Origin of the sequence: Pseudomonas sp. NFXW11 (assembly GCF_049887815.1) — a bacterium.
In the GTDB taxonomy this organism is placed as follows: Bacteria; Pseudomonadota; Gammaproteobacteria; order Pseudomonadales; family Pseudomonadaceae; genus Aquipseudomonas.
The window spans coordinates 169441-227111 of record NZ_JAGEKI010000011.1 but is presented as its reverse complement, the minus strand read 5'-3'; the positions used below and the strand labels follow the sequence as shown (position 1 = coordinate 227111).

At 66.2% G+C, this 57671-nt stretch carries 37 protein-coding genes and 1 pseudogene (2 of these 38 only partly in view); 19 read left to right on the top strand and 19 right to left on the bottom strand.

The genetic code is table 11. From position 1 onward, the window contains the following. The 6 genes from J4P02_RS18600 to qhpG all read left to right on the top strand — a co-directional run. Positions 1–995, top strand: partial view of a Zn-dependent hydrolase gene (locus J4P02_RS18600; protein ID WP_426192869.1) — the 3' portion only. 235 nt of this gene lie to the left of the window's left edge; only the last 995 of its 1230 coding nucleotides appear in the window; its start codon lies off the left edge, out of view; its stop codon occupies positions 993–995. Between the two features lie 10 nt (positions 996–1005). Continuing rightward, the gene (locus J4P02_RS18595) at positions 1006–2031 is read left to right on the top strand and encodes a histone deacetylase family protein (RefSeq protein WP_426192867.1); all 1026 of its coding nucleotides are present in this window, start codon (positions 1006–1008) and stop codon (positions 2029–2031) included. Between the two features lie 374 nt (positions 2032–2405). Continuing rightward, the gene (locus J4P02_RS18590) at positions 2406–4310 is read left to right on the top strand and encodes a sigma-54-dependent Fis family transcriptional regulator (protein WP_426192864.1); all 1905 of its coding nucleotides are present in this window, start codon (positions 2406–2408) and stop codon (positions 4308–4310) included. Further along, on the top strand, positions 4310–6028 hold the full coding sequence (locus J4P02_RS18585) for an ABC transporter ATP-binding protein (RefSeq protein ID WP_426192862.1): 1719 nt from the start codon (positions 4310–4312) through the stop codon (positions 6026–6028). The genes J4P02_RS18590 and J4P02_RS18585 overlap by 1 nt, the downstream gene beginning before the upstream one ends. Next, positions 6018–6701: a subtilisin-like serine protease QhpE gene (gene qhpE / locus J4P02_RS18580; RefSeq protein WP_426192860.1), complete on the top strand. Its 684-nt coding sequence runs from the start codon at positions 6018–6020 to the stop codon at positions 6699–6701. Before J4P02_RS18585 ends, qhpE begins: the two co-directional genes overlap by 11 nt. Continuing rightward, positions 6686–8005, top strand: a complete 1320-nt coding sequence (qhpG, locus tag J4P02_RS18575) for a flavin-dependent monooxygenase QhpG (protein ID WP_426192858.1) — start codon at positions 6686–6688, stop codon at positions 8003–8005. Before qhpE ends, qhpG begins: the two co-directional genes overlap by 16 nt. Positions 8006–8100: 95 nt before the next feature. Here qhpG and J4P02_RS18570 read toward each other — a convergent pair whose 3' ends face one another. The 5 genes from J4P02_RS18570 to J4P02_RS18550 all read right to left on the bottom strand — a co-directional run bounded on the left by J4P02_RS18570 (position 8101) and on the right by J4P02_RS18550 (position 15413). Beyond that, the gene (locus J4P02_RS18570; RefSeq protein WP_426192856.1) at positions 8101–10065 is read right to left on the bottom strand and encodes an amidohydrolase; all 1965 of its coding nucleotides are present in this window, start codon (positions 10063–10065) and stop codon (positions 8101–8103) included. A gap of 193 nt (positions 10066–10258) precedes the next feature. Then, a complete protein-coding gene (locus J4P02_RS18565) occupies positions 10259–11749 on the bottom strand; it encodes an aldehyde dehydrogenase family protein (RefSeq protein ID WP_426192853.1) in 1491 nt (496 codons plus the stop codon). Between the two features lie 183 nt (positions 11750–11932). Further along, positions 11933–12511, bottom strand: a complete 579-nt coding sequence (locus J4P02_RS18560; protein ID WP_426192851.1) for a DUF4337 domain-containing protein — start codon at positions 12509–12511, stop codon at positions 11933–11935. A 486-nt stretch (positions 12512–12997) separates the two neighbouring features. Next, a complete protein-coding gene (locus J4P02_RS18555; protein WP_426192848.1) occupies positions 12998–13663 on the bottom strand; it encodes an HAD family hydrolase in 666 nt (221 codons plus the stop codon). 100 nt (positions 13664–13763) lie between these two features. Then, positions 13764–15413, bottom strand: a complete 1650-nt coding sequence (locus J4P02_RS18550) for a WG repeat-containing protein (protein WP_426192846.1) — start codon at positions 15411–15413, stop codon at positions 13764–13766. A 552-nt stretch (positions 15414–15965) separates the two neighbouring features. On the opposite strand from J4P02_RS18550, the gene peaA reads away from it, so the two are divergent. The 4 genes from peaA (at position 15966) to peaD (ending at position 20525) form a co-directional block, all read left to right on the top strand. Beyond that, the gene (gene peaA, locus J4P02_RS18545; protein WP_426192844.1) at positions 15966–17546 is read left to right on the top strand and encodes a quinohemoprotein amine dehydrogenase subunit alpha; all 1581 of its coding nucleotides are present in this window, start codon (positions 15966–15968) and stop codon (positions 17544–17546) included. Positions 17547–17624: 78 nt separating this feature from the next. Beyond that, positions 17625–19058, top strand: coding sequence for a quinohemoprotein amine dehydrogenase maturation protein (peaB, locus tag J4P02_RS18540; RefSeq protein WP_426192842.1), 1434 nt, complete (start codon positions 17625–17627; stop codon positions 19056–19058). Between the two features lies 1 nt (position 19059). Further along, a complete protein-coding gene (gene qhpC, locus J4P02_RS18535; protein WP_426192840.1) occupies positions 19060–19383 on the top strand; it encodes a quinohemoprotein amine dehydrogenase subunit gamma in 324 nt (107 codons plus the stop codon). A 23-nt stretch (positions 19384–19406) separates the two neighbouring features. Further along, a complete protein-coding gene (gene peaD / locus J4P02_RS18530; RefSeq protein ID WP_426192838.1) occupies positions 19407–20525 on the top strand; it encodes a quinohemoprotein amine dehydrogenase subunit beta in 1119 nt (372 codons plus the stop codon). Positions 20526–20612: 87 nt separating this feature from the next. Here the strand turns inward: peaD and J4P02_RS18525 are convergent, their stop codons facing one another. The 3 genes and pseudogenes from J4P02_RS18525 to J4P02_RS18515 form a co-directional block, all read right to left on the bottom strand. Beyond that, the gene (locus J4P02_RS18525) at positions 20613–21014 is read right to left on the bottom strand and encodes a lysozyme inhibitor LprI family protein (RefSeq protein ID WP_426192836.1); all 402 of its coding nucleotides are present in this window, start codon (positions 21012–21014) and stop codon (positions 20613–20615) included. Positions 21015–21044: 30 nt separating this feature from the next. Next, positions 21045–21494 carry a GFA family protein gene (locus J4P02_RS18520; RefSeq protein ID WP_426192890.1) on the bottom strand — a complete coding sequence of 150 codons (450 nt, stop codon included), beginning with the start codon at positions 21492–21494 and terminating at the stop codon, positions 21045–21047. Continuing rightward, positions 21468–22367, bottom strand: a pseudogene (locus J4P02_RS18515) (ADP-ribosylglycohydrolase family protein); the annotation flags it as partial. The gene J4P02_RS18520 and the pseudogene J4P02_RS18515, both read right to left, overlap by 27 nt. Positions 22368–22488: 121 nt before the next feature. On the opposite strand from J4P02_RS18515, the gene J4P02_RS18510 reads away from it, so the two are divergent. Further along, on the top strand, positions 22489–22947 hold the full coding sequence (locus J4P02_RS18510) for an SRPBCC family protein (protein WP_426192833.1): 459 nt from the start codon (positions 22489–22491) through the stop codon (positions 22945–22947). A gap of 102 nt (positions 22948–23049) precedes the next feature. Next, positions 23050–23853: an aminoglycoside phosphotransferase family protein gene (locus J4P02_RS18505; RefSeq protein ID WP_426192830.1), complete on the top strand. Its 804-nt coding sequence runs from the start codon at positions 23050–23052 to the stop codon at positions 23851–23853. Positions 23854–24106: 253 nt separating this feature from the next. Here J4P02_RS18505 and J4P02_RS18500 read toward each other — a convergent pair whose 3' ends face one another. Then, a complete protein-coding gene (locus J4P02_RS18500) occupies positions 24107–25432 on the bottom strand; it encodes a PLP-dependent aminotransferase family protein (RefSeq protein ID WP_426192828.1) in 1326 nt (441 codons plus the stop codon). A gap of 90 nt (positions 25433–25522) precedes the next feature. Here J4P02_RS18500 and J4P02_RS18495 point away from each other — a divergent pair, with 90 nt between their 5' ends. Further along, entirely contained in the window at positions 25523–26155 is a 633-nt protein-coding gene (locus J4P02_RS18495) for a LysE family translocator (RefSeq protein ID WP_426192826.1), read from the top strand. A 25-nt stretch (positions 26156–26180) separates the two neighbouring features. After that, positions 26181–26600 (top strand): antibiotic biosynthesis monooxygenase family protein, encoded by a 420-nt coding sequence (locus J4P02_RS18490; RefSeq protein WP_426192824.1) that lies wholly within the window; start codon positions 26181–26183, stop codon positions 26598–26600. On the opposite strand, the gene inhA is transcribed toward J4P02_RS18490, so the two are convergent. Then, the gene (inhA, locus tag J4P02_RS18485) at positions 26597–27283 is read right to left on the bottom strand and encodes an isonitrile hydratase (RefSeq protein ID WP_426192822.1); all 687 of its coding nucleotides are present in this window, start codon (positions 27281–27283) and stop codon (positions 26597–26599) included. The two genes, J4P02_RS18490 and inhA, sit on opposite strands and share 4 nt — an antisense overlap. Before the next feature lie 91 nt (positions 27284–27374). Here inhA and J4P02_RS18480 point away from each other — a divergent pair, with 91 nt between their 5' ends. Continuing rightward, positions 27375–28361, top strand: coding sequence for a GlxA family transcriptional regulator (locus J4P02_RS18480; protein ID WP_426192820.1), 987 nt, complete (start codon positions 27375–27377; stop codon positions 28359–28361). A 4-nt stretch (positions 28362–28365) separates the two neighbouring features. Here J4P02_RS18480 and J4P02_RS18475 read toward each other — a convergent pair whose 3' ends face one another. From J4P02_RS18475 to J4P02_RS18440, 8 genes are all read right to left on the bottom strand, one after another. Further along, positions 28366–30804 carry an alpha/beta hydrolase gene (locus tag J4P02_RS18475; RefSeq protein WP_426192818.1) on the bottom strand — a complete coding sequence of 813 codons (2439 nt, stop codon included), beginning with the start codon at positions 30802–30804 and terminating at the stop codon, positions 28366–28368. A 14-nt stretch (positions 30805–30818) separates the two neighbouring features. After that, positions 30819–32261 carry a TIGR01777 family oxidoreductase gene (locus J4P02_RS18470; protein ID WP_426192816.1) on the bottom strand — a complete coding sequence of 481 codons (1443 nt, stop codon included), beginning with the start codon at positions 32259–32261 and terminating at the stop codon, positions 30819–30821. Between the two features lie 15 nt (positions 32262–32276). After that, the gene (locus J4P02_RS18465; RefSeq protein WP_426192814.1) at positions 32277–32750 is read right to left on the bottom strand and encodes a hypothetical protein; all 474 of its coding nucleotides are present in this window, start codon (positions 32748–32750) and stop codon (positions 32277–32279) included. A 77-nt stretch (positions 32751–32827) separates the two neighbouring features. Next, a complete protein-coding gene (locus J4P02_RS18460) occupies positions 32828–33733 on the bottom strand; it encodes an alpha/beta fold hydrolase (RefSeq protein ID WP_426192812.1) in 906 nt (301 codons plus the stop codon). Between the two features lie 57 nt (positions 33734–33790). Continuing rightward, a complete protein-coding gene (locus tag J4P02_RS18455; protein ID WP_426192810.1) occupies positions 33791–34183 on the bottom strand; it encodes a hypothetical protein in 393 nt (130 codons plus the stop codon). Positions 34184–34264: 81 nt separating this feature from the next. After that, entirely contained in the window at positions 34265–34726 is a 462-nt protein-coding gene (locus J4P02_RS18450; protein WP_426192808.1) for a cysteine hydrolase family protein, read from the bottom strand. A gap of 56 nt (positions 34727–34782) precedes the next feature. Next, positions 34783–35151 carry a VOC family protein gene (locus J4P02_RS18445; RefSeq protein WP_426192806.1) on the bottom strand — a complete coding sequence of 123 codons (369 nt, stop codon included), beginning with the start codon at positions 35149–35151 and terminating at the stop codon, positions 34783–34785. Positions 35152–35238: 87 nt separating this feature from the next. Then, entirely contained in the window at positions 35239–35823 is a 585-nt protein-coding gene (locus J4P02_RS18440) for a TetR/AcrR family transcriptional regulator (RefSeq protein WP_426192804.1), read from the bottom strand. 135 nt (positions 35824–35958) lie between these two features. On the opposite strand from J4P02_RS18440, the gene J4P02_RS18435 reads away from it, so the two are divergent. Together J4P02_RS18435 and J4P02_RS18430 are read left to right on the top strand one after the other, a co-directional pair. Continuing rightward, positions 35959–37131, top strand: coding sequence for an MFS transporter (locus J4P02_RS18435; protein ID WP_426192802.1), 1173 nt, complete (start codon positions 35959–35961; stop codon positions 37129–37131). A 71-nt stretch (positions 37132–37202) separates the two neighbouring features. Then, positions 37203–37943 carry a thioesterase II family protein gene (locus J4P02_RS18430; protein WP_426192800.1) on the top strand — a complete coding sequence of 247 codons (741 nt, stop codon included), beginning with the start codon at positions 37203–37205 and terminating at the stop codon, positions 37941–37943. Positions 37944–37980: 37 nt separating this feature from the next. Here the strand turns inward: J4P02_RS18430 and J4P02_RS18425 are convergent, their stop codons facing one another. Beyond that, entirely contained in the window at positions 37981–38949 is a 969-nt protein-coding gene (locus J4P02_RS18425; protein WP_426192798.1) for a siderophore-interacting protein, read from the bottom strand. 174 nt (positions 38950–39123) lie between these two features. Here J4P02_RS18425 and J4P02_RS18420 point away from each other — a divergent pair, with 174 nt between their 5' ends. Then, on the top strand, positions 39124–50157 hold the full coding sequence (locus tag J4P02_RS18420; RefSeq protein ID WP_426192796.1) for an amino acid adenylation domain-containing protein: 11034 nt from the start codon (positions 39124–39126) through the stop codon (positions 50155–50157). A gap of 3 nt (positions 50158–50160) precedes the next feature. Then, positions 50161–57671: the 5' portion of an amino acid adenylation domain-containing protein gene (locus J4P02_RS18415; protein ID WP_426192794.1), read on the top strand. 316 nt of this gene lie beyond the right edge of the window; only the first 7511 of its 7827 coding nucleotides appear in the window; the start codon lies at positions 50161–50163; its stop codon lies off the right edge, out of view.

Genomic DNA, 57671 nt, shown 5'->3' with positions numbered 1-57671 from the left:
GCAGTCACCTCGACACCCAGCCCGAAGGCGGGCGTTTCGACGGTGTCTACGGTGTGCTGGCCGGCTTGGAAGTGGTGCGCACCCTCAACGACCTGGGTATCCAGACCCGCAAGCCGCTGGAAGTGGCGGTCTGGACCAACGAGGAGGGTGCCCGCTTTACCCCGGCGATGTTCGGCTCGGCGGTGTTCACCGGGGCCATGGCCCTGGATGCCGCCCTGGCGGTACGTGATGCCCAGGGCATCAGCGTCAACGAAGCGCTGCAGCGCACGGGCTACAACGGCGATCGGCCCCTGGGAGGGGCCGTGGATGCCTATTTCGAAGCCCATATCGAGCAGGGTCCGATCCTCGAAGACAACGCCACCAGCATCGGCGTGGTCAGTGGCGGCCAAGCCATTTGCTGGCTCGATGTGCAGGTCGAGGGCCAGGCTGCCCATGCCGGTACCACGCCCATGGCCTTGCGCAACGACGCCCTCTATGGCGCCGCGCAAATGATCCTGGCGGTAGAACAACTGGCGACGGACTTCGCCCTCCAGGGCCTGACCACGGTCGGCGAGTTGAGCATCGCCAAGTCCTCGCGCAACACCATTCCCGGGCTGCTGAATTTCACCGTCGATCTGCGCCATCACCAGGATCGGCAGATCGCCCAGATGGAGCAGCAGGTCGAACAGCGCCTGCAAGCCATCGCCGGCGAGCGTGGGCTCAAGGTCAGCATCAGCCGCCACTGGCTCAGCCCGGCCACGCCCTTCGATGCCGCTTGCGTGGCCGCAGTGCAGCAGGCGGTGGACGGCCTTGGCTATGCTCAGCAGTCGATCGTCAGCGGTGCCGGCCACGACGCCATCCTGCTGGCGCGCTACTGCCCGACGGCCATGCTGTTCATTCCCTGCGTCGGCGGTCTGAGCCACAACGAAGCCGAAGACGTATTGCCCGAGCACGTCGGCCAGGGCGCCGATGTCTTACTCAATGCCGTGCTGGCCCGTGCCGGCCGGGTTGCCTGAGGAGAAAACCATGCGCAGCTTTTTCCACCCCGAACAACTGCTTCACCATCCCCGCAGCTACTATTCCCGCGGCCAGATGCGCACGCCCCAGGAGGTTCCCGAGCGGGCCCGGCGCCTGGTGCAGGCGGTACACTCACTGGGCTTTGAACTGCTGCAGCCCGAAGACGCCGGCCTACAACCGCTGCGGGCGGTACACAGCTCGGCCTACCTGAGCTTTCTCGAAGAGGCCCACCCGCGCTGGAACGAAATCCCCGAGGACTGGGGCGACGAAGTCATGTCGAATATCTTTGTCCGTGAGTCCAACCCCATGCGCGGTATCCTCGCCCAGGCCGCACGTTACCTGGCCGATGGCAGCTGCCCGGTGGGCGAGCAGACCTGGCGTTCGGCCTACTGGTCGGCCCAGAGCGCCATCGCCGGCGCCCGCGCCCTGCTCGATGGCGAGCCCGCGGCCTATGCCCTGTGCCGGCCACCGGGGCACCACGCCCGGGCCGAAGCGGCGGGGGGCTTCTGCTACCTGAACAATGCGGCGATCGCTGCCCAGGTGCTGCGCGACAAGTTCAGCCGGGTGGCGATACTCGACACCGATATGCACCACGGCCAGGGCATCCAGGAAATCTTCTACGAGCGCAGCGACGTGTTCTATGTCTCGGTGCATGGCGACCCCACCAACTTCTACCCGGGGGTGGCAGGTTTTGCCGACGAGCGCGGCAGCGGCCGAGGGCTGGGCTACAACCTCAACCTGCCCATGGCTCACGGTTCCAGCGAAGGGGATTTCCTCGCCCGACTGGAGCAGGCACTGAGCGCGCTGCGGGATTTCGATGCCCAGGTGCTGGTGTTGTCCCTGGGCTTCGATATCTACGAGCTGGACCCGCAAAGCAAGGTGGCGGTCACCCGCGATGGCTTCGCTGCCCTGGGCCAGCGCATCCGCCAGCTGGGCCTGCCATGCCTGATTGTCCAGGAGGGCGGTTATCACCTGGAGAGCCTGGAAGACAACGCCCGGGCCTTCTTCGCCGACAGCGCCGCCTGGGTCTTGTAGCTGCGCATCAGGCTCAAGGCCCAACTCGCGGCACACTCCCAGGATGGCCCCCTGTAGGAGCCTGCTTGCCGGCGAAGGCGTCCTCAGATCGGGTCACCGGCCCAAGGTCCTTCGCGCTGGCCGGCCCGCTCCCACAGCAGGGCCACAGGGCACTTGCCATTTGCTTGACGTTAACGTCAAGATGCTCCGGCGCCAGTCACCCTGGCGCAGGTTTTGCTTCCAAGGGTAGGCATTGCCGGGCAGTCCGCCGAGTCGGACCAAGCCCCCTTTACTGCCCTCTGCACCCGGTGTAGACATTGACCACGGCTTGCGTCCTTCGAGCAATCCAAGGGAGTGGAGCACGAAGCAGCGGGCGGACCGATTCGGAGCGCTTGATGACTCTTATAAAAACAACAAAGGCCGAGCGGCTGCATGAAACCCGTCTGGCTCGGGAGCGGCTGCATCTGGAAGGGCAGATCCCCGACGGCGTGCTGCGTGCGGAAATCGACGCCTCATGGCGGCGCAGCCTCAGCCATGGCGTGCATTTCGGCAGCCCGCACCAACTGAGCCTGGAGTCTGCGGCCAGCCTCGATGTGCTGCTGGCCAGCAATCGCCTGCTGCTGGATGCGGCGACCCCGGCCATCGACTACCTGACCCAGCACCAGGGCCAGGACGGCCTGATCATCCTGGCCAATGCCGACGCCACCATCCTGGTCATCGAAGGCCGCGCCGATCGTCTCAAGGACAGTGGCGTGCAGGACATCAGCCTCGGCGCCTGCTGGAGCGAAGCCACCCGTGGCACCAACGCCCTGGGCACGGCCCTGGTGGAAGCCCGGCCGACCCTGATCGATTGCGGCGAACACTACCTGGACCGCCTCAGCCATTTTTCCTGCACCTCGGTGCCCATCCAGTGCCCCCAGGGCGAAATCCTCGGGGTCCTCGACTTGACCCGCGAAGGCCCCCTGGGCCGGCCCCAGGACAGCACCGCGTTGCTGGCCCTGGCGGTCAGCCAGATCGAGGCGCGGGTGTTCCATGCTTCCTATCCGGAGCAGATAGTCCTGGCCTTCCACAGCCGCCGGCAATACCTGGAGTCACCCTGGCAGGGGCTGCTGGCCCTGAGCCTGGACGGGCAGATCCTGGCCGTCAGCGGCCAGGCCTGCCAACTGCTCAACAGCCCGCGCAGCGCCCTGGTGGGGCGGCGCTGTGAAGAGCTGCTTGGCGTCGATGGCCTGCAACTGCTGGCCCGGCTGCACGGCGGTGCCCTGGGCAGCCTGCAAACCGCCAAGGGCGAGCTGTTCTACAAGGCGCTGCGGGCGCCGCAACCCTCGCTGAACCTGCACCGCGCGCCCCGCAACGCGCCCAAGGCCGCCGCCATGCCCCAGGACCTGGAAGCCCTGGCCGGCGGCAATGAGCGCTACGCCCGCAGCCTGCGCATGGCCCGCCAGGGCCTGGCCAATGGCTTGCCGGTGGTGCTGCTGGGCGAAACCGGCACCGGCAAGGAAGTGCTGGCCCGGGCCCTGCACCGTAGCGGCAGCCGCGCCGGGAAGGCCTTTGTCGCGGTCAACTGCGCGGCGATTCCCGAAGGCCTGATCGAGTCGGAGCTGTTCGGCTATCGCGAAGGCGCCTTCACCGGCTCCCGTCGCGGCGGCATGGTCGGCCGCCTGCAGCAGGCCCATGGCGGTACCCTGTTCCTCGATGAAATCGGCGACATGCCCCTGGCCTTGCAGGCGCGCCTGTTGCGCGTGCTGCAGGATCGCAAGGTCGCGCCCCTGGGCGCCGGCGAGGAACAGGAGATCGATATCGCGCTGATCTGCGCAACCCACCGCGACCTCAAGCAGCAGGTGCAGGACCAACTGTTTCGCGAAGACCTGTTCTACCGGGTCAACGGCATCAGCGTGCTGCTGCCGGCCCTGCGCGAACGTGAAGACCTGTCCGCCCTGGTGCACAGCCTGCTGCACAAGCTCGGTGGCAGCGCCATCAGCCCCAGCCAGGAACTGCAGCAGCTGCTGGCCGACTACCACTGGCCGGGCAATATCCGCCAGCTGGAAATGGTCTTGCGTACCGCCCTGGCCCTGCGCGAAGAGGGTGACCGCCACATCGGCCTGGAGCACCTGCCCGACAGCCTGCTCGATGACCTCAATGCCAGCCGGCAAGCGCCCAGCACGAGCATCCGCGAGAACCAGCTGGAACTGATCCGCAGTGCCCTGGACCAGCACCAGGGCAATGTCTCGGCGGCGGCGCAGGCCCTGGGCATCAGCCGCGCCACCCTGTACCGCAAGCTCAAGCAGTTGCGCTGCTGATGTTGCGCCTGCTCACCCGGCTGGTGCACAGCCGCGACCCCCAGGCGCTGTCCTCAGCCCTGAGCTGGCTCTACGCCTTTGTCCGGCCGCAGCGGCTGGCCATTGCCGGCCTGCTCGGGCTCTCGGTGTGCGCGTCACTGCTGGTGCTGGTGCAACCCTGGCTGACCAAGCTGCTGATCGACGACGGCCTGCTGGCCCGGGATTTCCCCAAGCTGGTGCTGATCGCCGGGCTGATGATCCTCGCCGGGTTGCTGGGCACCTTGCTCTCCGGGGTCAATCGCTACCTGCATACCCGGCTTTCGGGGCGCATCCTGTTTGCCCTGCGCGACGATCTCTATGGCCATCTGCAGCGCCTGTCACCGAGCTTCTATGGCCAGCGACGGATCGGCGACCTGATGTCGCGCCTGGATGGCGACGTGGCCGAGATCCAGCGCTTTGCCGTGGATTCGCTGTTCTCCGCGGTGTCCAGCGTGATCGGCCTGCTGGTGGCCCTGGCCATGCTGGTGAGCCTGTCCTGGCAACTGTCGCTGCTGGCCCTGGTGCTGATCCCGCTGGATCTGCTCTGGCTGCGCTGGATGCGGCGCAAGGTCGAGCGCGAGGTGCGCCAGTTGCGCGAACGCTCGGCGGACCTGTCCTCGTTCATGGTGGAAACCCTGCCGGTGATGAAGTTCATCCAGAGCGCCGGTCAGCAGCAACGTGAAGCCCGGCGTCTACAGCAGCTGGGCCAGGGCTACCTGAGCCAGTTGCTCAAGCTGCAGCTCAGCGAGTTTTTCACCCAGGCGCTGCCCGGCACCCTGACCTCGCTGTCCCGCGCCTGTGCCTTCCTGATCGGCGGCTACTGGGTGGTGCAAGGCACCTGGCAGCTGGGCGCGCTGATTGCCTTTTCCACCTACCTGGGCATGGCGGTGGGGCCGGTGCAGAGCCTGCTGGGGCTGTATGTGGCGATCCAGCGGATGAGCGTGAGCCTGGGCCGGGTCATGGAGTTGCGCGGTGTCGAGCCGGATATCCGCACTCCGCCAAACCCCTTGCCGGTGCCGGAGTGCGGCGACCTGCAGTTCAACGCCGTGCACTTTGGCCACCCGGGGCGCGGCCCGATCCTCAACGGCATCCAGGCGCGTATTGCCCATGGCTGCAAGGTGGCCCTGTGCGGCGCCTCGGGGGTTGGTAAAAGCACCCTGATCGACCTGTTGCAACGCCATCACGACCCGCAGTCCGGGCAGGTGTTGCTGGGGGGCATCGACCTGCGCCAGCTGGACCTGGCGCAGTTGCGCCGGCGGGTGGCGGTGGTCAGCCAGGACATCGTGCTGTTTCGCGGCAGCCTGGCCGACAACCTGGCCTACAGCGTGCCCGATGCCAGCCGCGAGGCAGTGCTGGAAGTGGCGCGGCTGGCGCAGTTGCAGAGCCTGATCGACTCCCTGCCCGAGGGCCTGGACAGCCCCCTGGGAGAGCGCGGCCAACAGCTTTCCGGCGGGCAGAAACAGCGCATCGCCATCGCCCGCGCCTTGCTCCAGGACCCGCTGGTCCTGGTGCTCGACGAAGCCACTTCGGCGGTGGACGAGGCCACCGAGCGCGAGGTGATCGAGGCCATCGACCGCTTGTTTGCCGGGCGCACGCGCATCCTCATCAGCCACCGGCCTTCGACCCTGGCCGACGCCGAGTTGCGTTTCGAACTGCGCGACGGCCTGTTGCACCCCATGGCGGTAGTCCATGAAGCCTGAACTGCGCATCGGCGTGATCGACAGCGGCCATGCCGCCCAGCAACGCCTGGCAGCCGGCCGGCGCTTTTTCCTGCACGCTGAAGGCGTGGGCGAGGGCCCGTTACAAGACGATGAGCTTGGCCATGGCAGCGCGGTGATCGAGGCCATCGCCCAGCGCGCACCGCAAGCGCAGCTGTATCTGGCCCAGGTTTTCGATCAGCGCGGGGTCACCAGCGCGGCCCAGGTCAGCGCGGCCTTGTACTGGCTGCTGGAGCAGGACGTGCGCCTGATCAACCTGAGCCTGGGCCTGCGCCACGACCGCCAGGCGCTCAAGCACGCCTGCGCCGCCGCGCAAGCCCGGGGCGTGCTGCTGTGCGCCTCCAGCCCGGCCCAGGGCGAGCCGGTGTTTCCGGCGAGCTATCCCGGGGTGCTGCGGGTCACCGGCGATGCCCGTTGCAGCCCCCGGCAGTGGTCGTGGCTGGGCACCGCGCAAGCGGACTTCGCCGCCTGCGTACGCAGCAGCGACCCGAGACAATCCGGTGCCAGCCTGGGCTGCGCCGCCTTGAGCGGGCATATCGCCGCCTACCTGCAGAACCACCCCACGGCTGACCACGTGCAGGTTCGCCAGTGGTTGCAGGAGCAGGCGGCTTATCACGGACCCGAACGCAGAGAAATGCCATGCAATCGATCCTGATCCTCGGCGCGGGCCCTGCGGGGGCGGCCGTGGCCCTGGGGCTGCGGCGCCTCGGTTATCCGGTGACCCTGATCAGCGACTGGCGGCGTTTCCCGGCCCTGGAAGGGGTTTCCCAACGGGTGCTGCAAGCCTTGCACGATGCCGGCCTGGCCGCGGCGCTGACCCAGGCCCTGCAACCTTCCCAGCGGCGCGTGGGGTGGAACGGCCACGAGCATGCGCAGAACATCGAGTACCTGGTGGATCGCCCGACCTTCGATCAGGGGCTGCGGCTGGCCTTGTGCGATGCCGGCGTGCGGCTGATCGAAGGCCGGGTGCTGGCGCTGCAATCCACGGCTCACGGGCACAGCGTCCAAGTGGCCGGCCACCCGCCGTTGCACGCTGAGTTCCTGGTGGAGGCCCGCGGGCGCCAGGCTCCGGCCCTGGATAAAAGCCTGCGCGAAGAGGCCGGCAGCGGCCAGCGCGGGCCGGAAACCCTGAGCCTGCTCAATCGCTGGCAGGGCGCCACTGGCCAGGCCGCCAGCGCGGTGCACAGCCTGGAGGATGGCTGGGCCTGGATGGCCCGGCGTGCCGATGGCCAGTGCTACTGGCAACTCACCCTGGATGTGGCCAGCGCCCAACTGCCGGGCAAGGCGCAGTTACTGGAATACTGCCGTCAGCGTCGCCTGGCTTCGGCCCAGGCCCGGGACTTTTTTGGCGCAGCCCCGGAGCAGGCGTTGCAACTGCATGCACGCAGCAGCACGGCGATCCTCAGTCCCCAGGTGTGTGGCGGCAACTGGCTGCGGGTCGGCGACGCCGCCATGGCGGTGGACCCGCTGTCCGGCAACGGCATCTTCCAGTCACTGTCCTCGGCCCTGCAGGCCCCGGCGGTGATCAATACCTTGCTCCAGTGTCCGCAGCACACCGCTCTGGCCCAGCAGTTTCATCGGCAGCGGGTGCAGCAGCTGTTCCTGCGTTTCGCTCGCATCGGTCGAGATTTCTACGCCGACGAACAGCGCTGGCCCGAACAACCGTTCTGGCAGGCGCGACGGCACTGGCCCGACGCGCAGCCGGCCCATCAGACGGCGGATTTTTCGGCCCTGCGCATCGAGCGTGCGCCAGTGCTGCGTGATGGCCTGGTGGATGAAGCCGAAGTAGTGATCACCCCCGACCAGCCCCTGGGCATTTGGCATGTGCAAGGGGTGGAGCTGGCGCCTCTGTTGCGACGCCTGCAGCAGCAAGGGCCCGAGCAGGCCCTGGCCGACCTCAATCCACAGCAGGACCGGGCCGTGCGCGGCTGGTTGCTGGGGCAGGGCTACCGCCCCTGACCCCTGGCTTCATGTGGGAGCGAGCTTGCTCGCGATCCGCACAGCGGCCATCCACCCCGTTCGATAAAGGCGGCAGATGGCCGGTTACCGTCCAGCTATTGAGGCACGCCGTGGGTGTACACCCGCACCCCACCTTTCCAGGTTTCGCAGACCTTGATATCCCTTATGCTGGTGGCCGGCACCTGCTCATCCAGCGGGTCCTGCTCAAGGATCACGAAGTCGGCGAAGTTCTGCTCCGCCAGCGAGCCGGTCCAGGCTTCGGCATGGCACTGCCAGGCGGCGTCGTAGGTGATGGCTTTCAGGGCCTGTTTGCGGGTCAGGCACTCGCCCTGGTTGAGCACCGGTTGATCCTGCGGGTTGGTGACAAACGCAGACGGCTTATTGCCCTCTTTACGGATGCCTTCCATCTTGCGGGTCACCGCCTGCTCCATCGAACGCAGCGGCCCCAGCGGGGTCACGGTGCAGTCGCTGTGCAGGGAAATCCGCAGGTCGTGCTTGAGGGCCGACTGGCACAGGTCGAGCATGGTGTCGGCACGTTGCTCGAAAATCGCCTGCTGGAAGGCGTAGCCCCAGTAGCCGACATGACCGATCAGGAAGCTCGGCGACAGGCCCAGCTGGTTCATGCTCTTGAGACGGTCGTCGCTGAGTAGCGAGCAGTGCTCGATACGGTGGCGTTTTTCCAGGCCGGTCCCCCCTTTGAAGGCGTCTTTATAGGCTTGCAGGGTGAAGTCGATGGCCCGGTCGCCATTGGCGTGAATCATCAGCGGCCAGCCAGTGGCGACGGCGCTGCTGACCAGGCTCTGGTAGGCGACGGGAGTGCTCTCGGGGTTTATCTGGCCTGCATCGCACACATTGAAGTTGCCCCGGGGGCGGTCGGTCGCGCAGCAGTAGTCCGTGGCCTGGTAGCCGGTCAGGCCCTGGTTGGAACCGTCCGACACCAGCTTCACCGAGCCCTGGTACATGCGCTTGGCCTGTTCCCGAGTGGCCGGGCGGTAGGCGGGCAACTGCTTGATGCTTTCTGGGGTGCCGGTGCAGGAAGCGGCGTAGCCAATGCGCAGGGTGCGTGGGTGGCCGAGGAAATAGGCGTCCAGCACCAGCTTGGAAATGGGCTCCATCATCGCGTCGTAGAGCAGGGTGATGCCGCGGCGAGCGGCGGTGTCGAAGTAGTCTTTCAGGCGTTTGAAGACATTCAGCATTTCCAGCTGTTGCTTCAAGGGAATGGACTTGATCGCGAGCAACATATCGCGTTCCTGCAGCACACCGTTGGTGATTTCGACTCCGGTCTTGTCCCGCACCGCGTTGCAGGCCGGAGTATTCAGGTAGGCGGTGTGCATCGAGGCACTGATCAGCAGTATCGGGCGGTCCGGGTCGATGCTGTCCAGGTTGCCGATGGGGTTGTCGAAACCGCAGCCCAGGGTGATCAGCTGGTTCAGACCGCCTTTGTCCAACTCGAAGGGCATCAGTGCCGGGTCGACCATATGCCCGAGGAACCAGCTGGAGGTATCCGTGGCGAATTTTTTTTGGATGATCTTGCGGATCCTATCGTTCAACCAGTCCCAATCGTAGTTGGGACGAAAACGCTGAATCTTCCTGTCGAATTCGTCTGTATCAATAGTTGTGTGATCGCCGTCATCGTCATCCGGCGTCCACAGCGCCCCCAGGTTCTCCCAGCCGGCCATGGCGCAGCTTTGCACTATATGGGCGTGGGGTTCGACCAGGCCGGGCAGCAGGGTCTTGCCGGCCAGGGACTGGGTGCGATAGGCGATGCCCAGCTGGCGCATGCGCTGCTCGACCTCGGCCAGGCTGCCGACGGCGACCACATCACCGGCATGGATGCCCAGGGCCTCGACCCGGTCGTCCATATCGCCGCCGCGCAGGGGGTAGATGGAGCCATTGGTGAAGACGATGGATTCGCCGTTCGGCTCCTGCAGCGGGCCATGGGCGTGCTGGGGCAGGCCGGCCATATGGCGGGCCGGGTCCAGGCCGTGCTTCAGCGCGTCCCAGATGGGGTTGTGGCATCCGCACTGGATGTAGTCGTGATCATTTCCATTCGATCCCATGATGCGTTCCTCAGATTTTCGGTGGTTTATGAGGGATTGCAGGTGAATGGGCCGGCGCGTGGCGCGCGGGTCCGCGCTGAGCGTAGCAGCGCTTTGCGCGCTGGCTGCGGGCTGCGGGAAAAAATCCTTGAGCCCAAAGGGAAGGGGGACGACGCCGGCCGGGCCTGCCAGGACAGACCGGCGCCACCGTGCTTCAGAGCTTGATCAGCACCGATTTCAGCTCGGTGTAATGCTCGATGGCCGCATGGCCCATTTCCCGGCCGACCCCGGACATCTTGTAGCCGCCGAAGGGCAGCGCCGGGTCGAGGGCGCTGTGGCAGTTGACCCATACCGAGCCGGATTTGATCCGCGGAATCATCCGGTGCACCGCTGCCAGGTCGTTGGACCAGATGCTCGCCCCCAGCCCGTAGGGGCTGTCGTTGGCCAGGCGCAGGGCATCGGCCTCGTCGTCGAAGGGAATGGCCACCAGCACCGGGCCGAAGATCTCCTCCTGCACCAGCGGGTGCTGCTGGCCGACATCGGCGATCACCGTCGGCTTGACGAAATACCCCGGGCCAAACGCTTCGCCACCGCAGGCGATGCTGGCGCCGCTGCTGCGGCCCAGTTCGATATAGCGCGCCACCCGCTCCTGCTGGCGCGCGGAAATCAGCGGGCCCATCTCCACGCTGGGGTCCAGGCCGTTGCCCAGTTTCATGGCGTTGGCGATATCGGCGATATCGGCCACTACCCGGTCGAAATGCTTGCGCTGTACATACAGCCGCGAGCCGGCGCAGCACACCTGGCCCTGGTTGAAGAAAATGGCGCTGGCGGCACCGGCCGCGGCGCTGGCCAGGTCGGCGTCGGCCATGACGATGGTGGGTGATTTGCCGCCCAGTTCCAGGGTCACTCGGGTCATGGAATCCATGGCGATCTTGCCGATCTGCTGGCCCACGGCGGTGGAGCCGGTGAAGGTCAGCTTGTCCACCAGGGGGTTGCGGGTCAGGGCAGCGCCGGCGATGCTGCCTGTGCCGGTGACCACGTTGAACACGCCGTCGGGGTAGCCGGCTTCTTGCACCAGTTCCGCCAGTTTCAGCGCGCTGAGCGGGGTTTCATCGGCCGGTTTGAGCACCACCGTGCAACCGGTGGCGAGGGCCGGGCCGAGCTTCCAGCAGGCCAGCAGCAAGGGGAAGTTCCAGGCCACTATGGCGCCGACCACGCCCACCGCCTCACGGCGAATAAAACTGTGGAACTGTGCGTCGGGCATCAAGGGCATCGACACCTCGACGCTGCTGCCTTCGATCTTGGTGGCCCAGCCGGCCATGTAGCGCAAAAAATCGATGGATAATTGCACGTCCATGGCCTGGGCCACGGCGGCGCTCTTGCCGTTATTCAGGCATTCCAGCTGGGCCAGCATCTGGGCGTCGCGCTGCATCAGCTCGGCGAGCTTCCACAGCAGGTTCTGCCGTTCCCGAGGGCGAGTGCGGCTCCAGGGCGAGTCGTCGAAGGCCCGGCGTGCGGCCAGCACCGCGCGCTCGACATCCTCCACCGTGGCCCGGGGCACCTGGCACAGCTGTTCGCCGCTGGCCGGGTTGTGCAGGGGCATGGTCTGGCCGTCGCAGGCCTCGACCCAATCGGCGCCGATCAACATGCGCGGGGCGCGCTGGATAAAAGCCGTGGTAGCGGCGAGCAAAGGAGCGTTAGCCATGGCGAAGCCTCTTGTTGTAGGTGAGGCCGGGGCTTTCGCAATGGCTATGCCAGGTTCACCTGCTGGCCGCAGGCGCGGTGTTCCGGGGGCTGGCGCGGTTTATCGGTGCCACGCTGGGGAGGGGTTTTCGCAAATTGCGACAGGCCGTGAGAATCCGCAGACGCCCCGGCCCGACGCGGTGGGCTAGATATGCAACGAAGCCAGGGCTCCCAGCAGCACGCTGGCGCCGGCTGCGCCATAGGCCAGCTTCTTCAGCCATTGCTTGCGGGTCAGCAGAGTGATGGCCGCCATGGAGATGGCGATCTGGATCGCCATCATCGCCTGGGCCCAGCGGTGGTGCTGGTGCAGCATGGCCTCCGACTGTTCATCCCAGTCCCGGGCCTCGGCTTCAAGGGCCTCGGCCTTGAGGCGTACCGCTTCCTTCTCCTTCTGGTAGCGCTGGGCCTCGATGCTGTAGTGCCCGCCATCGACCCCGGGAATATGGCTCGCCAGTTCCGCCAGGTTCTGCCGGCTGGACTTGGCCTGGTAGTAGTTCCACTGGTTGGCGGCCTCGGTCTTCTTGATTGCGGCGTTGTTCTTGGCCATGGCCGCCTGGCTTTCGGTGGAGCCGGCCTGATAGCTCATCAGGGCGCCGAGGGTGGCCATGATCGCGGTCATCACCGCAATCTTGCTGGCGAAGTTGTCAGGGCGGGCATGGGCGTGTTCGGCCACGTGCTCCAGGTGCTTTTCGTGAGGGCTGGGCACATCGAAGTCTTCGGTCATGGCGATCGATCTGGCGGGAGAGGGTAGAGATTGCAAAGTGTATCCGTGGCTTTTTGCAGCAGCTGGACTGCCGTGATTTCGTTCAGCGGCGCGACAGCCTGGGCGGATACCCAGGCAAAAAAAGGCCCGCAACGTGGCGGGCCAAATGGGATTCATTCAAGAGTGGCTCTCAATCTAAGGACGGTGCGGTGAAAAACCTGTGAAAAAAAGGTGTAGATCAGGAAAAAGCTCAAGATATTTTTTCCCTTTTCGCACTTGGTTTTCGGATCTGTCCGATAGGACTGCCATGATGGCCCACGTATATTTCGTCCTGCTCGCCCAGCCAAAGGGGGTACTTCGGCATAGGTGTCATTGCCGAGGTGATGGGCGAGCACTTTTTCCCTTCTGTTTTTTCTCTCTGCCTGGCCTTGCCAGGTTTCTTGCGACAAACCCACCCAGGTTCCTTTCAGCGTTGCCCATCCGTGCAGGTATGCGGCCGTCGACGACTCAGCGCACGTCGAGGCGCCGATGAATTTCGGCCCACAGCTGCGGGTCGTTGAAGTCCTCGATCACCCGATGGGCCCCGGCATCCAGCAAGGTCTGCGGCGGCTGGCTGGTGCTCAGGCCGAAGGTGCAGATCCCGGCCCCGACTGCGGCGGTCAGCCCAGGCACCGAGTCTTCGAAGGCCAGGGCCTCGTCGGCCCGGGCGCCCAGGCATTCCAGGCCGCTGAGGTAGGGCAGGGGGTCGGGTTTGGCCCGCGGCAACTCCTCGGCCACCAGCACGCAGGCAAAGCGCTGGCTCAGCCCCAGCACCCTGAGCATGTGCTCGGCATTGGCCCGCGGCGCATTGGTGACCACGCACACGGCAATGCCGTGCTCCTGGGCAAAGTCCAGCAGGCGCAGCAGGCCGGGCATGGGTTGCAGTTGCGGGGAGAGTTGGCGAAAGCGCTGTTCCTTGCGCTCGGCGAAGGCTTCGTGGTGGACGAGGCTGCGCTCGGGAAACAGGTAGCGGCACATGTTGGCATTGGCCTGGCCGCTGACATGGGTGGTGAATTCTGCCTCGCTGAACACCCGGCCTTCCTCTTCCTGCAGCAGCTGTTGCAGGGCCAGCAAGTGCAGGGCGTCGGTGTCGGTCAGGGTGCCATCGAGGTCGAAAAGCAGAGCGTTGAGCATGGGACAGTTCCTGTCGGGCCCATCCGGGCCGCTTGGCTGAATCGATCAAGCCCGCATCCTAGCAGGCTTGATCCCATGCGTGAGCGCTGTGCAGCAGGGCTCAGCCCTGGGCGTTGCCGTCTTCGCCCTGGTCTTCGTCAGGCTGCGGGCAGTGATCCTGCGGGTTGGTCGGCCACAGCACCTTGTCCTGGCCATCGCGCACCTGCTCGGCACCACATTCCACCTGGCTGACCTGGAAGCTCGGGGTGCCGTCCAGGCGGTACAGCGCCTTGAGGCTGCGGGTCTGGTCATCGCCCAGGCCTTCCAGGGCATAACCGAAGATGGCGTGGCGCGCTTCGTCCACCACCAGTTCCTGCCACTTGCCGGCAATCAGGCGCTTGCCCTGCATGTCCAGCAGCGCCACGGTGGCCAGCGGCGAGGTGTCCTCGGTGGCCAGCAGGTAGCGGCCGCTGGCGTCCTGGCGAATATCCACGTACTGGCTCGGTTCCAGCAGCACCTTGCCGCTGGCGTCCATCAGGCCCACGGTGTGCATCTGGGTGGCCTGGCCGAACAGGGTGGCCTGCTTGGTCGGGCTGTTGGCGGTGCTGAAGACGAACAGGTCGGCATTGATCGCGCCGATCTGGGTGTAGGTCGGCTTGAACAGCTCGACCCCCTTGTCCACATCGAAGATGCCGAAGGTGGCGCTGAACACATTCTGCAGCACCGCCACCTGGTTCAGCCCCGGCACCTGCTTGAACATGCCGAACGGGCTGAAGCCGGCCGGCTGCACCGAGTCATAAGTCGGTTGCACCTTCCACTGGCCCTGACGGTCGATCATCCCGGCCTTGCCGGAGCTGTCGTCAGGGTTCTTGGCGGTGACCAGCGCGCCTTGCTTGCCGAACACTTCGCAGGTGGCGAACTGCGCTTGGATCACGGTCTTGCCCTGGAAGTCCATGTAGCCGCAAGGGCTGTCGTACTTCTCGCGGAAGGCCACCAGGGCTTCACCCGGATCGCCGAGCCACTGGTAGGTGGCGGCGCTTACCAGCTGCGCCTTGGCATCGGCCAGGGCCTTGCCCTGCTCGGTGCTGACCACCAGGTGGTCGTTGGCGAAGGTGTCGATGCTGTCGAACTGCACCTGCTTCTGCTCGCCGGTCTTGAGGTTCACCGCCCATTTGTCGTCGCCACGTTCGGCGGTCATCCACCAGCCGCGCTTGGCGAAATCGTCGCGTACCACGCTGCTGTCATACAGCGCTTCGGTGAGCACCTGGCCGCTGGCGCTGAGGATGCCGCGCTTGCCGCCGATCTCGTAGACGATGAAGTCATCGTTGCCGCCCACATACAGGTCGTCGAAGCGCGCCGGCTGAACCTGCTTGCCGCTCTGGTCGATGATGCCCAGCTTGCCGTCCTTGCCGAAGCCGAAATAGCCGGGGGTCAAGAGGCGCAGGTCATCGGTGAAATTGGTCTGGATAAGGGTCTTGCCATCGGCGCTGGCCAGGTTCCAGGTACCGTCCTTGGCGAACAGGAAGCTCTTGTCCTGAGGCAGGGTGACCACGGCGTCGTAGTCGTTGTCGGCAGCCACCAGCACGGCGCCATTCTGGTCCAGCACGGCGCATTCGCCGTTGGCGCAGATCGGCATCACCATGGCCGCTGGAGCAGGGACGGGCGCTACAGCCGCGGTCTTGGGGCTGGATTCTTCCTTGCACCCAGCCAGGGTCAGAGCAGACAACGAGAGGATCAGCGAGCCGAGACGGGCACTGGCGCTTCTATCCATGAACTTCGAATTCCTTGTAGTGGGAGTGAGGCATCGCGCCCCGGGCAGCGGGGCGGAAAGCCGGGTGATTTTCCTGTGACGCCGGATAAATGCAAGGTCCAATTGCAAAAACAGCAGCGGTAAGTGGCAAGTGGCAAGTGGCAAGCGGCAAGCGACAAGCTGCAAGCACAAAGCACAAAGCACAAAGCACAAAGCACAAAGCACAAAGCAGTCAGTGGCGATTGGTAATCCACCCACTGCCAGCCGCTGCGGTTGCCTCGCTCTTTGCTCTTCAGCTTTGCGCTTGCAGCTTGCCACTTGCCGCTGCTTCTGCTGTCTCACCCTGAGACCGCTGTCGCGAAATTGAACGTCGGGTAACACCCCCAGGCGAGGTAGCGCTTGGCGAGTCGCTCTAAGTCATTGATCGGGCGCTGCTTTGCAAGCTGGCACGCTCCGTGTATTGCATCCCTTCAGACGTTTCTCCTGCCTCCATGGCCGGTACCGCCGGGCATGGCAGAAACCCTAAGAACGACTGGCTAACAATAAGAAAGTACCGAGGGAGGTTGCACCCTGATGAAGAGACAACTCCGCCTGAGGCTGAGTGCCAGCCTGCTGGCCATCGCCACCTGTAGCGCCTTGCATGCACCTTCGAGTTTCGCCGCCCGGGATGCCGGCAGCCTCCTCAGGGAAACCTGCCAGGGCTGTCACATTCCCGAGGCCGGGGGCGCCCTGAGCCGCATCAGCCACCAGCGCAAGAGCCCGGAAGGCTGGCTGATGAGCATTGCCCGCATGCAGACCATGCACGGCCTGAAGATCAGCGACGACGACCGCCGCACCCTGGTCAAGTACCTGGCCGACACCCAGGGCCTGGCCCCCAGCGAGACCGATGGCGTGCGCTACGCCCTGGAGCGGCGCCTGAACACTGTCGAGCATTTCGACGAGCAGACCACCCAGATGTGCGCCCGCTGCCACTCCGGGGCGCGGATCGCCCTGCAACGCCGTCCGGCCCAGGAGTGGGAGCGGCTGGTGAACTTCCACCTCGGGCAGTGGCCGTCCCTGGAGTACCAGGCCCTGTCCCGGGACCGGCAATGGCTGCCCACCGCGCTCAAGGACATGGTGCCGTTGCTGGCCCAGCGCTACCCCCTCGACAACCCGGCCTGGCGGGCCTGGCAACAGGCACGGCCGCAGGCTGCGGCACTGGCCGGCGACTGGAGCTTCAGCGGCCATAGGCCGGGCAAGGGTGAATTGTCCGGGGTGATGAGTGTCAGTGCCGGCGCGGGCGATCAGTTCAAGCTCAACATCCAGGGCCAGTACGCCGACGGCAGCCCATTCAATGGCCAGGGCAGCGCGATTCTCTACAACGGCTATGAGTGGCGCGGCAATGTCACGGTGGACGGGGTGGTCATGCGCCAGGTACTGGCGGCCCAGGGCAGCGCCTTGCAAGGGCGGATGTTCGAGGCCGAGCACGATGAGCGCGGCCTGGATTTCATCGCCGCCAAGCCGGGCAGCCAGCGCTTGCTGGCGGTGCAGCCGGGTTACCTCAAGGCGGGCGAGGAAGCCGAAGTGACCCTGGTGGGCGCGGGCCTGGCAGGCACGCCGAGCTTTGGCCAGGGGGTCGAGGTGCTGCAGGTGCTGGAGCAGAGCTCGGCGCGCATCCGCCTCAGGCTCAAGGCCGCGGCGACCGCCCAGCCGGGGCTGCGCGAGGTCAGTGTCGGCAGCCTCAAGGGCGCGAGCCTGGCGGTGTACCAGCGCATTGCCGAGGTCAAGGTGGTGCCGGCCTTCGCCGTGGCGCGGGTGGGCGAGGGCGGCGGTTCCACGCCCAAGGTCCAGGGTCGCTTCGATGCCGAGGCCTGGGGCCAGGGCGCCGATGGCCAGGCCTATCGCATCGGCCTGATGCCGGCGCAGTGGAAGGTCGAGGCCTTCGACGCCCAGGCGGCCAAGGACGAGGACGTCAAGTTCGCCGGCCAGATGCAGGCCGACAGCGGCGTGTTCACCCCGGGTGATGCCGGGCCCAACCCGCAGCGCAAGATGTCCACCAACAACGCCGGCAACCTCAAGGTGATCGCCGCCGTGGAGGACGCGGGCAAGGCCCTGACCGGTGAAGGGCAACTGATAGTCACCGTGCAACGCTGGAACAATCCACCCATTCCCTGAGGGCGCTCGAGCAGTACCGCACGACACTTTCAGGCAATGACCGCAGGCCCCGAAGCAGGGTTTGCACAGGAGGTTGTAATGGGCGCAATTCTCAATCTGGTGGAGCGCAACCTGCATGAAGTGCAGGTGGACGCCGACCGCATGCTGTTCCATATCCCCAGCAGTTCGCTGTTTGCCAGCGATGCCCTGACCGGCAGCATCATCGATGCCCTGCGCGGGCCCGGCTGTACCCCGGAAGACTTGATCCAGCGCCTGGCCGGCCAATACGCCGGCAGTGAAATCAGCGACACCCTGCGCGAGCTGATCGCCCTGGAGCTGGTCAGCGACGGCTCGCCCCTGACTGCGGAAATCGGCGTCAAGCGGGTCGAGCGCACGGCACTCAATACGGTGGTGCTCAACGTCAATACCGGCTGCAACCTGAGCTGCACCTACTGCTACAAGGAAGACTTGGACAAGCCCTCGGCGGGCAAGAAGATGGGCCTGGACACGGCCATCGCCTCGGTGGAAATGCTCCTGGAGCAGTCCCCCGACGAAGAGCGCTACTGCGTGGTGTTCTTTGGCGGCGAACCGCTGAGCAACCGGCCGCTGATCGAGGCCATGGTGGAGTACTGCGAGCAGCGTTTCGGTGCGCTGGGCAAGGTGGTGGAGTTCGTCATGACCACCAACGCCACCCTGCTGACCGAAGAGATCGTCGACTACCTGAATGCCCACCGTTTCGGCCTGTCGGTGAGTATCGACGGGCCCAAGACCGTGCACGATCGCAACCGCATTACCGTGGGCGGGCAGGGCACCTATGAAGTGGTGCGGCGCAAGGCGCAGATGCTGCTCTCTCGCTACCACAGCCGGCCAGTGGGGGCGCGGGTAACCCTGACCACCGGGGTCACCGATGTCGAGACCATCTGGGACCACCTGTTCAACGAGCTGGGCTTTGCCGAGGTGGGGTTCGCCCCGGTGACCTCGGGGGATATCAGCAGCTTCAACCTCAGCAGCGAGGAACTGATCGAAGTCTTCGCCAGCATGAAGCGCCTGGGCCGGCGTTACCTGGACGCCGCCCTGGAGCACCGCAATATCGGTTTCTCCAACCTGCACCAGCTGCTCACCGATATCCACGAAGGCCACAAGAAAGCGCTGCCCTGCGGCGCCGGGCTGAAGATGCTGGCGGTGGACCACAAGGGCGAGTTGAACCTGTGCCATCGCTTTACCGGCTCATCCCTGCCGACCTTCGGCAATGTGCATCAGGGCGGGGTCAAGCAGGTGCAGCTCAACGACTTCCTGTCCCAGCGCCTGGACCGCACCGACACCGGCTGCGACAGCTGCCGCATCCGCAACCTGTGTTCCGGTGGCTGCTATCACGAGAGCTACGCCCGCTACGGCGACCCGGCGCACCCGACCTATCACTACTGCGAACTGATGCGTGACTGGGTGGATTTCGCCATCGAGGTCTATAGCCGGATCATGGCCCACAACCCTGCGTTCATCAGCAGTTACATCACTCCGCGCAAGGCCCACTGACATGAAGCATCTCAAGCCGATCAATAACAAAGCTCAGAAACTGGTCGCGGCAGCCGCCGAGGATCGTATCGAAGAAGTGCTGGCGATGAACTCCGTGGCCGGCTGCGCCTCGACCACCGACCCGGGCTGGGAGATCGACGCCTTTGGCGGCGTCTCGTCCCTGTGCCAGCCGATGGAAGCCGACCTCTACGGTTGCTCCGACCCCTGCTGGTGGCCGGCCCAGGTGCCGGACATGATGAGCACCTACCCCGACTGGAACAAGGACGCCCAGGCCTCCAACGAGAACTGGCGCAACCTCGGCACCGTGTTCCCCAAAGACCAGTGACTGCACAGCACAAGGATTCCAGCATGCGAGCTATCAGAGTGTGCGGCCTGGCCGCTAGCGCGCTTCTCAGCGCCTGTACCCTCACTGCCCTGGCCGACGAAGGTCGGGCCCTGAACAGTGGTCACGAGTACATGGTGACCACCAACTACCCGAACAACCTGCACGTGATCGATCTGGCCAGCGACAGCCTGTACAAGACCTGCCCGATGCCCGACCGCTTCGGCCCCGGCACCGTGCAACTGTCGCCGGACCGCAAGATCGCCTATGTGCTCAACAACCACTATGCGGATATCTACGGCGTCGAGCTGGACAGCTGCAAGCAGGTGTTCCACGCCAGCATCACCCAGCAGCCGGGGGAGAAGGCGCGCTCGATGTTCGCCTTCACCGTCAGCCACGACGGCAAGGAGTTGTACACCGTGGCCAACCCGACCCTGCTGCTCAATGATCGCTACGAGGTCAAGGAACCGCGGCTGGATGTCTACGCCAGCGACGCCGGGCTTGACGCCAAGCCGGTGCGCAGCTTCCCCGCGCCACGCCAGCTGACCATCATGCAGAGCGGTGACGACGGCAGCCTGTATGTGGCCGGGCCGGACCTGTACAAGGTCGACGTCAAGACCGGCAAGTTCCAGGTGCTGATCCCCAGCCGAAACTGGCAGCGGCCGAACTACAGCGCTCCGGATGTGCTCTACGTGTGGAACCAGCAGACCTACCGCCACGAGTTCTCGCTGCTCTACACCACGGCCAGGTTCAAGGATCAGCAACACGACCCGGCCACTGCCGAACCGCTGTATGGGCTGTTCAGTGTCGACCTGAAGACCGGCAAGACCGAGACCACCGACTTCGGCCCGCTGACCGAGATCTACTTCAGCGGCATGCGCTCGCCCAAGGACCCGAACCTGATGTTTGGCGTGCTCAACCGCCTGGCCAAGTACGACATCAAGCAGAAGAAGCTGCTCCAGGCCGCGACCCTGGAGCACTCCTACTACTGCATTTCGTTCAACAAGGCGGGGACCAAGATCTACCTGGCGGGGACCTTCAACGACGTGGCGATCTTTGATGCCCAGAGCATGCAGCAGATAGGCAAGATCACCTTGCCGGGCGGTGATATGGCGATCACCACGGCGCAGATCTTCGTGCGCTGAGCCCGCCCCACCACCGGCTCCTCCTGTAGGAGCCGGCTTGCCGGCGAAGAGGCCGGCGCGTCGTGCACTGCCTGTGCTGACTGCTACCTACAGGCCCGGTACCGGGCAGCTCAAATCCCCTTCCTGGCACTTCAGGTAATGCTTGAAGCTCTCCACCCGAGTCTTGGTCACGGCCGTGATGCATTGGCTGTAGGCCAGCGGATAAAGGCTGCCACCTTCCACGCCCGAGGTGGAAAAACCGCACTCGGCATCGCGGAACGCCACCCAGGCGCGCTGGGCACTGACCAGCAGTTTTTTGCTGTGTGGCTGGTCTTTCAGGCGCTGGTTGATCTGTTGGTAAAGGGCGTTCAGCTGCTTGTCCGCGGCCTTGCTCTGGGCGTTGGCGCACAGGTTCAAATCGGCCTGGGTGGGGGCGTTGCTGCACTCGTCGGCCTGGGCCAGGGGAGTGAGTAGCAGGGGCGCAAGGGCCAGAAACAGGATGGGGCGCATGGTCGTTCTCACGTGTGGGCTAGGGGCGTTTCAGTTGCGCTGGGGTTGCCATTCGGGCCAGCTGTCCAGGTTGGCCTGGGCCAGCCAAGGCACGTCATGGGAGGTCCAGATATGCACCTGGGGCCTTTGCTGCGGGTCATCGTCCAGGGTCGCCACCCGCAGGATCACATGGGGCTGCCCTGGGCGTTCCGCTAGTAGATGAGAACCGCACACCGAGCAGAAGTGCCGCAGCTTGCCCGGGGACGACTCGTAAGTGCTCAGGCGTTCCTGGCCCCGGGTCCATTGAAAGTGCTCGCGCATCACCCCGGCGGTGGAGGCAAAGGCCGCGGCGTGGGCCTTGCGGCAGGTCTGGCAATGGCAGTGGCCGATGGGCATGTCCAGGCGTTCGACCCGGTACTGCACGGCCTTGCACAGGCAACTGCCGTGCAACGGCCCAGGGCTCGCGCGGCGTTGGGCGGCGGCCAGCAGGTCGTCGGCCATGGCGCGGATTTCCTCGCCCATATGCAGCTTGGCCAGCCAGGATGGCGGTATGCCCGAGGCCCCATAAAAAGCCCCGGCCAGCTGGCCGACTATGGCGGCGGTGGTGTCGGCGTCGTCCCCCAGGTTGGTGGCGGCGAGCACCGCCTCGGCGTAGCTGTCACTGTGCTGGAAGCACCACAGGGCGGCTTCCAGGGAGTCGACGCAATAGCCATTGCCACGAATCTCGTCGCGGCTCTTGTCCAGGTAATGGCCCTGGGCCAGGGCCTGCACCTTGGCTTGGCTCAGGCGTGGATCATCGAGCCTTTGCAGCTCGGCCTTGGACGCTCCGCCCAGGGCCTTGGCGATCAACCCGGCGAACAGCTGGCAGCACTCGATGGCTTCGGCGGCGCCGTGGGTGGTGCGCGAACTGGCCCCGGCCAACTCGCGCACCTGGGCCAGGTCGGGGTAGTGGAACAGCACCACTGGCGCCAGGCGCATCAGCGAGCCGTTGCCGGCGGTCTGCGGGTCGCTGGAACCGGCGAAGGGTTGGCCATGTTCCTGGAAATCGCTGAGTGCCTGACGCACGGTCATGCCGATATCGAAGCATTCGCCGGTGGCGCTCAAGTAGCCCCACTGCCACCAGTTGAGGTAGCGGCCCATCTGGTCGGCGGCATCGAAACCCTCCTTGTGCAGCAGGCTTTCGCCCAGGCACAGGGCCATGGAGGTGTCGTCGGTCCACTGGCCGGCCTTGAGGTTGAACGGGCCGCCGCCCAGCAAATCGGTGACGGGCGCGAAGCTGCCACGGGGCTTGAATTCGACGCGGGTGCCAACGGCATCGCCGCAGGCCAGGCCCAGCAGGCTGCCACGGTAGCGATCGGTCAGGGTGAGGGGCATGGCAGGTCCTTTGCGGTATTGATTCGTCGGCGACATTAGCATTTTTTAACTCGCCGTCAGCAGCCCGATAAAGCTTGCGCTCGACCCGTAGCGGTCTAGTGTTGACCACTGGAGGTGACCCATGAATTCTTCAGATCGCATCGAACGCAAAATCCTGCTCAAGGCCAGCCCGGCGCGGGTCTGGCAGGCGCTGAGCGAGGCCGAGCACTTCGGGCGCTGGTTTGGCGTGGCCCTCACGGGCCAGCATTTCGCTGTTGGCCAGCGGGTCCGCGGCGCCGTCACTTACCCCGGTTACGAGCACCTGACCTGGGACGTACGGGTGGAGCGGATGCTGCCCGAAGAGCTGTTTGCCTTCAGCTGGCACCCCTATGCCATAGATCCGGCCCAGGACTATGCCGACGAGCCCACCACCCAGGTGCAGTTCCAGCTGGAGGAACATGCCGGCGGCACCCTGTTGCGGGTGGTCGAGTCGGGCTTCGATGGCATCCCCGTCGAGCGCCGGCTCAAGGCCTTTCGCATGAACAGCCGGGGCTGGGACGAACAGATGAGCAACATCGAGAATTACCTGCAGCAGAGGTGACGCAGACAGCAGCTGCAAGCGGCAAGCTTCGAGCTGCAGGAGGTGGTTGCCGATCCGGCCGTGTCGCTGGAAACTTGCCGCTTATCGCTTGGAGCTGTTGCTGTGTTTGCAATCTATTTGAAGCGCTGGCACCTGCTGCCTGATGGCGAGCCTATCGTCACCCCGAGCAGTCGCTTGTTGCCGGTGCGCCTGGCGGACGGCGCGCCGGGCATGTTGAAGATCGCCCTGGATGAAAACGAGCAGGCCGGCAACCGGCTGATGGCCTGGTGGGCCGGGGAGGGCGCGGCGCGGGTTTATGCCCAGGAAGGCGACGCACTGTTGATGGAGCGCGCCATGGGTACAGGTTCATTGATGCGCATGGCCCTGGCTGGCCAGCACGATGAAGTCAGCCAGATCGTCTGCGCCACCCTGGCGCGTGTGCATCGGCCACGGGCCCAGCCGCTGCCGCCATTGCTGTCGCTGGACGCCTGGTTTGTCGATTTGCGCGAGGCCGCGCCGCAGCAGGGGGGGCTGTTGCTGCGCAGCCTGAGCGAGGCCGAGCAGTTGCTGGCCGCGCCCCGGGAACGGGTGGTACTGCATGGCGATGTGCATCACGACAATGTGCTGGATTTCGCCGAACGCGGCTGGCAGGTGATCGACCCCAAGCGGGTCTACGGCGAACGGGGTTTCGACTTCGCCAACCTGATCTGCAACCCGGACTTGCCCAGCGCCACCGACCCTGGGCGCTTCACCCGCCAAGTGCAGGTAATTGCCCGGGCGGCCCAGCTGGAGCCGCGCCGGCTGGTGCAATGGGTGCTGGCCTTCAGTGGTTTGTCCGCCGCCTGGTTTCTCCAGGACGATCATCTGCCCGGGGCGCAGCACCAGCTCAAGCTCGCGGCTTTGGCGGCTCGGGCGCTGGAGGGCTGAACTCAGGGTTTGCCTAGGTGAGCTATAGCGAATTTCCTACACGCGCTGTAATTCAATGCGCCTTCTGCACAATCGCCTATGTGTTTAATCTTCTTTCCCACAACTGCAGCGCAGGAAGCGCTCAGGATCAAGGAAGATCGACCACTGGCAAGGATGCTGTCGACAGGATGTCGAAATGGTCTTGAAAAAAACCCGCCTCGGCGGGTTTTTTTTCGTCTGGGATTTCTCTGGGTCGTGGTTCGAATACAGCTGCTCAGCGCGTGACTTCGTTGCGCACCTTGTACAGCGCCTGCTCTAGCAGCGTCAGGCTGATGGAGCCCAGGGCCACCCGCAAGGCCTGGGGCACGTGGGTGGTGGTGGCGAAGGGTTCGGCCGAGGTCACCGTCACCCCCTGATGCTCCAGGGCCGCCACCACTTCATCGGCGCGCCGTCCTTCCGGCAGTTTCAGCCAGAGAAAATACGCTGAGTCATAGGCTTGGATGTCGCAGCCCTCGAGTACCCGTCGCGCCAGTCGCTGGCGCTGGCGGGCATCCTTGCGCTTCTGTTGTTCCAGGCTGTCCACCAGCCCCGACTCGATCCAGCGGCAACCTAAGGTCACGGTCAGCGAGGGGGTGCTCCAGGTGGACACGCGAATTGCCCGTTCCAGGGCCGGGATCATTTCCAGGGGGGCGACGATAAAGCCCAGGCGCAAGCCCGAGGCGACGCTTTTCGACAGCCCGGAAATGTACAGCGTGCGTTCCGGGGCCAGGGTCTGCAGGGGCGGCGGCGCCGGTTCGGCAAGGAAGGCATAGGCGCCGTCCTCGATCAGCAGCAGGTCATGCTCGCGGGCCAGTTGCACCAGGCGCCGGCGTTCGGCCAGGGGCATCACCGTGCCCAGCGGGTTGTGCAGGGTCGGCATGCAGTACAGCGCCCGCACCGGACGCCGTCGGCACAGCTGATCGAGGGCATCGAGGTCCATCTGGCCGTTGCATTGCGCCAGTGGCTCCAGGTCCAGCCGATGCACCTGGGCCAGGGTCTTCAGGCCCGGGTAGGTGAGGGCGTCCAGGGCCAAGATGTCCCCGGGCTGGAGCAGGGCCAGCAGGCTGACCGCCAGCCCTTGCTGGGCACCGTTGACAATCAGCACCTGGTCGGCGCCAACGCGGATCTCGCGGTTGCGCAAATGCCGGGCCGCAGTCTGGCGTTCATGGGGCCGCCCGCCCTGGGGCGCGGAATGCAGCAGGGCATCCAGGTCGCCGGAGGCAGCAATCGCCCGCAAACCTTCGCGCAACATTTCCGCCTGGCCGGGCAGGGACGGGTAGTTGAATGACAGGTCCACCGAGGTGGCGCTGGCCGGATGCTGTTCCAGGCCCATGCCCCGGGGCAGGCTGGTGTCGCGGACAAAGGTCCCGCGCCCGGCTTCGCCCACCACTAGGCCTATGGCTTCCAGCTCCTGATACACCCGCAGCGCCGTGGCCAGGGCCACCTGCTCGCTAGCCATCAGGGCGCGCACCGTGGGCAGCTGGGTGCCCGGGGGCAATTGCCCGGCACGGATGCGCTGGGCGAAGTGATCGACGATGGCCTTGTAGCGGGTCGGGCGCATGGCGTGGGCACCTTGTGTATCTAGAACAGTTTTTTGTTTGTATCAGGCAAGGCCCCTAATCTACCGGCTTTCCTGCCGGAGCGCGCAAGCATGTTGGACCTGACCACGCTGTCGATCTTCCTGGGTGCGGTGTTGCTGTTGCTGCTTTCGCCGGGGCCGAACATGGCCTTTGTCATCAGCCATGGCTTGGCCTATGGCTGGCGCGGCGGCGTGGCGTCCGGGCTGGGCATCGGCCTGGCGGATACCTGCCTGACCCTGCTGACCGCCAGTGGCGTCACCGCGTTGGTGGCCAGCTGGCCGCCGGCCTTCGACCTGATCCGCTATGCCGGGGTTGCCTACCTGCTGTGGCTGGCGGCCAAGGCCCTGCGCAGCGGCAGTGCCCTGAACCTGGCCCGCGCGCCCCGGGTGTCGCTGTCCAGGGTGTTTGTCCAGGCCCTGTGCAACAGCCTGCTCAACCCCAAGGCACTGCTGTTCTTCATGGTGTTCCTGCCGCAGTTCGTTCGCCCCGAACACGGTAGCATCGCCGTGCAACTGGTGCTGCTGGGGCTGCTGCTGACCCTGGTCAGCGGCATCTTCCACACCAGCCTGGGAGTGTTTGGCGCGGCCCTGAGCCGTAGTTTGGCCCGCTCCACTGCAGGTTATGGGCGCCTGCAATCCTGGCTGCTGGCGGCGGTGCTGCTGGCCCTGGCGTTGCGCCTGGCGCTGTTGAACCGACCGCTCTGATTGATCACCCCGAGGAAGTTCATCTATGTATATCGCCGCTTTTATCTACCAGCCGGGCCAGCGCGACGAGGAGTTCCATCGCCTCAGCGCGCTGATCGATGAAATTGCCATCAGCCTGCCGGGATTCGTCGGTTCCCAGTCCTGGACCAGCGCTGACCAGGGGCTGATCAATGCCAGCTACTACTGGGAGGACGAAGCCTCGATCCAGACCTTTGCCCGGCACCCCAGGCACCTTGAGGCCAAGCGCCAGTACCGGCGCTGGTACGCCGGTTACCAGGTGGTGATCTCCAAGGTCGAGCGCACCTATGGCGACGGGGGCATAGCCAGCCTGCTTGGCAATCAGCGCCAGCGGGTGCCAGCCACAAGCGGCAAGCTTCAAGCGGCAAGCCACAAACCCGAAGCCCAGCACCTGAGCATTGAGCCTGGGAGTCCTGGCGCCGTTTAATCGGCTTGCAGTCGGGCGGCGGCGCGCAGGGTGATTTCCCGGCGCTGGTGCAGGGCATCGCTGCAGCGGCTGCGGGCTTCCTCTACCACGCTGGTGGGGGCGGTGTCCGGGCTGCCGGCGTTGAATGGCGGTGCCGGGGCATATTCCAGCTGCAACTGCACCAACTGGGCGGTGGCCGGGTCGAACAGTTCGGCGGCCAGGGTCAGGGCGAAATCGATACCGGCGGTGATGCCGCCGCCGGTCAGCAGGTTGCCGTCACGCACCACCCGTTCCTGCACCGGCGTCGCCCCCAGCAGCTGCAGCAAACCGTGATAGGCCCAATGGGTGGTGGCGCGTTTGCCCGCCAGCAACCCGGCGGCGCCCAGCACCAGGGAACCGGTGCACACCGAGGTCAGGTAGCGCACCTGGGCCGCTTGGCCACGGATGAAGTCCAGGGCCTGGGCATCTTCCATCAGTGCGCCGACCCCGCTGCCACCAGGAATGCACAGCACATCCAGGGGCGGGCAGTCGGCAAAGCCGGTGTCCGCGTGCAGCAGCATTCCAGCGCTGCTGGTCACCGGCCCCGGTTCCTTCCAGATCAAGTGCAACTGCACGTCCGGCAGCGCCGCCAGCACATCGTAGGGGCCGGTCAGGTCCAGTTGCTGAACCTTCGGAAACAACAGAAAACCAATCTGCAATGCCATTGCCTGTTCCTTCATGTTGGGGGTGGACGAGCAGACTCTAGCCTTCTAGGATTTGGCGCATACGCCAACCAGCCCTCGATTCACGCCAATCATGTCCGAGCCCGCAAAGAACGTGTTTGTCCTGGCCTTCGCCAATGCCCAGCTGCTGGACGTCAGCGGGCCGCTGCAGGTCTTCGCCTCGGCCAATGACCGGGCCCGGGGCCTGGGCCTGCCCTTGCCCTACAACCCGCAGGTGATCGCCAGCCCAGGCGGAGCGACTGTCACTTCCTCGGGGCTGGCGCTGTTGGCAGAGCCGCTGCCGATGCCAGACGTGGCCTGCGATACCTTGATCATTGCCGGTGGCTGGGGCGTCTACCAGGCCGCCCGGGACCCGGCGCTGGTGGCCTGGGTGGCCCAGCGTGCAGCCAGCTCACGGCGAGTGGCCTCGGTGTGCACCGGGGCCTTTCTGCTGGCCGAAAGCGGTTGGCTGGACGGGCGCCGGGTGGTCACCCACTGGAGCCGCTGCGAGCAGTTGGCCGAGGAATACCCACAGTTGCAGGTGGAGCCCAATCCGATCTTTATCAACGATGGCCCGGTGTGGACCTCGGCCGGGGTCACCGCCGGCATCGACCTGGCCCTGGCCCTGGTGGAAGCCGACCTGGGCCGCGAGGCGGCACTGGAAGTGGCCCGCCAACTGGTGGTGTTTCTCAAGCGCCCGGGGGGCCAGTCGCAGTTCAGCGTGACCCTGTCGCTGCAGCACCGTGGCGGGCGCTTCGATGGCCTGCATGGGTGGATCGCCGAGAACCTCAATCGCGAGCTGACGCTGCCGGTGCTGGCCCAGCAGGTGGCCATGAGCGAACGCAGTTTTATCCGCCATTACCGCGCCGACACCGGGCAGACCCCGGCCCGGGCCATCGAGCTGATCCGGGTGGAAACCGCCCGCCGGCTGCTGGCCGATACCGGCCTGCCGATCAAGCGCATCGCCGCGCAATGCGGTTTCGGCAGCGAAGAAACCCTGCGCCGCGCCGTGCTGCGGGCCCTGGGCGTGACCCCGCAGGCCTACCGTGAGCGTTTTGCCACGGCCGGCGAACCCGCCTGAACCGTCACTCCTCCAGCAGGCTCAGCTGGCCATCGGCATAACGCACCGTGCGGCCGATCCAGGCCGGGTCGACCTGGGGCAGCACCGCCGACGGCTTGCGCAATTCCCGCAGCAGGGTCGAGCCGTGGGACAGGCGCCCGCCCATGCGCGCAATCACCGCCCGGGCCTGCTGGTAGTGGGCATGGCGGCCAGGGTCGAGGGTGTCTTCCAGCAGAATCTCAGCCCCCAGCACGCCTTCGGCCTGCCCCGGGTAGATCATGAAGCCGGCCGCCTGCTCACTGCCTTCCCTGCCGTCTTGCCAGAAGCTGCCGCCGCGGCTGCGCACCTGTTCGTGGGGGGCGAACCAGTAGTCGCGGTCGGCCTCGGGCACGGCATGGTGCAGGCGGAAGAAGATCCGCATCAGGTTGTCGCGGTACCACTCGCGCACTTGCAGGTAATAGCCACGTAGCCCCGGCAGGCCCAGGCGATGGGCCAGGCATATGGCCGGGCTCCAGTGCGGGAAGGGCTGCAGGGGCAACTCGGCGCAGTGCGGGCGCGGGGTGCCGGGGTCGGTTTCCCAGGGCAGGCGATGGGGGCTGTGGTCCAGGTTGTCGTAGGCGGTGGGCGGCCGCCCCAGCAGGGCGCCGCCGCTGCTGGCCAGGGCGGTGGCGATGCACAGGTTGCCCTGCACCACGAACACATAGAAACGGCTGAACCAGTCCGCCAGTTGCTGGCCGCTGGCGCCGGCCTGTTGCAATTGCCCCAGCTCGGCGTCGAAGCGTCGCAAGCCGCGCTCCAGGGGCGGCAGGTGGGCGCGAGCGATCTGCTGCATGCGCAAAAAACGCGGCAGCGAGCGCAGCAGCCGCAGCGGGCGCAAGGGCAGCTCCGGGGTGGCGCCGCCCACTTCGCCGGCATAGCTGGAGGAGGGCAGGCCCCAGTCGGCCAGCCGCGCCAGGAACAGGTCGTTGTTGATATAGGACGCGCCGCCGAACAGGGCGGTGAAAGGTTCGTTGTCCTCCAGCACCCGGCTGTCCCAGCGCGCCATGATCGCCGGAATGCTCGCCGCCGCACGGCGCTGGCCGTACTCGACGAAGCGGCTCGGCTGTGGCGGCAAAATCTCGGCGATATTCGCCGCGGTCAGGTGCCGGCGCCAGCCGTAGTCGCTGATCGGACGGTATTGCAGCAGCCACAGTTGCTGGCCGTCCCAGGCCCATTCGATATCGCCGGGCACATAGTGGAACACCTTCAGCACCCCTTGCAGGAAGTCCCACAGGGCCTGGGCGCTCAGGCCCTGGGTGGTGGCGAAGGCGCCGCTTTGCCAGGCACTGCCCAGGCGCGAGAGCACCGCCCGCTGCGGGCTGACCTGACCGTCGGCCAGGCTCTCCAGATGGCCTTCGACCCACTCCAGCTCCACCGCCAGATGGCGCACGAAGGCGATCCCCGACAGGCTCGGCTGGATAAAACGCTGCACCACCACTTCCTCGACCCCGGCATCGCGCAGCTCGCTGATGCGCTGGGGCACGGCGTCGTGGGTCACCCGCAGGTAGGTGGTACTGAGGCCGGCATTGGCCGAGTCGGCCTGGTCTTCGCCATAGCTGGAGGAGCGCACCGCCCACAGTGCCTGGGGCTGGCTGTCGAACAGGGCCGGCAGGCGCGGGTCGTCGGCACTCTCCAGGGACAATGCCGGCGGCACCGGCTGGCCGGCCAGTTGCGCCAGGTGCAGGCGACCGCCCTTGGTGTGGGCGACAAAGCCCGGCTCGGCGGCTTCCAGCCAGGCGACGAACTCGCCCGGGCTGTCGATCCAGGGGTAATGCCCCCAGCCGGGCTTGAGGCTGACGCGCAAGTCGGCGCGGGCGAGGATCGCCGACCAGGCTGCGGCCTGGGCCATCCCCAGCAACCGGTCCTGATCGCCCCAGACCAGCTCGATCGGGTCCTTGACCCACTCCAGCAAGGGCAACGCGGTGTCGGCGCGCAACTGCTCCCACAGTGGCACGAAGGCCCGGCAGCGGGCATAACCTGCGCCCATGCGCTGGTATTGCTCAGCGCTCCAGGGCTGCTTTGAGAACTTATGGGCGAACCAGGCCGGGCGTCGGCCCAGCAGGCGATGAATCAACAGGCGCACAGGCAGCGGCGACATCAGCGCCGGCAAGCGCCGTTGCCAGAGAAAGGCCCCCACCGGCGACAGCAGCACGCTGCGGGAGAAATGCCCGGGGCGGCGCTGCAAGGCATGCAGCACCAGCAGCGCGCTGACGCCCACCGCGACAATCGCGCTGCCCGGTACGGTCATGCCCAGCAGGGCCTCGGCGTACTCGCCCAAATCCTCACAGGGCGGCTGCGGGTTGTCGCCAAAGCCCGGCAGCTCCAGGGCCTCGACCCGATAGCGCTGGAAGTGCGGCCGGGCATCGTCCCACCAGTCGGCGGCGCTGCCATTGCCCGCCAGCAGGTACAACAGGGGCTTGCTCATGGGCATTCCTCGGTTCAGGTCAGGTCGCGCAGGGCGGCTTCCAGGGTCGGGTAGCGGAAGCGGTAGCCGGCCTGCAACAGGCGCGCCGGCACCACCTTCTGCCCGTCGAAGAACAGCTCGGCCATCTCCCCGGCCAGGGCGCGCACTGGCGCCGCCGGCACATGCAGCCACACCGGGCGCTTGAGCAGCTTGCCGGCGGTGGCGGCGAAGGTGCCCTGGCTCACCGCTTCCGGCGCCACCAGGTTGTAGGTGCCGGAAAGGGAGCTGTCGTTGATGGCCCGGGCCATCACCTGCAAGACATCGTCACGGTGCACCCAGCTCATGATCTGCTGGCCATCGCCCATGCGTCCGCCAAAACCGAAGTGGAAGGGCATCAGCAGCGGTTTCAGGGCGCCCCCGGGACCGAACACTATGCCGAGGCGCAGCACCACCTGGCGCACGCCAAAGCGCGTGGCCGGCTCCGCCGAGGATTCCCAGCGGGCACACAGGTCGGCCATGAAGCCTTCACCGCGCTCGGCGTTTTCATCCAGGCTCTGGCTGGCGTCGCGCACCCCGTAGTAGCCGATGGCCGAGGCCTGGATCCACAGTTGCGGCTTGTGCTGGGCATGCTGCAGCCAGTTCAGCAGGGCTTCGGTGGTGCCCACCCGGCTGGCCAGCAATTGTGCCTGGCGCTTGGCCGACCAGCGCGGCCCGGCCACCGGTGCGCCGGCCAGGTTGATGATCACGTCGAAGATTTCGCCATGCCCCAGCTTGTCCAGGGAGCGCAGGCAGCGCGCGCGGCCGTCGAACAGGTAGGCGGCGCGCAGCGGATCGCGGGCCAGCACGCTGACGGTGTGGCCGGCATCCAGCAGTTGGTTGACCAGGGTCTCACCGATAAAGCCGGTGCCACCGGTCACCAGCACCCGCTTGCCGCTGCCACCGGCAAAGGGGTTGGCGCTCTGGCCCTGGCGTTGCAGGCGCCAGGCGGCCAGGCCGTCGCGAATCCCCGAGGCGCTGACGCCCACGGCGAACAGGCTCAGGGCCCAGCCCTGCCAGCCCAGGTCAATGGGGCTCAAGGCACTGGGCAGGCGCGACCATTCCAGCAGTTGCAGGCCGTACAGGGCGAAGAAGGCCCCGGCATTGATCGCCAGCACGGTGTGCATGATGCGCTCGATGGCCGGCAGCTTGCGGCTGCGGTCCTCGACCACGAAGTCCCACAGGGTCAGGCAGATTTCCAGGGCGAACAGCACGGCGATCACCAGGGCCCAGATGCCCTGGAACGCCAGGTGGGCGATGCCCATGAACAGCACGCCGTAGAAGCACGAGCGCAGGGCGTGGATGCTCAGTTCCTTGCGCGCGCTGTGGCGTTGCGGCAGGGCTACGGTGAGTTCGTGATGGTAGAGGGTGTCGAGGGCGCCGAGCACGCCCTGGGCCAGCAGCAGGGCGATGGCCCATTGCAGGATTGGCAAATCAGCCACGATGGTGAAGTCCTTTTACGAAAGAAGACGGGGGTGACGGCGGTCGTGGCGATACAGCCACAACAGGGGAGGCAGCAGCACCAGCAGGGCGAAGCTGTCGATCCACAGGTGGGCGAGCATGCCCATCTGCCAGGACAACCACATGTCCTGGGGCGCCCACAGCAGGATTCCGGCCATCAGCCAGGCCCAGGCCGCCGGCGCGCGCAGGCGATGGCCCAGGTGCACCAGGCCCAGCAGGTACAGGGCATAGCTTTGCAGGGTGGCGCCGAACAGCCCCAGCCACCAGATCTGCTGGGCCCGGGCCGCTGCCGGTGCGGCGGCGCCCCAGAAAGCCTGTTCGATGTTGCCGAGGTAGTCGTCGAGCAGGCCGCTATGGCCGGCCCAGGTCAGCAGCAGGCCGGCCAGCAGGTGGCCGGCGCCGGCGGCGTACAGCCAGAGCACCAGGGCCCGGCGCAGGCCAGGTCGGGGAGGGGATGCGGCGGATAACATTCCATGTCCTGTGGGGGTGTCGAGGCCGCGAAGTGTACCGATTTTTTCCGCCCCATGGCGTGCGCCGGTGGTCAATCTCAAGGGCGGTCGAGCAACTCCAGCAGGGCATCGAGGGTCGCCTGGGGGGCTTCCTGGGGCAGGTTATGACCCACCCCGGGAAGAATCCGCCGCTGATAGGGGCCACTGAACAGGCCGACATCCGGGTCCGGCTCGGTGGCCGGGCCCACGCCATCGTCGGCGCCGCACAGGGCGATGGTCGGCACCTGGATCGGCGGTTGTGCCACCAGCGCCCGCTCGATGCTTTCCAGATCTGGGTCGCCGGGGGCATAACCGAAGCGATGGCGGTAGGAGTGGATCACCACCTCGACAAAGTCCGGGTTGTCGAACGACGGCGCGCTCAGGCCATAGAGCTCGGGGCCCCGCTGCCAGGTGGGCGACCACAGGCGCCACAGCAGTTCGCAGAGCTCCCGGCGATTGGCCGTCAGGCCATCCACGCCGCGCGGGGTGTTGAAGTAGTACTGGTACCACAGGCGGTATTCGGTTTCTGGTGCCCGCGGTTCACCGGCCCGGGCAATGTCCTGGATGTTGTAGCCGTCGGCGCTCATCAGCGCCTTGACCCGCTGCGGCCACAGCGCCGCGACTATGCACGCGGCGCGTCCGCCCCAGTCGTAGCCGGCCAGGGTGGCGCGGGGCAGTTGCAGGGCGTCCATGAAGTCCAGCAGGTCCTGGGCCAGGGCCGCCTGCTGCCCGGAGCGCATGATGCGCGGATGGGCAAAACGGGTTGGGCCATAGCCGCGCAGGTAGGGCACCAGCACCCGGTAGCCGCGCTTGGCCAGGGGCGGGGCGATCTCGTCATAGGCCCGGGTGTCGTAGGGAAAGCCATGCAGCAGGATCACCGGCTCGCCGCCCTGCGGGCCGTGTTCCTCGTAAGCAATATGCAGGCGGGGGGTGCCGATCTGGTGCAGGGATGGGGTGCTGAACATGGCGGCTCCGGGGTAGGCGCAATCGGGAAAACCTAGCGCAAAAACCGCCGGTCTGCCTCAGTCATCGGCACAGTGCAGGCCGTTGGCATCGCGCCAGTAAAGGGTGGCTTCGTATTGGAACGAGAGGATGAACAGCGCCTCGCAGCTCTGGGCGATGTTTTCCAGCAGCCAGCGAATTTCATCCAGGGCGCTGTGGCCCTCGGGTTCGGGGCCTTTGATGCGCAGATAGCAACGCAGGCCGACGCTGAAGTCACAGCCCTTGCGGTCTTCGGCATAGATTTCGGGCTGCAGTTGCGAGTCTTCGCAGCGCAGGCTCAGGCCGGACGGGAACGTCGCCTGGATGCCGCCGGGCACGTTGGCCTGCTCGGTTCTCGGCAGGTTTTCCAGCAAACGACCGAGCAGTGCCGTCGTCAGGTGCTGATCGGCTTCAAGGTGCAGGTCCAGGCTCATGGGAGTTCCTTGTGGGGAGGGCGAGGTGCGGATTCTAGCGCTGTGTCGCCTGCCAGATGGCCTTCGCCGGCAAGCCGGCTTCTACAGTTCGCTGCTGTGGATCAGGTGCTTGAAATGATGGCGCCACAGGTCGATGCCCAGGCCGCCGCTGCGGTCCAGGGAAGAGCCCACGGTCAGGTCGGTGATCAGGGTCGGTTGCAGGCCGGCATCGAACAGGGCAAAACCCGCGGCCAGCACGCAGGTGTCGGTCTGGATGCCGCACACCAGCACCCGCTGGGGATTGAGGTTTCTCAGGTGTTCGAGCAGCTCCGGCGTTGGCCCGTAGCCGTGCTTGATAAAGATGTGGTCGGCGGCCACCAGGCTCTGATCATCCGCCGCCGGTTGCCAGCCCAGCTGACGAGCGAAGGGCGTGCGGCTTTCATCATGGCGTTCCACCGTGGCCACCGAAGGCAGGCGCCCCAGCAGGCGGTTGATGCCATCCACCAGCCACTGGGGTGGGTTGAAGCAGGGTTGCACGTCGATCACCAGCAGCACCTGGTTCATGCATTTCTCCTTGGGGCAGGGGCGAAAAGCCCGTCAGTGTGCCGACAAAACTCCGCTCAGGCGAGCGCCGCCGGCTGGCGCAGGCCGATGCAGTTGCCCCAGGGGTCCTGCACCTGGCAGATCCATTCGCCACCTTCGATGGTCATCGGTCCGCGATACAGGCGGCCGCCCAGTTCGGTCAGGCGCTGCAGCTCGCCGTGCAGGTCGGCCACGCGCCAATACACCACAGTGCCGGCCGGGCCCTGGCTCACCTTGGCATCGCTCTGGACGATTTCCAGGGCCAGGCCATCCAGTTGCAAATGGCCGAAATCATCGGGTTCATGGCGCACCCGGCGGGCCAGGGGGAAGGCCTGGGCGTACCAGTCGGTGGCGGCGCGCCAGTCGGCGGCGTGGATCATCACGGCAATGATCGGCGAGTCGGGCATGGGGCAAATTCCATTGCGGTGGGTCAGGGAAGGGCCCAGCTCTCTGCGGAGCGGGCCCATGGGTGGCAGCAGCCTGGCGGCAGGTCTTCAAGCCTGGCGCAGCCCGCGCAGCAACAGTTCCAGCGCTGCCAGGGCCTGTTCCAGGTGCGGTTCGGGTTGTTCGGCGGCGGCGATCCACAGCGCCGCCTCCACCAGGCTGCCGTTGATCAGGCGCGCCAGGGCCGGGCCGCCCGCGGCGCTGATCAACCCGGCCTCGGCCAGGGCCTGCAAGCGCCGTTCGAGGGACTCGATGCAATGCTCCTGGGCCGGCAGGCGCTGCCCCAGCACGGCTCGCGCATCCTGCAGGACGATGCGCCGGATCTCCGGCTCCTGGGCCATCTGCAGGTAAGCCCGGCAGCGCTGGACAAACCCCTCCCAGCTGTCGCCCACCTGTGCCGAGATGGCATCCAGGCGCCCATCCATCTCGGTATCAATCTGCTCCACCACCGCCGCCAGCAGCCCCTGCTTGTCACCGAAATGGTGATACAGCGCACCCCGGGTCAGGCCGGCCTCGGCGGTCAGGTCGTCCATCGAGGTCTTGGCGTAGCCCAGCCGGGCAAAGGCCTGGCGCGCGCTGGCGATCAGCTTGGCGCGGGTTTCCTCGATCATCTCGGCGCGGGGGCGGCTGCTCATGAGTACCACTCTCCAAACAGGGGATGGGTTGACATACGCGGCGTATGTTCTCATGATTTTTCACATACGTGGCGTATGTATTTCTCTCGCAGTGCCGCTTTATGGCAAGTTGCAGCCCCCAAGGAGTCGTAGCAGATGGCAAACCCCTACCGCGAATTGTTCCATGCCCCCGGCAGCCTGGCCTTTGTCCTGGCTGGAATGATCGCGCGCATGCCGATCTCCATGACCGGCATCGGCCTGATCACCATGCTCGCGCAAGTGCATGGCGGTTATGCCCTGGCCGGTTCGGTGGCGGCCACCTTCGCCCTGGCCACGGCTTTTTGCGCACCCCAGGTGTCGCGCCTGGTGGACCGTTACGGCCAGGGCCGGGTGCTGCCCCTGGCTGCGGGCCTGGGCGGCGGGGCGTTGCTGGCGCTGCTGTTGTGCACGCGATTCCAGGCGCCGTTCTGGAGCCTCTACCTGTGCGCCGCCCTGGCCGGCTGCATGCCCAGCATGTCGGCGATGGTGCGGGCCCGCTGGACCGAGCTCTACCGCGGCCAGCCCCAGTTGCAGACCGCCTATGCCCTGGAGTCGGTGCTCGACGAAGTCTGTTTCATCATCGGCCCGCCCTTGTCGGTGGGCCTGTGCGTGGGCCTGTTCCCCGAGGCCGGGCCGGCCCTGGCGTTGTTGCTGCTGATTCTCGGGGTGGGCCTGCTGGTGCTGCAGAAATCCACCGAACCGCCGGTGCATGCCCAGGAAGACGGGCACTCGGGTTCGATCATCCGTTCCGGGGAAATTCGCCTGCTGATGCTGTTGATGACCGCCATGGGCACCATTGTCGGGGTGGTGGATGTGGTCAGCGTGGCCTTCGCCCAGCAGCAGGGCCAGCCGGCGGCGGCGAGCATCGTGCTCTCGGTGTACGCCATCGGCTCGTGCCTGGCGGGCATCGCCTTCGGCGCGCTGAAACTGGCCACGCCCTTGCCGCGCCTGTTTATGTACGGCGGTATTGCCACCGCCGTCGCCACCTTGCCGTTGCTGCTGGCCAGCAACATCCTCGGCCTGTCCCTGGCGGTGTTCGTGGCCGGGCTGTTTTTCTCCCCGACCCTGATCGTCGCCATGGCCCTGGTGGAACGCATCGTGCCCTCGGCCAAGCTCACCGAGGGCCTGACCTGGCTGATCACCGGCCTGAGTATCGGCGTGGCCCTGGGGGCCGCCGGTTCCGGCTTGCTGGTGGATCAATTCGGTGCCCGCAGCGGTTTCTGGCTGGCCCTGGCCGGTGGCGCGGTGGTGCTGGGGGCGGCGTTGCAGAGTTACCGGCGCCTGCGCTGAAGCGACCACGGGACTAATTTGTCCGGCCGATGCCGCGTTCCCTTAACAGATCATTTGTCGAGGGAAAAACCATGACCCAGTTGAACCTGCTGTGCCTGCCGTACTCCGGCGCCAGTGCCATGGTCTACAGCCGCTGGCGGCGCAAACTGCCGCAGTGGCTGCACCTGCAGCCGGTGGAGCTGCCCGGGCGTGGCGCGCGTTTCGCCGAGCCGCTGCACACCGATATGCGCGAACTGGCGCGGCAGCTGGCACTGGAAGTGCGCGCCACCCTGCGCACGCCTTACGCCCTGTTCGGCCACAGCCTGGGGGCCTTGCTGGCCTGCGAGCTGGCCCACGCCCTGCGCGCCCTGGGTTGCCCGGAGCCGGTGGCGCTGTTTGCCTCGGGCACCGCGGCGCCCACCCTGCGCAGCGAATACGACCGGGGCTTTGCCGAGCCCAAGACCGATGCCCAGCTGATCGAGCAACTGCGCACCCTCAATGGCACCAGCGAAGAGGTGCTGGCCAATCAGGAACTGATGAGCCTGACCCTGCCGATCCTGCGCGCCGATTTCCTGCTCTGCGGGCGCTTCCGGCCCTTGCAGCGCCCGCTGCTGAATTGCCCGGTACACGTGCTGGGGGGCAAGGACGACCGCGCCACCAGCGAACAGCTGATTGGCTGGAGCCGGGAAACCGGCGGCAGCTTCTCGGTGGACATGCTGGCCGGCGGGCACTTCTTTATCCACGAGCACGAGGCCAAGGTGCTGAGCCTGATCAAGGGCCACCTCGAAGCGCCGCTGCGGCGTCATCTGCAAGGGGCGGCGGTCGCTTCATAACCGCTGGCGCAACAGGCGCCAGCGCTTGCTGGCCGATTCAGCCCAGGGACATGCCCAGGCGCCAGTAACCCATCAGGGTCAGGTTGCGCCGTTCCTGGCCGCGTTCGTTGATCAGGTGACGGCGGATGCTCATCACCGTCGCCGACTCGCCGGCAACCCAGGCATAGAAATGGTTGTCCGCAGGTTCTGCGGTTTCCCAGGGGCGCTGTTGCAGGTCATTGGCCGACACCTTGACCGGCCGCCGGGTGCTGCTGGCCGGGGGCAGTTCGGCCAGCTCGCGGGCGGCGTGGATCAGGGTTTCCCCGTGACGCGCGCCAAGCAGGTCCCGTGGCAGCCAGTTGACCCGGGTCTGCGGATGGCAGCGCAGCTCGATGCAGTCGCTTTCGTGGGGCACCTCGATAAACACCTGCACATCTGGAGGGTCCGGGTATTCCTGCAGCTCCTCGAGAATCCCGGCGATGGCCGGCAGGGCGGTTTCGTCGCCCATCAGCAGCACCTTGCGGATGCCGGCCGGCGGCTGCCATTCATAACCGCCGGGGTCGCCGCTGAAGGCCTTGTTCGGCACCACCATCTGCAGGCGGTCGCCGGGCTGGGCGTGGGTGGCCCAACTGGAGGCCGGGCCGTTGACCCCGTGCAGCACAAAGTCCACATCCAGCTCCGCCGGTTGCAGGCGCAGGGCGCGGATGGTGTAGGTGCGCATCGGTGGCTGTTGCGCGGCCGGCAGCTGGCGCCGCGCGGCATGCCAGTCGCCCTCCGCCGGCAGTTGCGGCAGGCTGCCGTCGGCCCCGGGGAACAGCAGCTTGATGCGCTGGTCCGGGGCCAGGGTGCGGGCCTGGGCGATGTCTTCGCCGGCGAACACCAGGCGCACCAGGGATGGACTGAGATCGATGCGCTGCTTGAGCTCGACATTGATCACCCGGTAGCCCTTGGGTGCCTGGGCGCCGGCGCCTACCAGCTTGCGCAAGCCGTTTGCCAGGGAACTGGCCAGGGAAGTGGCTGTGGACATGGTCGCGACCTTATTAAGGAGAAGGTCCTGATTTGACGAGTCGCCCGCCGGGTAATTTAGCGCCGCGGGGCCGATTCGCCGCCGGGACGCACGGTTAATTTTTCCCCAGGCCCATCCGTTTCGTAGGGATAGCCGAGCCATCGCTCGATACCCAACATGTACGGATGAACCCAGATGAACGCTGAAAAGTCCCTGAAACTTGCTCGCCGTTTTATCGAGCTGCCGCTGGAAAAGCGCCGGCTGTTTCTCGATGGCCTGCGGGCAGAAAATATCGACTTTTCGCTGTTTCCCATTCCTGCCGATGTGGCCGTCGAGGACCGCCACGAGCTGTCCTATGCCCAGCGCCGCATGTGGTTTCTCTGGCAACTGGACCCACAGAGCGGCGCCTACAACCTGCCGGGTGCGGTGCGCCTCAAGGGTGAGCTGAACCGCGCTGCGCTGGAGCAAGCCTTCGCCTGCCTGGTGGCCCGCCATGAAACCCTGCGCACGCGCTTCGAGCGCCATGCCGATGATCGTCTGCAACAGGCCCCGGCGGAGATTGCCGTGCCGGTGGAGCTGCTGGACCTGAGTGCTGCGGCCCCAGAGGAGCATGAGCAGGCGGTGGCCGCCGAGGCCCAGCGCCAATCGCTGCTGCCTTTCGACCTGGGCACGGGCCCGCTGCTGCGGGTCAAGCTGATCCGCCTGGCGGCCGAGGAGCACGTGCTGCTGCTGACCCTGCACCATATCGTTTCCGATGGCTGGTCGATGAATGTGCTGATCGACGAATTCATCCGTTGCTACGACGCCTTCGAACGCGGCGAGCAACCGCAACTGCCAGCGCTGCCGATCCAGTACAGCGACTACGCCCTGTGGCAGCGGCGCTGGCTGGAGGCGGGTGAGCAGGCGCGGCAGCTGGAGTACTGGCAGGCACGCCTGGGTCACGAGCATCCGCTGCTGGAATTGCCCACCGACCGTCCGCGCCCGCTGGTGCCCAGCTACCGTGGCCGCCGTCATGAGTTCGCCGTGGCCCCGGAATTGGCCGAGCAGCTGCGGGCCCTGGCCAAGCAGCACAATGTCACCCTGTTCATGCTCTTGCTCGGCGCCTTCAATGTGCTGCTGCACCGCTATACCGGCCAGGGGGATATCCGCGTTGGCGTGCCCATCGCCAACCGCAACCGCGCCGAGGTCGAAGGCCTGATCGGCTTCTTCGTCAACACCCAGGTACTGCGCACCGAGCTCGATGGCCAGATGCGCGTCAGCCAGTTGCTGCAAGCGGTCAAGGAAGCCGCGCTGGGCGCCCAGGCCCACCAGGACCTGCCGTTCGAGCAACTGGTGGAAGCCTTCAAGCTGGAGCGCAGCCTGAGCCATACGCCGCTGTTCCAGGTGATGTACAACCACCAGCCGCAGGTGGCGGATATCGCCAGCGTGCAGACCGCCTCGGGGCTGGAGCTGGGGCTGGTGCAATGGCAGAGCCGCACCACCCAGTTCGACCTGACCCTGGACACCTACGAGAAGGCCGGCAAGCTGCACGCCGCCCTGACCTATGCCGAGGACCTGTTCGACGCCGCCAGCATCGAGCGCATGGCGCACCACTGGACCCGCCTATTGCAGGGCATGCTGGCCGATGCCGAGCAACGCATTGGCGAGCTACCGCTGCTCGATGCCGACGAACAGCAAACCCTGGTACACCAGTGGAACGCCACCGAGGAGGCTTACCCCACCGGGCAGTGCATGCATCAGATGATCGAGGCCCAGGCCCGGCGCACCCCCGAGGCCTGCGCCCTGGTATTTGCTGAGCAGCAACTGAGTTATGCCCAGCTGGACGCCCGGGCCAACCGCCTGGCGCGCCTGCTGCGCGAGCAGGGGGTGGGCGCCGATGTGCTGGTGGGTATCTGCATCGAGCGTTCGATCGAAATGGTCGTGGGCCTGCTGGCGATCCACAAGGCCGGCGGCGCCTATGTGCCGCTGGACCCGGAATACCCGCTGGAGCGCCTGGCCTACATGATCGAGGACAGCGGCATCGACCTGCTGCTGAGCCAGGGCTCACTGCTGCCCCTGCTGCCGGTCGAGGCCGTGCGGGTGATCAGCCTGGACCAGCAGCCGGACTGGCTCGACGCCTACAGCCCGGCGCCACTGGAATCGCCGGTGGCGCCGCTGAACCTGGCCTACGTGATCTACACCTCGGGTTCCACCGGCAAGCCCAAGGGCGCCGGCAACAGCCACGCGGCGCTGGTCAACCGCCTGCAATGGATGCAACAGGCCTATGGCCTGGACGCCAGCGACGCGGTGCTGCAGAAAACCCCCTTCAGCTTCGATGTCTCGGTGTGGGAATTCTTCTGGCCGCTGATGACCGGCGCACGCCTGGTGGTGGCCGCCCCGGGGGCGCATCGCGAGCCGCAGCAGTTGATCCGCACCATCACCGAACAGCAGGTCAGCACCCTGCACTTTGTGCCGTCGATGCTCCAGGCCTTTATCCGCGACAGCGGCGTATCCACCTGCAGCAGCCTCAAGCGCATCGTCTGCAGCGGCGAAGCCTTGCCCCTGGATGCCCAGCAGCAGGTGTTCGCCCAATTGCCCCAAGCCGGGTTGTACAACCTCTATGGGCCGACCGAGGCGGCGATCGACGTCACTCATTGGACCTGTGTCGATGAAGGCGCCGACAGCGTGCCGATTGGCCGTCCCATCGCCAACCTGCGTACCCATGTGCTCGACGCCCAACTGTTGCCGGTGCCGGCCGGGGTGGCCGGCGAGCTGTACCTGGGCGGCGCCGGCCTGGCCCGCAGCTATCACCGGCGGGCGGCGCTGACCGCCGAGCGTTTTGTGCCGTGCCCCTTCCACGACGGCGCGCGCCTGTACCGCACCGGCGACCGGGTGCGCCAGCGTGCCGACGGGGTGATCGAATACCTCGGCCGCCTCGACCATCAGGTCAAGCTGCGGGGCCTGCGCATCGAGCTGGGGGAGATCGAGACGCGCCTGCTGGAACATCCGCAGGTACGCGAAGCCACGGTGCTGGTGGTGGATGGCAAGCAACTGGTGGCCTACCTGGTGTTGCAGGAACCTGCCGCGGATTGGCGCGCGGCCCTGATGGCCCATCTGGGCCGCAGCCTGCCGGACTACATGGTACCGGCGCAGTGGGTGCCCCTGGAAAGCATGCCGCTGACGCCCAACGGCAAGCTGGATCGCAAGGCCCTGCTGAGCCAGGTCGGCGAGGTGCAGCAAGCGCCCTACAGCGCGCCGCGCGAAGGGGTCGAGCAGACCCTGGCAGAGATCTGGCGTGCGGTGCTGGCGGTGGAGCAGGTGGGCCTGGACGACAACTTCTTCGCCCTGGGCGGTGACTCGATCATTTCCATCCAGGTGGTCAGCCGTGCGCGCCTGGCCGGCCTGCTGCTCAGCCCGCGGGACCTGTTCCAGCATCAAACCCTGCGCAGCCTGGCCCAGGCGGCCAAGCCTGTGGCAGCCGGCCCGGTGGACAGCGGCCCGGCCCAGGGTGCGGTGGCCCTGACCCCGGTGCAGCACTGGTTTATGCAGCAGGCGGTGCCCCAGCGGCATCACTGGAACCAGTCGCTGCTGTTGCAGGCGCGCCAGCCCCTGGAGGCCGAGCGTCTGGCCCAGGCCCTGACGCGCCTGGTGGCGCACCACGATGCCCTGCGCCTGCGGGTGCATAAGGGGGCGGACGGTTGGCAGCAGGCCTACGCCATCGATGCCGGCGATTTGCTGTGGCAGCGCAGGGCCGCCAGCGCCGAGCAGTTGGCCGAGCAGTGCGAAGCCGCCCAGCGCAGCCTCGACCTGGAACAGGGGCCGCTGTTGCGCGCCATGCTGGTCGAGCTTGCCGACGGCAGCCAGCGGCTGTTGCTGGTGATCCACCACTGGGCGGTGGACGGCGTGTCCTGGCGGGTGCTGTTGGAGGACCTGCAACAGCTCTATACCCAGCCTGAGCTGGCGCTGGCGCCACGCAGCAGTTCCTATCAGGCCTGGTCCGCGCACCTGCAACAGGCCGCACAGAGCCGCAGCGCCGAGCTGGATTACTGGCAGGCACAGATTCCGCAGCAGCTGGCTGAGCTGCCGGTGGATCACCCCGGGGCGGCCCTGGAGAACCGCCATGAACAGAAAATTACCCTGACCCTGGATGCCCAGCGCACCGCGCAACTGCTGCAGCAGGCTCCTGGGGCCTATCGCACCCAGATCAACGACCTGTTGCTGACCGCCCTGGCCCGTACCCTGGGCCGCTGGACCGGCGCCGAGGGCAGCCTGGTGCAGCTCGAAGGCCATGGCCGCGAGAGCCTGGGCAGCGACCTGGACCTCGGTCGCAGCGTCGGCTGGTTCACCAGCCTGTTCCCGGTCTACCTGCGTGGCGCCGGCGAGCTCGGCGCGGCGCTCAAGGCGATCAAGGAACAACTGCGCGGGGTGCCGGACAAGGGCCTGGGCTTCGGCCTGCTGCGCTACCTGGGCGACGACGCCAGCCGCGCGGCCATGGCGCAACTGGCGCAGCCCCGGGTCACCTTCAACTACCTGGGGCAGTTCGACCGCCAGTTCGATGCCCAGGCACTGCTGCTGCCGGCCACCGAGAAGGCCGGGCAGACCCAGGACCCACACGCGCCGCTGGCCAACTGGCTGGTGATCGAGGGGCAGGTCTACGGTGGCGAGCTGAGCCTGAGCTGGGGCTTCAGTCGCGAGATGTACGAGCCCGCGACCATCCAGCACCTGGTGGACACTTACCGCGAGGAACTGCTGGGGCTGATCGAGCACTGCCTCGACCCGCAGCAGGGCGCATTGACCCCGTCCGATGTGACCCTGGCCCAGTTGAGCCAGGCGCAACTGGACGATCTGGCCCTGCCATCGCGCGAAGTGCAGGACCTCTACCCACTCTCGCCGATGCAGCAGGGCATGCTGTTCCACAGCCTCTACCAGCAGGGCCAGGACGACGTCTATGTCAGCCAGTTGCGGGCCGATGTGCAGGGCCTGGACGTGGCGCGCTTCCAGGCAGCCTGGGAGCAGGTGCTGGCCCGGCATGACATGCTGCGCACCGGCTTTGTCTGGCAGGACGATCAGGGCCAGGCGCTGCAAGTGGTCTACCGTCAGGCCGGCCTGCCGTTTATCCAGTACGACTGGCGCGAACGCCAGGACCTCGACGCGGCCCTGGATGCCCTGGCGGCGGAACAGCATCGGCAGGGCTTCGAGCTGGCCCGTCCGCCATTGCTGCGGGTGGTGCTGGTGCGCACCGCCGAGGATCGCTGGCACCTGCTGTACACCAGCCACCACATCCTGATGGATGGCTGGAGCAACGCCCTGGTGCTCAACGAAGTGTTGCAGTTGTGCAAAGGCCAGCCGTTGCCGCCCGTGGGTGCAGGCTTCTCCCAGCACATCGCCTGGCTGCAACAGCAAGACCCGGCCCTGGGCGAAACCTTCTGGCGCCAGCGTCTTGCGCAGTTGGACCAGCCTTGCCATCTGGCCCGCAGCGTGGCCAAGGCGCCGCTGCCGGCGCCCGGTGAGTACGGCGAACTGCTGTGCGAGCTGGACGAGGCGCAAACCGCGCGCCTGAACCACTTTGCCCGGGCCCATCAGGTCACCCTCAATACCCTGGTGCAATCGGCCTGGCTGCTGTTGCTGCAACGCTACACCGGCCAGTCCAGCGTCGCTTGCGGGGTCACGGTCTCGGGGCGTCCGGCGGACCTTGCGGATGTCGAACAGCAGGTCGGTCTGTTCATCAATACCCTGCCGCTGATTGCCTCTGCCCACCCGGCCCAGAGCGTGGCTGACTGGGTGCGTGAGGTGCAGGCGCAGAACCTGGAAATGCGCGAGCACGAACACACCCCGCTGTTCGATATCCAGCGCTGGGCCGGCTCTGCCGGTGAAGCCCTGTTCGACACCCTGGTGGTGTTCGAGAACTTCCCGGTGGCCAAGAGCCTGGAGCAATCTTCGCCGCATGGCCTGCGCTTCAGCGCGGTACAGAGCCAGGAACGCACCAACTACCCCTTGACCCTGACGGTGCATGGCGGGCAACGCCTGAGCCTGCACCTGGAATACCTCCAGGCCGAATTCGCCGACCAAACCGTGCAGGGCCTGGCGGCTTACCTGCAGGCCCTGCTGCAGCGTTTCGTCGAAGCGCCCGAGCAGGCCGTGGGTGCCTTGCCGCTGTTGCTGCCACACGAACAGCAGCGCCTGCTGCGGGACTGGAACCCGGCCCATGCTGGGCAGCCGGCCCAGGCCTGCGTGCTGCAGCGTTTCGAACAGCAAGCGGCGCTGCACCCGGACAACCTTGCCCTGATCCTCGATCAGCAGCGCTTGAGCTACGCCGAACTCAACCTGCGAGCCAACCGCCTGGCCCATCGCCTGATCGAACTGGGGGTGGGCACCGACACCCTGGTGGGCGTCGCCGTGGACCGCTCGCTGGAAATGATCGTTGGCCTGCTGGCGGTGCTCAAGGCCGGCGGCGCCTATGTGCCGCTGGACCCGCAATACCCCCGCGAGCGCCTGCAATGCATGATCGAGGACAGTGGCCTGCAACTGCTGCTGACCCAGCAGGCGCTGCTGGAGCAACTGCCGATCAGCCGCGAGCTGACCCTGGTCTGCCTGGAGTCGGGCCCGCAGTGGCTGGCCGACTACAGCGTGCAGAACCCGGCGCCGCGGGCGCAGCCGGGCAACCTGGCCTATGTGATGTTCACCTCGGGTTCCACCGGCCGGCCCAAGGGCGTGGGCATCGACCGCGGGTCCCTGGCGCGGCATGTGGAAGTGATTATCGAACTGTTCGAGCTCAAGGCCGATGACCGGGCGTTGCAGTTCGGCACCTTCAACTTCGACGGTTTCGTCGAGCAGCTGTACCCGGCCCTGTGCTGTGGCGCCGGGGTGGTGGTGCGGGGCGGCGAGCTGTGGGACAGCGACACCTTCTATCAGCAATTGATCGAGCACGAGATTTCGGTGGCCGACCTGACCACGGCCTACTGGTACTTGCTGGTGCGCGATTTTGCCGACCGTGGCCCGCGTGACTATGGCCGCCTGCGCCAGGTGCACATCGGTGGCGAAGCCATGCCGCCGGAAGGCCTCAACGCCTGGCGCGCAGCCGGCCTGGGCCATGTGCGCCTGCTCAATACCTATGGCCCGACCGAAACCACGGTGAGCGCCACCGCCCTGGATTGCGCCGATTATGTCGAGGGTCGCCACGCATTGCCGGCGATGATGCCCATCGGCCGGGCGCTGCAGGGTCGCGCCATCTATCTGCTGGACGCCAACCTCAACCCGGTGCCGCTGGGTGTGGCCGGGGAACTGGTGATTGGCGGGCCGCTGCTGGCCCGCGGCTACTTCCAGCGTCCCGAACTGACCGCCGAGCGGTTCATTCCCGATCCTTTCGCTGTGGATGGCCCAGGGCGTCTGTACCGCACTGGCGACCTGGCGCGCTATCGCGCCGATGGGGTGATCGAGTATGTCGGGCGCATCGACCATCAGGTCAAGGTGCGTGGTTTCCGTATCGAACTGGGGGAGATCGAAGCCCGCCTGCTGGCCCAGGCCAGCGTCCGCGAGGCCCTGGTGATCGCCGCCGACAACCAGTTGCTGGGCTATGTGGTCGCCAGCCAGGCGCTGGACGAAGCCGGGCAGGGCGCCTTGCGCGAACAGCTCAAGGCCAGCCTGCGCGCGGAGTTGCCGGACTACATGGTGCCGGCCCATCTGCTGTTCCTCGAGCACCTGCCGCTGAGCCCCAATGGCAAGCTCGATCGGGCGGCGCTGCCCAAGCCGGATGCCAGCCAGTCCCTGGCCAGCTGGATAGCCCCGGTCAGCGAAGTGGAGCAGCAAGTGGCGGCCATCTGGGCCCAGGTCCTGGGTGCCGAGCGGGTCGGTCTCAACGATCACTTCTTCGACATGGGCGGCCACTCGTTGCTGGCCACCCAGATGGTCTCCCGCGTGCGCCATGGCCTGGGGGTCGAGGTCGGCCTGCGGACCCTGTTCGAACAGCCGCTGCTGGGGGATTTCGTCCGTGCCCTGGGCGCGGTCGGCGCCTCGGCACCGGCCATGCTGGCGCTGGATCGCGGCGCGCCGTTGCGGCTGTCCTATGCCCAGGAACGCCAGTGGTTCCTCTGGCAACTGGACCCGCAAAGCGCCGCCTACCATGTGCCCAGCGCCCTGCGCCTGAAGGGCCGGCTGGATCGGGCAGCCCTGCAACGGGCCTTCGACAGCCTGGTGGCGCGCCACGAAAGCCTGCGCAGCCATTTGCAGCAGGAGGGCGAACTGACGCTGCAGGTGATCGATCCTCAGGCGCGCATCGAACTGGCCCTGGCCGACACCGACGAGGCGCACCTGCAAGCCCGGGTGCAAGCCCTGATCAACCAGCCCTTCGACCTGCGCCAGGGCCCGCTGATGCGGGTCAGCCTGCTGCGCCTGGCCGAAGACGAGCATGTGCTGGTACTGGTGCAGCACCATATCGTTTCCGATGGCTGGTCGATGCAGGTGATGGTGGATGAACTGGTGCAGCTGTATGCCGCCTACAGCCAGGGCCAGGATCTGCAGCTGCCGGCCCTGGCGATCCAGTACGCCGATTACGCCGCCTGGCAGCGCAGCTGGATGGAGGCCGGGGAAAAAGCCCGGCAACTGGACTACTGGCGCACCCAGCTGGGGGGCGAGCAGCCGGTGCTGGAACTGCCGTTGGACCATCCGCGCCCGGCCTTGCCCAGCCACAGTGGCGCGCGCCTGAATGTGCCGTTGCCGGCGTCCCTGGTGGCTGGCCTCAAGGCCCTGGCCCAGGCCCAGGGCGTGACCCTGTTCATGCTGTTGCTGGCGTCCTACCAGACCTTGCTGCATCGCTACAGCGGCCAGCAGGACATCCGCGTCGGGGTGCCCATCGCCAACCGCAACCGCATGGAAACCGAGCGCCTGATCGGCTTCTTCGTCAACACCCAGGTCCTCAAGGTCGATATCGACGGGCAGATGAGCGTGGCTCAGTTGCTGGCGCAGGTACGGCAGCGAGCCCTGGAAGCCCAGGCCCATCAGGACCTGCCCTTCGAACAGCTGGTGGAAGCCCTGCAGCCCGAGCGCAGCCTGAGCCTGAGCCCGTTGTTCCAGGTGGTGTTCAACCACCACATCAGCCTGGCGGGCAGTCACCTGCAGCGCTTGCCGCACCTGGACATGAGCCCGGTGAGCTGGGATGAAGGCGTGGCGCAGTTCGACCTGACCCTGGATATCGAAGAGTCCCAGGATCAGTTGCGCGCCTCCCTGAGCTACGCCACCGACCTGTTCGACGCTGCAACCATTGCGCGCATGGCCCGGCACTGGCAGAACCTGCTGCAGGCGATGGTCGCCGACCCACAGCAGAGCATCGGCCAGTTGAACCTGTTGGACGAGACCGAGCGCCAGCAGATTCTCCAGCTCTGGGACCGCAACGCTTCGGGCTTCCCGGCCGGGCGCCTGGTGCATGAACTGGTGGCTGACCGTGCCCGGGAAAACCCCGAGGCGGTGGCGGTGATCTTCGATACCCAGAAGCTCACTTATGGCGAGCTTGATCGCAGTGCCAACCGCCTGGCCCGGGCCCTGATCGCCCGTGGCGTGGGCCCGGAAGTTCGGGTGGCGATCGCCATGCCGCGCAGCGCCGAGATCATGGTGGCCTTCCTCGCGGTACTCAAAGCCGGCGGCGTGTATGTGCCGCTGGATGTGGAGTACCCGGAAGACCGCCTGCTGTACATGATGCAGGACAGCCGCGCGAAACTGCTGCTGACCCATAGCGCAGTGGCGCACAAGTTGCCGATTCCCCAAGGCCTGCAAAGCCTGGCGGTGGATCGGACAGGCGATTGGGCCGGCGACGACGATAGCGCGCCGCAAGTGGCCCTGGACGGCGACAACCTGGCCTATGTGATCTACACCTCCGGCTCCACCGGCATGCCCAAGGGCGTGGCGGTGTCCCATGGCCCGCTGGTGGCGCATATCATCGCCACCGGCGAGCGCTACGAAATGACCGCAGCCGATTGCGAACTGCATTTCATGTCCTTCGCCTTCGACGGTTCCCATGAAGGCTGGATGCACCCGCTGATCAACGGTGCTCGGGTGCTGATCCGCGACGACAGCCTGTGGCTGCCGGAGTACACCTACGCGCAGATGCATAGGCACGGGGTCACTGTCGGGGTATTCCCGCCGGTGTACCTGCAACAGCTGGCGGAGCATGCCGAGCGTGACGGTAACCCACCGGCGGTGCGGGTCTACTGCTTCGGCGGCGATGCGGTGGCCCAGTCCAGCTACGACCTGGCCTGGCGTGCGCTGCGCCCCACTTACCTGTTCAACGGTTACGGCCCGACTGAAACCGTGGTCACTCCATTGCTGTGGAAGGCCCGTGCGGGCGATCCATGTGGCGCGGTGTATATGCCAATCGGCACCCTGCTGGGCAACCGCAGCGGCTACGTACTGGACTCGCAACTGAACCTGCAACCCATCGGCGTGGCCGGTGAGTTGTACCTGGGAGGCGAGGGCGTGGCCCGGGGTTACCTGGAGCGCCCGGCCCTGACCGCCGAACGTTTTGTGCCGGACCCCTTCGGCGCCCCGGGCGCCCGGGTGTACCGCAGTGGCGACCTGACCCGCGGCCGCGCCGATGGTGTGGTGGACTACCTGGGCCGGGTCGACCATCAAGTGAAGATCCGCGGCTTCCGTATCGAGCTGGGGGAGATCGAAGCGCGCCTGCGTGAACATGAAGCGGTGCGTGAAGCGGTGGTGGTGGCCCAGGACGGGGCCACCGGCAAGCAACTGGTGGCTTATGTGGTGGCCCAGGACCCGGCAGTCGCCAGCGATACCACGGCCCAGGCCGGCGCCCGCGAAGCCTTGCGCCGAGCCCTGAAAGCCCGCCTGCCGGACTACATGGTGCCCGGCCACCTGATGTTCCTGGCGCAGATGCCCCTGACCCCCAACGGCAAGCTCGACCGCAAGGGCCTGCCGGAGCCGGATGCCAGCCAGCTGCAACAAACCTACGAGGCGCCGCAAAGCGAGCTGGAGCAACAGCTGGCGGCCATCTGGGCCGAGATCCTGCGCCTGCCGCGGGTGGGGTTGAACGACAACTTCTTCGAAGTGGGCGGGCATTCCCTGCTGGCGATCCAGATCACCTCGCGGGTCCAGGCCGAACTGGGCCTGGAGGTGCCGCTGGCGCAGTTGTTCCAGACCGAGTCGTTGCGTGCCTATGCCGAAGTGGCGGCGGGTTATCGCGCCGGCAGCGCGGCTGATTTTGATGATCTTCGTGAATTCTTGAGCGAACTAGAGGCGATTTGAACCATGCTTTCCAACCCTAATATCGATCTGGTATCGCGCTTTCTTCGCCTGCCTCTGGAGCAGCGCCAGCAGTTCTACCAGCGCCTGCACAGCCGTGGCATGAGTTTCGCTCAACTGCCGATTGCCGCAATTCGTGAAGCGGGGCAAAGCCTGCCCCTGTCCTATGCCCAGGAACGCCAGTGGTTTCTCTGGCAACTGGACCCCGAGAGTTCCGCCTACCACGTGCCCGGCGCCCTGCGCCTGAGTGGCCGCCTGGACAAGGCGGCCCTGCAGCGCAGCTTCGACAGCCTGCTGGCGCGCCATGAAAGCCTGCGCACCCGCCTGCATCTGCAAGGCGAGCACCTGACCCAGGAAGTGCTGGCCACCGCGACGCTGAAGATCGATGAAGAAACGCTCGACGAGGCGCAGCTCAAGGCCCGGGTGGAGGCCGAGATCGAGCGGCCCTTCGACCTTGCGCAGGGGCCGCTGCTGCGGGTCAGCCTGCTGTGCCTCGGTGAAGAGGAGCATGTGCTGGTGCTGGTGCAGCACCATATCGTTTCCGATGGCGGGTCGATGCAGGTGATGGTGCAGGAGCTGATGCAGCTGTACGCCGCCTACAGCCAGGGCCAGGAGCTGCAACTGCCGGCCCTGCCCATCCACTACGCGGACTACGCCCTGTGGCAGCGCCGCTGGATGGAAGCGGGAGAAAAATCGCGTCAGCTGGAGTACTGGCAGGCCCTGCTGGGCGGCGAGCAGCCGGTGTTGGAGCTGCCCCTGGATCATCCGCGCCCGGCGCAGCAGAGCTTTCGTGGCGCGCGCCTGGATCTGGCCCTGGAGCCGACCCTGGTGGCGGGCCTCAAGGGCATGGCCCAGCGTGAGGGGGCGACTCTGTTCATGCTGCTGCTGGCCTCGTTCCAGGCGCTGTTGCATCGCTACAGCGGCCAGCAGGATATTCGCGTGGGCGTGCCCATTGCCAACCGCAACCGGGTCGAGACCGAGCGCCTGATCGGCTTCTTCGTCAACACCCAGGTGATGAAGGCCGACCTCGAGCCGCCACTGACCTTCGGCCAATTGCTGGCCCAGACCAAGCGTCGCGCCCTGGAAGCCCAGGCCCATCAGGACCTGCCCTTCGAGCAACTGGTGGAAGCCCTGCAGCCGGAGCGCAGCCTGAGCCACAACCCCTTGTTCCAAGTGCTGTTCAATCACCAGGCCAGCGCCCAGCCCGAAGCCGCCGAGCGGCAACTGCCGGGCCTGCGGGTCGCCAGCCTGGAGTGGGACAGCCAGAGCGCGCAGTTCGACCTGAGCCTGGATACCCAGGAGGTCGGGGAGGGCATCTGGGCCTCCCTGACCTATGCCACCGATCTCTTTACTGCCGCTACTGTGCAGCGCATGAGCCGGCACTGGCTGGGCCTGCTACGGGCGATGGTCGCCGATAGCGCAACCCGGGTGCAGGAGCTGGCGCTGCTAGATGCCGAGGAGCACCAGCAGATCCTCCATCAATGGAACCACACCACTCGCGACTACCCCTTGCAGCGCAATGTGCAGCAACTGATCGAAGAGCAGGTGGCCCGCAGCCCCGAGGCGCCGGCCTTGAAGTTCGGCCAGCAGAGCCTGAGCTACGCCGAGCTCAACCGTCGCGCCAACCGCCTGGCCCATCGCCTGAAGGAAGCCGGTGTTGGTCCGGATGTGCTGGTTGGGTTGGCGGTGGAACGCTCCGTCGAGATGGTGGTGGGCTTGCTGGCGGTGCTCAAGGCCGGTGGCGCCTATGTGCCGTTGGACCCTGAGTACCCTCGCGAACGGCTGGCCTACATGCTGGACGACAGTGGCGTGAAGCTGCTGCTGACCCAGTCGCATTTGCTGGAGCAACTGCCGATTCCGCACGGGCTGCAAACCTTGGTGCTGGATCAGCTGGACGCGCAGCTTGAGGGCTACAGCGAACAGAACCCGGGCATCGTGCTGGACGGCGAAAGCCTGGCCTATGTGATCTACACCTCCGGCTCCACCGGGCAACCCAAGGGTGCCGGCAACCGCCATTCGGCGTTGACTAACCGCCTGTGCTGGATGCAAGAGGCCTATCAGCTGGATGCCAGCGACAGCGTGCTGCAAAAGACTCCATTCAGCTTCGACGTATCGGTGTGGGAGTTCTTCTGGCCCCTGATGACCGGCTCGCGGCTGGTGGTGGCGGCGCCAGGGGATCATCGCGATCCGGCCAGGCTGGTGAGCCTGATCAATGCAGAACAAATCAGCACATTGCACTTTGTGCCTTCTATGTTGCAGGCCTTCCTGCAGGATCTGCAGGTCACCAGCTGCACCAGCCTGAAACGCATTGTTTGCAGCGGTGAAGCACTGCCGGTGGATGCCCAGCAGCAGGTATTCGCCAAGTTGCCGCAGGCCGGTTTGTACAACCTTTATGGTCCCACCGAAGCGGCCATCGATGTCACCCATTGGACCTGTGTCGACGAAGGCCGGGATGCAGTACCCATCGGCCAGCCCATCGCCAACCTGGGCTGCTATATCCTCGATGGCAATTTCGAACCGGTGCCGGTGGGCGTGCTGGGCGAGCTCTACCTGGGCGGCGCGGGCCTGGCCCGTGGTTACCATCGACGTGCGGCGCTGACTGCCGAGCGTTTTATCGCCCATCCCTTTGTGACGGGGGAACGCCTGTACCGCACTGGCGACCTGGCCCGTTATCGCGCCGACGGGGTGATCGAATACGCCGGGCGTATCGACCATCAGGTCAAGCTGCGCGGCCTGCGTATCGAGCTGGGCGAGATCGAAGCACGGCTGCTGGAACATGACTGGGTTCGTGAAACAGCGGTGCTGGCGGTGGACGGCAAGTACCTGGTGGGCTACCTGGTGCTGCAAGGTGCCGGGGATGACTGGCGTGAAGTGCTCAGCGAGCACCTGGCGCAGCACCTGCCGGACTACATGGTGCCGGCGCAGTGGCTGCTGCTGGAGCAAATGCCCCTGAGCCCCAACGGCAAGCTCGACCGCAAGGCCCTGCCCAAGCCCGATGCGGCCCAGCACAGCCAGGCGTTCGAAGCTCCGCAAAGCCCCCTGGAGCAGCGCATCGCCGCGATCTGGGCCGAGGTCCTGGGCATCGAGCAGGTGGGCTTGAACGACAACTTCTTCGAGCGTGGCGGTGATTCGATCATCTCCATCCAGGTGGTCAGCCGTGCCCGCGCCGCCGGTATCCATTTCACCCCCAAGGCCCTGTTCCAGCATCAGACGGTGCGCAGCCTGGCGCGGGTGGCGCAATTGCAGGCGGTGCTGTCGATCGACCAGGGCCCGGTGCAGGGCGAGACACCATTGCTGCCCTTCCAGCAGCTGTTTTTCGAGATGGACCTGACGGACCGCCAGCACTGGAACCAATCGCTGCTCTTGACCCCGAAACAGGTGATCCGCGGCGATCTGCTGGAAAGCGCCTTGCAGGCCCTGGTGCAGCAGCATGATGTGCTGCGCCTGAGCTTCAGGCAGACCGAGGAGGGCTGGCAGGCACGGCACGATGCCCAGGTGGCGGAGCTGCTGTGGCAGGTTCGTCTGGAACAGGACGCTGATCTGCTGGCGCTCTGCGAGCGGGCCCAGCGCAGCCTCGATCTTGCGCAGGGAAGCTTGCTGCGAGCGGTGCTGGCCGAGTTGCCCGACGGTTCCCAGCGGTTGCTGCTGGTGATGCATCACCTGGTGGTGGACGGGGTGTCCTGGCGGATTTTCCTCGAAGACCTGCAAAACCTTTACCGGCAACTGCTCGATGGCCAGCCACGGCAATTGCCGGCCAAGACCTCGGCATTCAAGACCTGGGCCGAGCGTCTGCAGGCTTATGCCCGCAGCGCCGCCATGCAGCAGGAACAGGCGTTCTGGAGCCAGCAACTGCAAGGCGAGAAGGGCGATCTGCCTTGCCGCGATCCCCAGGGTGCGCGCCCGCAACATCTGGCCCAGACCCTGGTCAGCCAGCTCGATGGCGAACGCACCCGGCAACTGTTGCAACAGGCGCCCATGGCCTATCGCACGCAGATCAACGACCTGCTGCTGACCGCCCTGGCCCGGGTGATCTGCCGCTGGACCGGGTACTCCTCCAGCCTGATTCAGCTCGAAGGCCACGGACGCGAAGAGCTGTTCGAGGATATCGACCTGACTCGCACCATGGGCTGGTTCACCAGCTTGTTCCCGGTACGCCTGACACCGGCCGACGATCTGGCCACCTCGATCAAGCAGATCAAGGAACAACTGCGGGCGGTGCCCAACAAAGGCATAGGTTTCGGCGCCCTGCGTTACCTGGGTGACCAGCCGACCCGCCAGGCCTTCAGCCAGTTGCCCGTGCCGCGCATCACCTTCAACTACCTGGGCCAGTTCGATGGCAGCTTCGACCAGCAGGATGGCCTGTTCGCCCCGGCGCCAGAGAGTGCCGGCGCCGAGCAGGGCGCGGATGCGCCGCTGGGCAACTGGCTGACCCTCAATGGCCAGGTGTACGCCGGCGAGCTGCGCCTGGGCTGGACCTTCAGCCCGCTGATGTTCGAGCCCCAGGTGATCGCAGAGCTGAGTGCGGCCTACACCCGGGAACTCAATGCCCTGGTGGAGCATTGCTGCACCCCGGGCAACACTGGCGTCACCGCTTCCGACTTCCCGCTGGCCGGTCTTGATCAGCAGCAGCTGGAATCCCTGCCGCTGGTGGCCGATGAGGTCGAAGACATCTACAGCCTGTCGCCGATGCAGCAGGGCATGCTGTTCCACACCCTGTACGAGGCGGAAGCCGGGGACTACATCAACCAGATCCGGGTGACGGTGGAGAACCTCGACCTGGCGCGCTTCCAGCAGGCCTGGCAGGCCACAGTGCAGGCCCATGAGGTACTGCGCAGTGGCTTCTTCTGGCAGGGACAACTGGAATGGCCGTGCCAGGTGGTCTACCGCCAGGCGCAGCTGTCGATCGAGGAGCTCGACTGGCGGGCCATGCCGGAGTTGCAGCAGGAGCTGCAAAGCCTGCAGCAGGCCCAGCGCCGCCAGGGCTTCGATTTGGCCCGGGCGCCACTGGTGCGCTTGCTGCTGGTACGCATCGACGAGCGCCGGCATGAATTGATCTACACCAACCATCACATCCTGATGGATGGCTGGAGCAACTCGCGACTGTTTGGCGAGGTGCTGCAACGCTATGCCGGCGTGGCGGTAGCCGCCACAGGCGGGCACTACCGGGATTACATCGGGTGGTTGCAGCAACGTGACGCTGCGGCCACCGAGGCCTTCTGGCGCGAGCAGTTGCAGCGGCTGCAAGCGCCCACCCGACTGGGCATTGGCCAGCCCCAGGCCGCCGCCGGGCATGGCGAGCATCGTTGCACCCTGGACGCCCCACTCACCGGGCGCCTGGAAGCCTTTGCCCGCAGCCACAAGGTCACCCTCAATACCCTGATCCAGGCGGCGTGGCTGATTCTGCTGCAACGTCACAGCGGGCAGTCGGTGGTGTCTTTCGGCGCCACGGTGGCCGGACGGCCCGCCGAGCTGGAAGGCATCGAGCAGCAGATCGGCCTGTTTATCAATACCCTGCCGGTGATCTGCGCCGTTGACCCGCAGCGCCCGGTGCAGGACTGGCTGCAGGACGTGCAGGAACACAACCTGGCCCTGCGCGAACACGAACACACGGCGCTCTACGATATTCAACGCTGGGCGTCCCAGGGCGGCGAGGCGCTGTTCGACAATATCCTGGTGTTCGAGAACTACCCGGTGTCCAAGGCGCTGGAGCAGGGTGGCGGTAGCGGCATAGTGTTCGGAGTGCCTCAGGCTCATGAACAGACCAGCTACCCCCTGACCCTGCTGGTGGATCTGGGTGAGACGCTGGCGCTGCAATTCAGCTTTGCTCGCGCCAGCTTCACCGAGCCGGCCGTGCAGGCCTACGGCCGGCACCTGGTCAACCTGTTGCAGGGCATGCTCGCTGATCCTCGACAGCCTCTGGGCCAGTTGCCGATGCTCGACAGCGCCGAGCGCCACCAGGTGCTGGAGCACTGGAACCACACTGCCCGCGACTACCCGTTGCAACGCAATGTGCAGCAACTGATTGAAGAGCAGGTGGCCCGCAGCCCCGAGGCGCCGGCCCTGAAGTTCGGCCAGCAGAGCCTGAGCTACACCGAGCTCAACCGCCGCGCCAACCGCCTGGCCCATCGTTTGATGGAGGCCGGTGTCGGCCCGGATGTGCTGGTGGGGCTGGCGCTGGAACGCTCCATCGAGATGGTGGTGGGCTTGCTGGCGGTGCTCAAGGCCGGTGGCGCCTATGTACCGCTGGACCCTGAATACCCCCGTGAACGCTTGGCCTACATGCTGGACGACAGCGGCGTGAAACTGCTGCTGACTCAGTCGCATTTGCTGGAGCAACTGCCGATTCCGCAAGGGTTGCCTACCCTGGCGCTGGATCAGCTGGATGCGCAGCTTGAGGGCTACAGCGAACAGAACCCAGGCATCGTGCTGCAGGGCGAGAACCTGGCCTATGTGATCTACACCTCCGGCTCCACCGGGCAGCCCAAGGGGGCCGGCAACCGCCATTCGGCGTTGACCAACCGCCTGTGCTGGATGCAAGAGGCCTATCAGCTGGATGCCAGCGACAGCGTGCTGCAAAAGACTCCATTCAGCTTCGACGTATCGGTATGGGAGTTCTTCTGGCCCCTGATCACCGGTGCGCGGCTGGTGGTGGCGGCGCCAGGGGATCATCGCGATCCGGCCAGGCTGGTGAGCCTGATCAATCAGGAACAGATCAGCACCCTGCACTTTGTACCGTCGATGCTGCAGGCCTTCCTGCAGGATCAGCAGGTCACCAGCTGCACCAGCCTGAAACGCATTGTTTGCAGCGGTGAAGCACTGCCGGTGGATGCCCAGCAGCAGGTGTTCGCCAAGCTGCCGCAGGCCGGCTTGTACAACCTTTATGGCCCCACCGAGGCGGCGATCGATGTCACCCATTGGACCTGTGTCGATGAGGGCCTGGATGCGGTGCCCATCGGCCAGCCCATCGCCAACCTGGGCTGCTATATCCTCGACGGCAATTTCGAGCCGGTGCCTGTAGGTGTGCTGGGCGAGCTCTACCTGGGGGGTGCGGGCCTGGCCCGTGGTTACCATCGACGTGCGGCGCTGACCGCCGAGCGTTTTATCGCTCATCCTTTCGTGGTGGGCGAACGTCTGTACCGCACTGGCGACCTGGCCCGTTATCGCGTTGACGGGGTGATCGAATACGCCGGGCGTATCGACCATCAAGTGAAGCTGCGTGGCTTGCGTATCGAGCTGGGGGAGATCGAAGCACGGCTGCTGGAGCACGACTGGGTCCGCGAGACAGCGGTGCTGGCGGTGGACGGCCAGTACCTGGTGGGCTACTTGGTGCTGCAAGGTGCCGGCGACGACTGGCGTGAGGTGCTGAGCGAACACCTGGCGCAGCACCTGCCGGACTACATGGTGCCGGCGCAATGGATGCTGCTGGAGCAAATGCCCCTGAGCCCCAACGGCAAGCTCGACCGCAAGGCCTTGCCCAAGCCCGATGCCCGCTTGCAGGCACGGGAATATGTGGCGCC

Bases quoted from the DNA above. Each gene is read 5' to 3' on its own strand.
- J4P02_RS18560 (WP_426192851.1), bottom strand. From the start codon at position 12,511: ATGACCGAAGACTTCGATGTGCCCAGCCCTCACGAAAAGCACCTGGAG.
- J4P02_RS18510 (WP_426192833.1), top strand. From the start codon at position 22,489: ATGAATTCTTCAGATCGCATCGAACGCAAAATCCTGCTCAAGGCCAGC.
- J4P02_RS18460 (WP_426192812.1), bottom strand. From the start codon at position 33,733: ATGTTCAGCACCCCATCCCTGCACCAGATCGGCACCCCCCGCCTGCAT.
- J4P02_RS18465 (WP_426192814.1), bottom strand. From the start codon at position 32,750: ATGTTATCCGCCGCATCCCCTCCCCGACCTGGCCTGCGCCGGGCCCTG.
- J4P02_RS18585 (WP_426192862.1), top strand. From the start codon at position 4,310: ATGTTGCGCCTGCTCACCCGGCTGGTGCACAGCCGCGACCCCCAGGCG.
- qhpE (WP_426192860.1), top strand. From the start codon at position 6,018: ATGAAGCCTGAACTGCGCATCGGCGTGATCGACAGCGGCCATGCCGCC.
- J4P02_RS18550 (WP_426192846.1), bottom strand. From the start codon at position 15,413: ATGGATAGAAGCGCCAGTGCCCGTCTCGGCTCGCTGATCCTCTCGTTG.
- peaA (WP_426192844.1), top strand. From the start codon at position 15,966: ATGAAGAGACAACTCCGCCTGAGGCTGAGTGCCAGCCTGCTGGCCATC.
- qhpG (WP_426192858.1), top strand. From the start codon at position 6,686: ATGCAATCGATCCTGATCCTCGGCGCGGGCCCTGCGGGGGCGGCCGTG.
- J4P02_RS18590 (WP_426192864.1), top strand. From the start codon at position 2,406: ATGACTCTTATAAAAACAACAAAGGCCGAGCGGCTGCATGAAACCCGT.
- J4P02_RS18525 (WP_426192836.1), bottom strand. From the start codon at position 21,014: ATGCGCCCCATCCTGTTTCTGGCCCTTGCGCCCCTGCTACTCACTCCC.
- J4P02_RS18425 (WP_426192798.1), bottom strand. From the start codon at position 38,949: ATGTCCACAGCCACTTCCCTGGCCAGTTCCCTGGCAAACGGCTTGCGC.
- J4P02_RS18450 (WP_426192808.1), bottom strand. From the start codon at position 34,726: ATGAACCAGGTGCTGCTGGTGATCGACGTGCAACCCTGCTTCAACCCA.
- J4P02_RS18500 (WP_426192828.1), bottom strand. From the start codon at position 25,432: ATGCGCCCGACCCGCTACAAGGCCATCGTCGATCACTTCGCCCAGCGC.
- J4P02_RS18475 (WP_426192818.1), bottom strand. From the start codon at position 30,804: ATGAGCAAGCCCCTGTTGTACCTGCTGGCGGGCAATGGCAGCGCCGCC.
- J4P02_RS18570 (WP_426192856.1), bottom strand. From the start codon at position 10,065: ATGGGATCGAATGGAAATGATCACGACTACATCCAGTGCGGATGCCAC.
- J4P02_RS18445 (WP_426192806.1), bottom strand. From the start codon at position 35,151: ATGCCCGACTCGCCGATCATTGCCGTGATGATCCACGCCGCCGACTGG.
- J4P02_RS18420 (WP_426192796.1), top strand. From the start codon at position 39,124: ATGAACGCTGAAAAGTCCCTGAAACTTGCTCGCCGTTTTATCGAGCTG.
- J4P02_RS18455 (WP_426192810.1), bottom strand. From the start codon at position 34,183: ATGAGCCTGGACCTGCACCTTGAAGCCGATCAGCACCTGACGACGGCA.
- peaD (WP_426192838.1), top strand. From the start codon at position 19,407: ATGCGAGCTATCAGAGTGTGCGGCCTGGCCGCTAGCGCGCTTCTCAGC.
- qhpC (WP_426192840.1), top strand. From the start codon at position 19,060: ATGAAGCATCTCAAGCCGATCAATAACAAAGCTCAGAAACTGGTCGCG.
- J4P02_RS18565 (WP_426192853.1), bottom strand. From the start codon at position 11,749: ATGGCTAACGCTCCTTTGCTCGCCGCTACCACGGCTTTTATCCAGCGC.
- J4P02_RS18495 (WP_426192826.1), top strand. From the start codon at position 25,523: ATGTTGGACCTGACCACGCTGTCGATCTTCCTGGGTGCGGTGTTGCTG.
- inhA (WP_426192822.1), bottom strand. From the start codon at position 27,283: ATGGCATTGCAGATTGGTTTTCTGTTGTTTCCGAAGGTTCAGCAACTG.
- J4P02_RS18595 (WP_426192867.1), top strand. From the start codon at position 1,006: ATGCGCAGCTTTTTCCACCCCGAACAACTGCTTCACCATCCCCGCAGC.
- J4P02_RS18520 (WP_426192890.1), bottom strand. From the start codon at position 21,494: ATGGCCGACGACCTGCTGGCCGCCGCCCAACGCCGCGCGAGCCCTGGG.
- peaB (WP_426192842.1), top strand. From the start codon at position 17,625: ATGGGCGCAATTCTCAATCTGGTGGAGCGCAACCTGCATGAAGTGCAG.
- J4P02_RS18480 (WP_426192820.1), top strand. From the start codon at position 27,375: ATGTCCGAGCCCGCAAAGAACGTGTTTGTCCTGGCCTTCGCCAATGCC.
- J4P02_RS18440 (WP_426192804.1), bottom strand. From the start codon at position 35,823: ATGAGCAGCCGCCCCCGCGCCGAGATGATCGAGGAAACCCGCGCCAAG.
- J4P02_RS18435 (WP_426192802.1), top strand. From the start codon at position 35,959: ATGGCAAACCCCTACCGCGAATTGTTCCATGCCCCCGGCAGCCTGGCC.
- J4P02_RS18555 (WP_426192848.1), bottom strand. From the start codon at position 13,663: ATGCTCAACGCTCTGCTTTTCGACCTCGATGGCACCCTGACCGACACC.
- J4P02_RS18490 (WP_426192824.1), top strand. From the start codon at position 26,181: ATGTATATCGCCGCTTTTATCTACCAGCCGGGCCAGCGCGACGAGGAG.
- J4P02_RS18430 (WP_426192800.1), top strand. From the start codon at position 37,203: ATGACCCAGTTGAACCTGCTGTGCCTGCCGTACTCCGGCGCCAGTGCC.